The sequence below is a fragment of the Citrobacter sp. Cpo089 genome (assembly GCF_030332695.1).
Classification (GTDB): domain Bacteria; phylum Pseudomonadota; class Gammaproteobacteria; order Enterobacterales; family Enterobacteriaceae; genus Citrobacter; species Citrobacter portucalensis.
In genome coordinates this window covers 1-53,303 of the sequence record NZ_JAOWHJ010000069.1, presented here as the reverse complement: position 1 = coordinate 53,303, position 53,303 = coordinate 1, and the positions used below count along the sequence as shown (strand labels likewise).

49 protein-coding genes, 3 tRNA genes and 1 pseudogene are annotated in these 53,303 nt (G+C 52.2%); 31 read left to right on the top strand and 22 right to left on the bottom strand.

Going from position 1 to position 53,303, the window contains the following annotated elements; genetic code table 11:
• Positions 1-297: 297 nt before the first annotated feature.
• Positions 298-2,019 (top strand): SulP family inorganic anion transporter, encoded by a 1,722-nt coding sequence (locus OGX92_RS18440; RefSeq protein ID WP_003830679.1) that lies wholly within the window; start codon positions 298-300, stop codon positions 2,017-2,019.
• Positions 2,020-2,329: 310 nt separating this feature from the next.
• On the opposite strand, the gene OGX92_RS18435 is transcribed toward OGX92_RS18440, so the two are convergent.
• Complete coding sequence (locus OGX92_RS18435) at positions 2,330-3,991, bottom strand: fatty acid--CoA ligase (protein WP_206160203.1); 1,662 nt, start codon at positions 3,989-3,991, stop codon at positions 2,330-2,332.
• Between the two features lie 49 nt (positions 3,992-4,040).
• Here OGX92_RS18435 and OGX92_RS18430 point away from each other — a divergent pair, with 49 nt between their 5' ends.
• Positions 4,041-4,424, top strand: coding sequence for a helix-turn-helix transcriptional regulator (locus OGX92_RS18430; RefSeq protein WP_286586912.1), 384 nt, complete (start codon positions 4,041-4,043; stop codon positions 4,422-4,424).
• A gap of 18 nt (positions 4,425-4,442) precedes the next feature.
• Here OGX92_RS18430 and OGX92_RS18425 read toward each other — a convergent pair.
• The 6 genes from OGX92_RS18425 to aspA form a co-directional block, all read right to left on the bottom strand.
• Positions 4,443-4,518, bottom strand: a tRNA-Phe gene (locus OGX92_RS18425).
• 152 nt (positions 4,519-4,670) lie between these two features.
• Positions 4,671-5,246 (bottom strand): transcriptional regulator, encoded by a 576-nt coding sequence (locus tag OGX92_RS18420; RefSeq protein WP_008785982.1) that lies wholly within the window; start codon positions 5,244-5,246, stop codon positions 4,671-4,673.
• Positions 5,247-5,282: 36 nt separating this feature from the next.
• Positions 5,283-6,992 carry a protein-disulfide reductase DsbD gene (locus OGX92_RS18415; RefSeq protein WP_286586911.1) on the bottom strand — a complete coding sequence of 570 codons (1,710 nt, stop codon included), beginning with the start codon at positions 6,990-6,992 and terminating at the stop codon, positions 5,283-5,285.
• Entirely contained in the window at positions 6,968-7,315 is a 348-nt protein-coding gene (gene cutA, locus OGX92_RS18410; RefSeq protein WP_003025447.1) for a divalent cation tolerance protein CutA, read from the bottom strand. The genes OGX92_RS18415 and cutA overlap by 25 nt, the downstream gene beginning before the upstream one ends.
• 128 nt (positions 7,316-7,443) lie before the next feature.
• Positions 7,444-8,745: an anaerobic C4-dicarboxylate transporter DcuA gene (gene dcuA / locus OGX92_RS18405; protein ID WP_003830670.1), complete on the bottom strand. Its 1,302-nt coding sequence runs from the start codon at positions 8,743-8,745 to the stop codon at positions 7,444-7,446.
• A gap of 115 nt (positions 8,746-8,860) precedes the next feature.
• Positions 8,861-10,297 carry an aspartate ammonia-lyase gene (gene aspA, locus OGX92_RS18400; protein WP_003830668.1) on the bottom strand — a complete coding sequence of 479 codons (1,437 nt, stop codon included), beginning with the start codon at positions 10,295-10,297 and terminating at the stop codon, positions 8,861-8,863.
• 338 nt (positions 10,298-10,635) lie between these two features.
• Between aspA and OGX92_RS18395 the strand changes: the two genes are divergently transcribed.
• Complete coding sequence (locus OGX92_RS18395) at positions 10,636-11,112, top strand: FxsA family protein (protein ID WP_003025457.1); 477 nt, start codon at positions 10,636-10,638, stop codon at positions 11,110-11,112.
• Positions 11,113-11,161: 49 nt separating this feature from the next.
• Here the strand turns inward: OGX92_RS18395 and yjeH are convergent, their stop codons facing one another.
• The gene (gene yjeH / locus OGX92_RS18390; protein WP_003830664.1) at positions 11,162-12,427 is read right to left on the bottom strand and encodes an L-methionine/branched-chain amino acid transporter; all 1,266 of its coding nucleotides are present in this window, start codon (positions 12,425-12,427) and stop codon (positions 11,162-11,164) included.
• 275 nt (positions 12,428-12,702) lie between these two features.
• On the opposite strand from yjeH, the gene OGX92_RS18385 reads away from it, so the two are divergent.
• The 3 genes from OGX92_RS18385 to OGX92_RS18375 all read left to right on the top strand — a co-directional run bounded on the left by OGX92_RS18385 (position 12,703) and on the right by OGX92_RS18375 (position 15,289).
• Positions 12,703-12,996, top strand: a complete 294-nt coding sequence (locus OGX92_RS18385) for a co-chaperone GroES (protein ID WP_000027827.1) — start codon at positions 12,703-12,705, stop codon at positions 12,994-12,996.
• 43 nt (positions 12,997-13,039) lie between these two features.
• Positions 13,040-14,683 carry a chaperonin GroEL gene (groL, locus tag OGX92_RS18380; protein WP_003830576.1) on the top strand — a complete coding sequence of 548 codons (1,644 nt, stop codon included), beginning with the start codon at positions 13,040-13,042 and terminating at the stop codon, positions 14,681-14,683.
• Positions 14,684-14,935: 252 nt separating this feature from the next.
• Positions 14,936-15,289: a DUF4156 domain-containing protein gene (locus OGX92_RS18375; protein ID WP_003025468.1), complete on the top strand. Its 354-nt coding sequence runs from the start codon at positions 14,936-14,938 to the stop codon at positions 15,287-15,289.
• 178 nt (positions 15,290-15,467) lie between these two features.
• On the opposite strand, the gene yjeJ is transcribed toward OGX92_RS18375, so the two are convergent.
• Positions 15,468-16,331 carry a YjeJ family protein gene (yjeJ, locus tag OGX92_RS18370; RefSeq protein WP_286586910.1) on the bottom strand — a complete coding sequence of 288 codons (864 nt, stop codon included), beginning with the start codon at positions 16,329-16,331 and terminating at the stop codon, positions 15,468-15,470.
• A gap of 183 nt (positions 16,332-16,514) precedes the next feature.
• Entirely contained in the window at positions 16,515-17,543 is a 1,029-nt protein-coding gene (epmB, locus tag OGX92_RS18365; protein ID WP_063941665.1) for an EF-P beta-lysylation protein EpmB, read from the bottom strand.
• A 41-nt stretch (positions 17,544-17,584) separates the two neighbouring features.
• Between epmB and efp the strand changes: the two genes are divergently transcribed.
• The 3 genes from efp (at position 17,585) to ecnB (ending at position 18,597) form a co-directional block, all read left to right on the top strand.
• A complete protein-coding gene (efp, locus tag OGX92_RS18360; protein WP_003025478.1) occupies positions 17,585-18,151 on the top strand; it encodes an elongation factor P in 567 nt (188 codons plus the stop codon).
• Positions 18,152-18,208: 57 nt separating this feature from the next.
• Positions 18,209-18,343 carry a lipoprotein antitoxin entericidin A gene (gene ecnA, locus OGX92_RS18355; protein ID WP_003830568.1) on the top strand — a complete coding sequence of 45 codons (135 nt, stop codon included), beginning with the start codon at positions 18,209-18,211 and terminating at the stop codon, positions 18,341-18,343.
• Positions 18,344-18,450: 107 nt separating this feature from the next.
• On the top strand, positions 18,451-18,597 hold the full coding sequence (gene ecnB / locus OGX92_RS18350; RefSeq protein ID WP_003025482.1) for a lipoprotein toxin entericidin B: 147 nt from the start codon (positions 18,451-18,453) through the stop codon (positions 18,595-18,597).
• A gap of 30 nt (positions 18,598-18,627) precedes the next feature.
• Here the strand turns inward: ecnB and OGX92_RS18345 are convergent, their stop codons facing one another.
• The gene (locus OGX92_RS18345; RefSeq protein WP_240389565.1) at positions 18,628-19,227 is read right to left on the bottom strand and encodes a LuxR C-terminal-related transcriptional regulator; all 600 of its coding nucleotides are present in this window, start codon (positions 19,225-19,227) and stop codon (positions 18,628-18,630) included.
• 256 nt (positions 19,228-19,483) lie between these two features.
• Here OGX92_RS18345 and sugE point away from each other — a divergent pair, with 256 nt between their 5' ends.
• Positions 19,484-19,801: a quaternary ammonium compound efflux SMR transporter SugE gene (gene sugE, locus OGX92_RS18340; protein ID WP_000118520.1), complete on the top strand. Its 318-nt coding sequence runs from the start codon at positions 19,484-19,486 to the stop codon at positions 19,799-19,801.
• Here the strand turns inward: sugE and OGX92_RS18335 are convergent.
• Both OGX92_RS18335 and OGX92_RS18330 read right to left on the bottom strand, forming a co-directional pair.
• The gene (locus OGX92_RS18335; RefSeq protein ID WP_001221666.1) at positions 19,798-20,331 is read right to left on the bottom strand and encodes a lipocalin family protein; all 534 of its coding nucleotides are present in this window, start codon (positions 20,329-20,331) and stop codon (positions 19,798-19,800) included. The two genes, sugE and OGX92_RS18335, sit on opposite strands and share 4 nt — an antisense overlap.
• A 93-nt stretch (positions 20,332-20,424) precedes the next feature.
• Positions 20,425-21,570, bottom strand: coding sequence for a class C beta-lactamase CMY-125 (locus OGX92_RS18330; RefSeq protein ID WP_063859768.1), 1,146 nt, complete (start codon positions 21,568-21,570; stop codon positions 20,425-20,427).
• Between the two features lie 131 nt (positions 21,571-21,701).
• Between OGX92_RS18330 and ampR the strand changes: the two genes are divergently transcribed.
• On the top strand, positions 21,702-22,577 hold the full coding sequence (gene ampR / locus OGX92_RS18325; protein ID WP_126319885.1) for a LysR family transcriptional regulator AmpR: 876 nt from the start codon (positions 21,702-21,704) through the stop codon (positions 22,575-22,577).
• Between the two features lie 41 nt (positions 22,578-22,618).
• Here the strand turns inward: ampR and frdD are convergent, their stop codons facing one another.
• Genes frdD through frdA form a run of 4 tightly spaced genes read right to left on the bottom strand, consistent with a single transcriptional unit; the run spans position 22,619 to position 25,909 of the window.
• Entirely contained in the window at positions 22,619-22,975 is a 357-nt protein-coding gene (gene frdD / locus OGX92_RS18320; RefSeq protein ID WP_003025535.1) for a fumarate reductase subunit FrdD, read from the bottom strand.
• Between the two features lie 10 nt (positions 22,976-22,985).
• Entirely contained in the window at positions 22,986-23,381 is a 396-nt protein-coding gene (gene frdC / locus OGX92_RS18315) for a fumarate reductase subunit FrdC (RefSeq protein ID WP_003025537.1), read from the bottom strand.
• Positions 23,382-23,391: 10 nt separating this feature from the next.
• Entirely contained in the window at positions 23,392-24,126 is a 735-nt protein-coding gene (frdB, locus tag OGX92_RS18310) for a fumarate reductase iron-sulfur protein (protein ID WP_003025540.1), read from the bottom strand.
• Positions 24,119-25,909, bottom strand: coding sequence for a fumarate reductase (quinol) flavoprotein subunit (frdA, locus tag OGX92_RS18305; protein ID WP_003830519.1), 1,791 nt, complete (start codon positions 25,907-25,909; stop codon positions 24,119-24,121). The genes frdB and frdA overlap by 8 nt, the downstream gene beginning before the upstream one ends.
• A gap of 323 nt (positions 25,910-26,232) precedes the next feature.
• Here frdA and epmA point away from each other — a divergent pair, with 323 nt between their 5' ends.
• Together epmA and yjeM are read left to right on the top strand one after the other, a co-directional pair.
• Entirely contained in the window at positions 26,233-27,210 is a 978-nt protein-coding gene (gene epmA, locus OGX92_RS18300) for an elongation factor P--(R)-beta-lysine ligase (RefSeq protein WP_079939036.1), read from the top strand.
• Positions 27,211-27,424: 214 nt separating this feature from the next.
• The gene (yjeM, locus tag OGX92_RS18295; protein ID WP_063941663.1) at positions 27,425-28,927 is read left to right on the top strand and encodes a glutamate/gamma-aminobutyrate family transporter YjeM; all 1,503 of its coding nucleotides are present in this window, start codon (positions 27,425-27,427) and stop codon (positions 28,925-28,927) included.
• A gap of 94 nt (positions 28,928-29,021) precedes the next feature.
• On the opposite strand, the gene mscM is transcribed toward yjeM, so the two are convergent.
• The 3 genes from mscM to rsgA form a co-directional block, all read right to left on the bottom strand.
• Entirely contained in the window at positions 29,022-32,336 is a 3,315-nt protein-coding gene (gene mscM, locus OGX92_RS18290) for a miniconductance mechanosensitive channel MscM (protein WP_003830513.1), read from the bottom strand.
• Positions 32,337-32,353: 17 nt separating this feature from the next.
• Positions 32,354-33,322: an archaetidylserine decarboxylase gene (gene asd, locus OGX92_RS18285; protein ID WP_003830511.1), complete on the bottom strand. Its 969-nt coding sequence runs from the start codon at positions 33,320-33,322 to the stop codon at positions 32,354-32,356.
• Between the two features lie 92 nt (positions 33,323-33,414).
• Positions 33,415-34,467 (bottom strand): small ribosomal subunit biogenesis GTPase RsgA, encoded by a 1,053-nt coding sequence (gene rsgA / locus OGX92_RS18280; RefSeq protein ID WP_170974257.1) that lies wholly within the window; start codon positions 34,465-34,467, stop codon positions 33,415-33,417.
• Positions 34,468-34,572: 105 nt separating this feature from the next.
• On the opposite strand from rsgA, the gene orn reads away from it, so the two are divergent.
• The 3 genes from orn (at position 34,573) to OGX92_RS18265 (ending at position 35,503) form a co-directional block, all read left to right on the top strand.
• Complete coding sequence (gene orn / locus OGX92_RS18275; protein WP_003830507.1) at positions 34,573-35,118, top strand: oligoribonuclease; 546 nt, start codon at positions 34,573-34,575, stop codon at positions 35,116-35,118.
• 196 nt (positions 35,119-35,314) lie between these two features.
• A tRNA-Gly gene (locus OGX92_RS18270) sits at positions 35,315-35,390 on the top strand.
• Between the two features lie 37 nt (positions 35,391-35,427).
• Positions 35,428-35,503, top strand: a tRNA-Gly gene (locus tag OGX92_RS18265).
• Positions 35,504-35,772: 269 nt separating this feature from the next.
• On the opposite strand, the gene queG is transcribed toward OGX92_RS18265, so the two are convergent.
• Complete coding sequence (gene queG / locus OGX92_RS18260) at positions 35,773-36,912, bottom strand: tRNA epoxyqueuosine(34) reductase QueG (RefSeq protein WP_126319459.1); 1,140 nt, start codon at positions 36,910-36,912, stop codon at positions 35,773-35,775.
• On the opposite strand from queG, the gene nnr reads away from it, so the two are divergent.
• The 15 genes and pseudogenes from nnr to OGX92_RS18185 form a co-directional block, all read left to right on the top strand.
• On the top strand, positions 36,911-38,458 hold the full coding sequence (nnr, locus tag OGX92_RS18255) for a bifunctional ADP-dependent NAD(P)H-hydrate dehydratase/NAD(P)H-hydrate epimerase (RefSeq protein ID WP_206160198.1): 1,548 nt from the start codon (positions 36,911-36,913) through the stop codon (positions 38,456-38,458). The genes queG and nnr overlap by 2 nt on opposite strands.
• Entirely contained in the window at positions 38,430-38,891 is a 462-nt protein-coding gene (tsaE, locus tag OGX92_RS18250; RefSeq protein ID WP_286586909.1) for a tRNA (adenosine(37)-N6)-threonylcarbamoyltransferase complex ATPase subunit type 1 TsaE, read from the top strand. The genes nnr and tsaE overlap by 29 nt, the downstream gene beginning before the upstream one ends.
• Before the next feature lie 16 nt (positions 38,892-38,907).
• A complete protein-coding gene (amiB, locus tag OGX92_RS18245) occupies positions 38,908-40,239 on the top strand; it encodes an N-acetylmuramoyl-L-alanine amidase AmiB (RefSeq protein WP_003830500.1) in 1,332 nt (443 codons plus the stop codon).
• Between the two features lie 9 nt (positions 40,240-40,248).
• Positions 40,249-42,135: a DNA mismatch repair endonuclease MutL gene (mutL, locus tag OGX92_RS18240; RefSeq protein ID WP_286586908.1), complete on the top strand. Its 1,887-nt coding sequence runs from the start codon at positions 40,249-40,251 to the stop codon at positions 42,133-42,135.
• Complete coding sequence (miaA, locus tag OGX92_RS18235) at positions 42,128-43,078, top strand: tRNA (adenosine(37)-N6)-dimethylallyltransferase MiaA (protein ID WP_286586907.1); 951 nt, start codon at positions 42,128-42,130, stop codon at positions 43,076-43,078. The genes mutL and miaA overlap by 8 nt, the downstream gene beginning before the upstream one ends.
• 84 nt (positions 43,079-43,162) lie before the next feature.
• A complete protein-coding gene (gene hfq, locus OGX92_RS18230; RefSeq protein WP_003025584.1) occupies positions 43,163-43,471 on the top strand; it encodes an RNA chaperone Hfq in 309 nt (102 codons plus the stop codon).
• Between the two features lie 74 nt (positions 43,472-43,545).
• Positions 43,546-44,826 (top strand): ribosome rescue GTPase HflX, encoded by a 1,281-nt coding sequence (gene hflX / locus OGX92_RS18225; RefSeq protein WP_003830495.1) that lies wholly within the window; start codon positions 43,546-43,548, stop codon positions 44,824-44,826.
• 189 nt (positions 44,827-45,015) lie between these two features.
• Positions 45,016-46,269, top strand: a complete 1,254-nt coding sequence (hflK, locus tag OGX92_RS18220) for an FtsH protease activity modulator HflK (protein WP_063941660.1) — start codon at positions 45,016-45,018, stop codon at positions 46,267-46,269.
• Between the two features lie 2 nt (positions 46,270-46,271).
• A complete protein-coding gene (gene hflC / locus OGX92_RS18215; protein WP_003830491.1) occupies positions 46,272-47,276 on the top strand; it encodes a protease modulator HflC in 1,005 nt (334 codons plus the stop codon).
• An 82-nt stretch (positions 47,277-47,358) separates the two neighbouring features.
• Positions 47,359-47,556, top strand: coding sequence for a DUF2065 domain-containing protein (locus tag OGX92_RS18210; RefSeq protein WP_003025602.1), 198 nt, complete (start codon positions 47,359-47,361; stop codon positions 47,554-47,556).
• A 102-nt stretch (positions 47,557-47,658) separates the two neighbouring features.
• Positions 47,659-48,957 (top strand): adenylosuccinate synthase, encoded by a 1,299-nt coding sequence (gene purA / locus OGX92_RS18205; RefSeq protein ID WP_003025606.1) that lies wholly within the window; start codon positions 47,659-47,661, stop codon positions 48,955-48,957.
• Between the two features lie 216 nt (positions 48,958-49,173).
• Positions 49,174-49,599: a nitric oxide-sensing transcriptional repressor NsrR gene (nsrR, locus tag OGX92_RS18200; RefSeq protein ID WP_003830485.1), complete on the top strand. Its 426-nt coding sequence runs from the start codon at positions 49,174-49,176 to the stop codon at positions 49,597-49,599.
• Between the two features lie 38 nt (positions 49,600-49,637).
• A complete protein-coding gene (rnr, locus tag OGX92_RS18195) occupies positions 49,638-52,100 on the top strand; it encodes a ribonuclease R (RefSeq protein ID WP_126319451.1) in 2,463 nt (820 codons plus the stop codon).
• Positions 52,101-52,172: 72 nt separating this feature from the next.
• Positions 52,173-52,904, top strand: coding sequence for a 23S rRNA (guanosine(2251)-2'-O)-methyltransferase RlmB (gene rlmB, locus OGX92_RS18190; protein WP_003830482.1), 732 nt, complete (start codon positions 52,173-52,175; stop codon positions 52,902-52,904).
• A 124-nt stretch (positions 52,905-53,028) separates the two neighbouring features.
• A pseudogene (locus tag OGX92_RS18185) lies at positions 53,029-53,217 on the top strand (DUF2170 family protein); the annotation flags it as partial.
• A gap of 25 nt (positions 53,218-53,242) precedes the next feature.
• On the opposite strand, the gene OGX92_RS23495 reads toward OGX92_RS18185, so the two are convergent.
• Positions 53,243-53,303, bottom strand: a 61-nt coding sequence (locus OGX92_RS23495; RefSeq protein ID WP_071528444.1) for an IS1 family transposase, incomplete at its 5' end; no start/stop codon positions are given.

Sequence of the window (53,303 nt, the reverse complement as noted above, 5' to 3'; positions counted from 1 at the left end):
GGGCTTTTTTGCGTCTGTGCGGGATGAAAACCGCCGGATGCGGCGTGCCGCCTTATCCGGCCTGCAGGGGCTGGGCTGAACGCATTTTGTAGGCCTGATAAGCGCAGCGCATTAGGCACATCGCAGCACCATCGGGTGCAAAGCAATATCCAAAACCTCCATAACACAAGCCTTCCTGCGGCATATGCGGTAAACCCCCAATCTGAATTTTCTGTATTACCTCCCGAAAATATCAGGATCGCCTGCGACAGTTACGTGTACCTTTATCTATTAGTAAGGGTCTATCCGGAGAATAAAGTGTTCGGAAAAATGGTATTAAACTACATGCCGGGGCTAAAAAATTTATTAGCGTACGATAAAAGCTGGCTAAAACATGATGTTAAAGCCGGGTTATCCGTTGCTGCCGTAGCACTACCGGTTGCGATTGCTTACGCTGAGTTAGCGGGAGTCGGGGCTATCGTCGGGTTATATTCCTGCGTGTTGCCAATGCTAGCTTATGCGCTGTTTGGTTCTTCCCGCCAATTGATTGTTGGTCCTGATGCCACGACCTGCGCGGTGATTGCGGCCGTTGTGGTTCCTCTTTCTGCCGGAAACCCAGAACTTCACTGGCAGTTAACAATCGTCATGACTGTGATGATGGGAGGATGGTGCCTGCTTGCCAGTAAATTTCGCCTGGGGGCGCTTGCTGACCTGCTTTCTCATCCCATTCTAACGGGTCTGCTTAACGGCGTTGCCGTGACGATTATTGTCGGGCAACTCGGTAAGGTATTGGGGATTACGCTTGATGAAGAGCAAGTGATTGAGAAGATCATTGCCCTGCCTGGTCGACTCTCAGAAATTCATTTATTAACCTTAGGGATCGCCATCCTAACGTTAGCGATTTTAATAGCTATCAAGACGTTTCGTAGCCAATGGCCAGCACCGTTGATTGCTATTGTGATAACAACGGCGCTGGTATGGATTACATCTGCGCAGCAGTATGGGATTGCCACTATTGGGGGATCGGGCTTTCAGTCTGGTTTGCCCGTCGTTCACTGGGGATCGTTTCAGCCTGGTCTGGCGCGTGATTTATTGATCCCTGCGCTGAACCTGGCGTTAGTCAGTTTTGTTAGCCTGATGCTCACCGCTCGCAGTTTTGCCGCGAAAAACGGATACGAAATAAATGCTGATGCTGAGTTCAGGGCTTTGGGGGTCGCGAATCTAATGTCTGGCTTATCTCAGGGGTTTGCGATTAGCGGAGCCGATTCCCGGACTGCGGTAAATGATTCCTCTGGAGGGAAAAGCCAGCTGGTTTCCGTTGTTGCTGCCTTAATCATCGGAATCGTCGTGGTATTTTTCACGCAGCCATTACAATTTATTCCGGTATCTGCATTAGGCATTGTTCTAATCTATGCATCGTGGTCATTAATTGATTTACGCGGACTCTGGAACCTGAGGCGAAGAAATAAACCCGCATTTCGCCTGGCATTCTTCACCTTTGGCTGTGTTCTGATTATTGGTGTTATTCAGGGGATTGGCCTTGCGGTATTGCTGGGTCTGTTGCAGTTCCTGCGCACAGTTTTTCGTCCTACTGAACACTTATTGGGAATTGACGAAAATGGGATGATTCACTCATTAGGTAATTCAACTGATGTGAAAATGATCCCTGGCGTGTTGATGTACCGATTTAACTCACCGCTGACCTATTTTAATGTGGCTTATTTTAAGCGCCGCGTTTTGAATTTAGTCGATGGTGCAGTACTACAACCTAAATGGGTGGTCATTGACGCCGTTTCTTGCTTTACCTATTCAGATATCAGCGTTCTGGCAACCATTAATGAGTTAAAACGGGATCTGAAGGGGCGGCAGATTAAGTTAATTCTTGCGGGCCGGAAAACGGAGTTAACACGCTGGTTTAAGGAGAGTCGACCGACAATGAAAGACGACGACATGATTCTGGCACCAGACCTTTATTTGGCGCTCCGGTTCATTCAAAGTAAAGAAAGCATGAGTGAGGATGAATCTGGCGTTGTTGAATAATGCAGATTTAGGTAAGTGATCAGGCTGGATGGAAGGGCTGGGGACGGATTTCTCGTCCAGCAGGACCTGACATTGACCGGAACCCACAAAGCAAGGAAATCAGCCCGTAAACTGATTTTGCCGAATCAACATAACGCCGGGCCCGAGATGCCTGTGGCGATGAACATGCCCAGGCACCCATTTGCTAAAGGGCGATCAGCATCCGCGCGGGGACGGTGAGATCCCCGGCAGAGCATTGATACCGACATGCTACCTGAAATATAGACAGCGTGACTGTTGTTAACCTTACGCTATGAATGCGACAAATCGCTTAAATGCTTTCCTTCCCATTGCTGGCTTCGAGCTCGCGGATCAAGCGCTTGTTGATCTTGCCGACGCTGGTTTTGGGAATTTCCGGGACTATCCTTATCTGTCGTGGGATCGCCCATTTGGTTATGTGGCCGCGGTCGACAAATCCTTGTAGATGTGCCGCTATGGCCTGCGGCTCCAGGTCCTCCCCTTCCTTGCAAACCACCAGAGCCAGGGGGCGTTCGCCCCACTGTTCATCAGGTATCCCGACGACGGCTACCGACCTGACCGCCGCGTGTGAGCTGATGAGGCTCTCCAGCTCCAGCGTGCTTATCCACTCACCGCCCGTCTTGATTACGTCTTTGATGCGATCCTTGATTTCCACTATCCCATGGGGATCGATAGAGGCAATGTCACCGGTATGCAGCCATCTGCCATTCCATAGCTCAGCCCCTTTCTCGGGTTCCTTCAGATAGCCCTGAGTCAACCAAGGGGCTCGCACCACTATTTCACCCAGGGCTTCGCCGTCGTGCACTACCTCCCGACCTTCGCCATCGACGATACGCAGATCCACCAACGGAACAGGCAGGCCGGTCCGAATCCGCAGGGGTAGCTGCTCATCCATGGGAAGGGCCAGCTCGGCATCGCTTAAGTGGGTCATACAGAGCAGGGGACAGGTCTCAGACATGCCATAGCCGGCGTGAATGCGTATGCCCTTATGGTGGGCCTGTGTTGCCAGTCCAAGGGACAGTGAACTGCCACCCAGCAACATCTTCCATCCCGACAGGTCGGTCTGTGTGGCTTCGTCGCACTCAAGGATCATCTGCAAAATGGTTGGCACACAGTGCGAGAAGGTTACACCCTCATCGCGATAGAACCGCACCAGCTTGTTGGGTTCGTAACGACCGGGGTATACCTGCTTCACACCTAGCATTGTTGCGACATAGGGAGCGCCCCAGGCGTGCACGTGAAACATAGGAGTGATCGGCATGTAGACATCGTTCGATCGTAGCAGCGACTGTCCCTCGTGGGCTGCCAGGAGGCCCAGTTCATTGAGCGTGTGCAGGACCAGCTGACGATGGCTGAAGTAGACCCCCTTGGGATTGCCCGTGGTTCCAGTGGTGTAGAACAAGGTCGCTACCGAGTTTTCATCGAAGTCGGGGAAGTCAAAGCGATCTCCCGCTGCGGCCTGAAGGGTCTCATATTCCCCCAGCACCGGCAGGCTGGTTGCCTTCGATTCTTCGTCGCTAAGCTGGATGTATCCCCGGACAGTGGTTAGCGTCTCTGCCAGTGACTCGACAACCGGCAAGAAGTCGTCGTGCACCAGTACCAGGTTGTCCTCGGCATGATTCATGGTGTAAGCGATTTGGTCCGCCGAGAAGCGGACGTTCACCGTGTGTAGCACGGCACCAATCATAGGCACCGCAAAGAAACACTCGAGGGCGCGATGGCTGTCCCAATCTAAGAGGGCGACGGTGTCTCCAGGCATGACACCGGCCGCTGTCAGCATGTTTGCCAGGCGATGGATACGCTGTTTGAGGGTGCGATAGTCGTAACGCAACTTGTCGGCGTAGACGATTTCTCGCTCGGGATGAGAACGCCCACCCGACAGCAGCAAGCTCTTGATCAGCAGCGGATAGGTATGGGCTCCCTGCGCTGACTGTATGACTCTTGTTTTCACCATCCAGGTTCCTCGTTGACTCATTATTTGCTCGGTATGATGGCAATTGTAGATGAGGGTTGGTATTTACTCCCTGGCGTTTGCTTCAGATGTCGAGGCGGCGCACCAACTCAAGCCCCTGGGGATGAATGTGCGTACCCTGCAACGCCATCTGGAAGAGGGTGGTGCGACCTTCAGCGAGCTTATCAATGAAATGCGGCGCGACCTGGCGCTCCCGCAACAGTATTGTGCCCAAGGTTGTTCAGATAAATTACTCAAATCTGGCCTACGGTTAAGCACGCCAGAAAAAGAGGTGTGTCTGATACCGCTATATTTTTTGCCGTACTATGGTGGTTCCAGTGAAGGTTTAAGTGTCGTGATGAGGTGGGGTAGGAGTTGCTGTGGTCAGAAAGATAAGAAATCTCGCGGAGCCCAGAAAGCAAAAAACCCGCCATAGGCGGGTTCTTCTAAATAGTGGTGCCCGGACTCGGAATCGAACCAAGGACACGGGGATTTTCAATCCCCTGCTCTACCGACTGAGCTATCCGGGCAACGGGGCGCATTAAACCGTATTCACGTCTGTCAGTCAATCAAATTTCTGGAAACATTGTTCAACCGCTTAATATTGCGGCAATCTGCATGGTTATGCCTGAAGTTTGCACAAATCTATCCGGCAGAGGCGACGAAAACAGGTAATGCTCGCTTAGGTCAGCGCACCGCCCATTCGGCACTGGGCAAAGCGCAGGATATCTTCAGCCAGGCGGTGTGCCGTTTCGACATCAGCATGGCTACGATTAACCAGCATGCGGCTCAGGCAGCCTTCCAGCACCAGTTCCATCTGTTTGGCGACCATTGCCGGGTCGTCAACTTCCAGCGTAGTCAGCAGCTCATGGGTGAAGTCATGTGCCGCCTTTTTTTGCTGATCGGCTAACTGATGGATCGGATGCCCGGGATCGGGGTAAAACGTACAGGCGGCGATGAACAGACAGCCGGGATAGCGATTATTGCTCACGCATTCGGACAGCGCAGTGTAGCGCGCCAGTAATTTCTGCTCAGCGCTCAGCGTGTCATCCAGCAAAAGCTGACGCCGCCAGATATCCACCCGCTGGCTGAGGTAGCGTAGCGCATCGTACAGAATGGCCTCTTTATCGGGCCAAAAGCGCTGCAGTTCATCCAGAGGATAATCGATGCGTTCGGCCACCATTTCCAGCGTGGTATTGGCTATCCCTTGCACCTCAAGTAATTTCAGGGCTTCTCCCAGGACATCTTCACGTTGCACGGTATTCTCCTCCGTATTTCCTGTTGCAAGTGTCGCTCACGGTTGGCGATCGCGCAAATGTGCGCTGAAGGTCGCGGCATCCATAAAGCCCGTAACCCGAGCTTCCGGGTGCTCTTTCCCCTCGGCATCAAAGAACAAGATAGTCGGCAAACCTAAAACCTGTAGATGTTTCAGGAGAGCGACATCCTGGGCATTGTTTGCTGTCACATCTGCCTGCAATAGCACCGTGTTGCCTAGCGCTTGCTGAACCTGCGGATTACTGAACGTGTACTTTTCAAATTCCTTACAGGCTACACACCAGTCGGCATACAGATCCAGCATGACTGGCCTGCCTTTAGCTTGCGCCAGTGCTTGATTTAACGCATCTACCGATGCCACCGGCGTGAAGTTAAGATGTGCCTGGGTTTGAGCATGTGGTGCGCCGAACGCCCAGTCTTGCAATGGACGCACGCTTACCAGTGCTGCGGCTAACAGGACAATCTGCACGATACGCATCCAGGCGTGCTTTGCCTGTAGGCTGGTGATGAACGCCCAGCCAAAGAACGCGACGGCTAGCAGTGACCATAAGCGAACGCCCCACTCGTCGCCAACGATACGTTCGAGTAAGAAGACGGGAAGCGCCAGAATGACAAAGCCAAAAGCGGTTTTGACATGTTCCATCCATGGGCCACTTTTAGGCAGCAGGCGGTTGCCAAATACGGTAATCAGCATCAGGGGGAATCCCATCCCCAAAGCATACAGATACAGTGTGCCGCCTCCCAGCCATATGTTCCCGCTCTGAGCGATATACAGCAAAATCGCGCTTAGCGGGGCCGTTGTGCAAGGAGAACAGATGAGGCCAGCAATCGCCCCCATCGCAAAGACGCTGCCGGGAGATCCGCCTTGCTGGCGGTTACTCATTAGCGTGAGACGCGTTTGCAGTGATGAAGGCAATTGCAGCGTGAACAGGCCAAACATCGACAGAGCCAGCAGCGTAAAGATGACGGCAAGGCCAATCAGGACGTAGGGATGCTGAAGCGCGGCCTGGAACTGCAAACCGGCGGCTGCAACAACCAAACCCAGCGCGGTATAGGTGAGCGCCATCCCTTGAACGTAGATAAACGTCAGCAGCAATGCCCGTCCGGTTGATAAGCGTTGCTTGCCACCCAGTACGATACCGGAAATCAGCGGATACATCGGCAGTACGCAAGGCGTAAATGCGATACCAATTCCGATCAGCAATGCCCACAGCGCGGAGAAGGGGAGTTGGGCCGTGGGCTGCGGTTTCTCTTGCGGATCTGCAGTGGCTGGGGCTGGCGCAGGGGCCGCCGCAGAACCGGCAGACACTTCACTTAATGGCACCGTTTTTGTTTCTGGCGGATAGCAAAATCCGGCGTCGGCGCAGCCCTGGTATGTGATCGTTAATGTTGCGCCAGACTTAGCCTGATTGACCGTGATCGGGACAGTCAGCTGTTTACGGTAAATCTCACTTTTGCCGTAAAACTCATCTTCATGCCAGACGCCTGGCGGTAGTTTTACCTCAGCAATATCGGCCTGAGATGGCGCAATGCTTATCTGTTTGCGATACAGATAGTAGCCATCTTTAACCTGCCATGTGAGGTTCAGATCGTGTTGGTTTTGCTGAAAATCAAAAACAAACGCCCGATCGGCAGGAACAAACTGCGAGCGGCCAGGCGCGTCAAATAATCCGGCAAAGGTAGATGTGCTGCACAGCAGCAGGATCAGCGTAAGGATGCGTTGAGCCATGAGCGGTAATCAAAGTCTCCGTGAGTGACGGGTAAAACCAGAAGTTCAGGCGTTTGATACGGATGATGTGACTTCAGGCAATCGAGAAGGGCTTGCTGGTGTGTGACGGTGGTTTTTAAAATCATCTGGACTTCATATTCCTGTTCCAGTTTGCCTTCCCAATAGTAGAGGGAGGTCGCACCGGGTAGCAGGGTCACGCAGGCAGCCAGCTTTTCCGCCAGCACTTTGGCGGCGAGATCCTGGGCGGTTGCTTCATCCGGGGCGGTACAGAGCACCACAACGGTATCGGGGATGGAAATATCCTGACTCTTTACATCAAGCATAAACACCTCGAAAGAACAGAGTAACCAGCAAAAGAATGGTCACTATACAACGGACGAGGGAAGGATGTTAGTTAAAGCGGGGTGGGGAGGAGGAACTGCAGGGCGCCCAGGCACCCTGCAGGAAAAACTTACAGCATGAAGCTGCCCAGCAAGAAGCCGAAGCAGACAGCCAGAACCACACCCAGAGTACCCGGGATGAAGAACGGATGGTTAAAGACGAATTTACCGATGCGAGTTGTACCGGTGTCATCCATCTGAACTGCCGCAACCAGAGTTGGGTAGGTTGGCAGAATGAACAGGCCAGAAACCGCGGCGAAAGACGCAACAGCAGTCAGTGGGGAAACGTTCAGAGCCAGAGCCATCGGCATCAGTGCTTTAGCGGTTGCAGCCTGAGAGTACAGCAGTGCAGAAGCAAAGAAGAAGATGACAGCCAGCAGCCACGGATGACCCTGAATTACGCTACCTGCAGTATCTTTGATCCAGTCAATGTTGTGAGATACGAAGGTATCACCCAGCCATGCAACACCCAGGATACAAATACAGGCGCTCATACCGGCTTTGAAAGTGCTGGAGTTCAGGATGGAGTCAGTTTCAACGCGGCAGATGATCGTGGTCAGCGTCGCGATGCTCAGCATGATGATCAGGATTGCGTTGGTGGTGTTCATCAGCGGTTTAGCGACCAGACCGAGGCTTGGGCTGTTGACGATCGCATATACGACGACACAAACCACGCCCAGCAGGAACAACCAAACAGAAGTTTTTGCGCCAGCTTTGATTTCAACTTGTCTTTCACCACGCAGTTCAACCAGGCCTTCTTCCAGACGCTTACGATAAATCGGGTCGTCAGACAGTTTGGAGTTGAACAGTGCAGTTACCAGGAAGGACATGACCAGAACAGCCAGCAGGGTGGACGGAATGACCACGGACAGCAGGTGAATGTAGCTGATGCCATGACCTTCCATTACAGAGGACATGTAAACCACGGCTGCGGAGATTGGAGACGCCGTAATCGCAATCTGTGCAGAAACCACTGCAGTAGAGAGCGGGCGGCAAGGTTTGATCCCTTGTTCTTTCGCAACTTCGGCGATAACTGGCAGCGTTGCCAGAGAGATGTTGCCGGTACCTGCGAAGATGGTCAGGAAATAGGTCACGATAGGTGCAAGGATCGTGATGTATTTCGGGTTTTTACGCAGCAGTTTTTCAGTTTGATGAACCAGATAGTCCAGACCACCTGCAATCTGCATAGCTGAAATGGCAGCGATAACCGCCATGATGATGGAAATAACATCGAACGGGATATTACCGGGTTTTACGCCGATAGCGGCGAGAACCAGAACACCCAGCCCACCTGCAAATCCAATACCGATACCCCCAAGTCTGGCACCTAAAAAGATTGCCAGCAAAACGATGATAAGTTCTAAAACTATCATATTAGCCTTCCTTGTTGTTTAACAAGTTGATATTAAATTGTTGTTTTTAAGTAACTTCGAGTAAGAAAAAAGGCACGTCATCATGACGTGCCTTCTCCGGTACTACCCTACACGATTACTGTTCGCTTTCATCAGTATAACGTTTTGCTTTATAAGCAGGGTGCATCAGGTTCTGTGCAGAGAAGATATCGTCCAGTTCAGACTCGGTCAACAGACCGCGCTCCAGGACAACTTCACGTACGCTCTTACCGGTTTCGGCACAAATTTTACCGACGATGTCGCCGTTGTGGTGACCAATGAACGGGTTGAGGTAAGTAACGATGCCGATGGAGTTGAATACAAACGCTTCACAGACTTCTTTGTTAGCAGTGATACCACTAACGCATTTTTCCAGCAGGTTGTAGCAAGCGTTGCTCAGAATGTGAATGGATTCAAACATTGCCTGACCAATGACCGGCTCCATTACGTTCAGCTGCAGCTGACCAGCTTCAGATGCCATGGTTACAGTGATGTCGTTACCGATGACTTTGAAGCACACCTGGTTTACGACTTCCGGAACAACCGGGTTCACTTTAGCTGGCATGATAGAAGAACCAGCCTGCAGTTCCGGCAGGTTGATCTCGTTCAGACCTGCACGCGGACCAGAGGAGAGCAAACGCAGGTCGTTACAGATTTTGGACATCTTCACAGCCAGACGTTTCAGTGCGCCGTGCACCATAACGTATGCGCCACAGTCAGAAGTTGCTTCAATCAGGTCTTCTGCCGGAACACAGGCGAAGCCGGTGACTTCAGCCAGTTTCTGTACTGCCAGCGGAGAGTACTCTTTCGGCGTGTTCAGACCAGTACCGATTGCTGTCGCGCCGAGGTTAACTTCCAGCAGCAGCTCAGCGGTACGGCTAATGTTTTTCACTTCTTCTTTCAACAGTACGCTAAAAGCATGGAATTCCTGACCGAGGGTCATCGGTACAGCATCCTGCAGCTGGGTACGACCCATTTTCAGGATGTCCTGGAATTCAACAGCTTTTTTCTCGAAGCCTTCGCGCAGCTGGTTCAGTGCATCAACCAGTTTGATGATGGATGCGTATACAGCGATACGGAAGCCAGTTGGGTATGCGTCGTTGGTAGACTGACATTTGTTAACGTGGTCGTTCGGGTTCAGGTACTGATATTCACCTTTCTGGTGACCCATCAGTTCCAGACCGATATTGGCCAGAACTTCGTTGGTGTTCATGTTGACGGAGGTACCCGCACCACCCTGGTAAACGTCTACCGGGAACTGATCCATGCATTTTCCGTTATTCAGGACTTCATCACACGCCGCGATGATGGCATTTGCCACACTCTTAGGAATGGTTTGCAGCTCTTTGTTGGCCATAGCCGCTGCCTTTTTAACCATTACCATACCGCGAACAAATTCAGGAATATCGCTGATTTTGTTGTTGCTAATGTAGAAGTTTTCAATCGCTCTCAGAGTGTGGACACCGTAGTAGGCGTCCGCTGGAACTTCCCTGGTACCCAACAAGTCTTCTTCGATACGAATGTTGTTTAACATGTGAACCTTCTTTTTCAAGCTGCCAATGATTTGACTAAACACACAGGATATATGTGATTTCGATTGTTTCTCGACCGACGATTATCCCCTGCATCGGTCTGATACCCGAGATCATATGCTGGTTCAGGATTTCTACCGTAATCTGGATCACTTAAAGCGTGGAATTTACCCCTTATTTATTATTCTGTGAAATGGATCACCCCTTTGTGATTAACCCTAAATATTAGTGTACAAGCCACTTGAAATTTTGCTAACCACCACAATATCAAATCGATGCGATTAACATAATTTTTCGAACAGAAGTTGAACAAAACGGCTGTTATTAACAGGAGATCCCTTTGCGCTGGATACCATTACTTGCCATTTTTCTCTATGTTTACATAGAGATATCTATTTTCATTCAGGTTGCCCATGTGATGGGCGTCCTGATGACGCTGATTTTGGTTATTTTTACATCGGTTATCGGTATGTCTCTGGTTCGTAATCAGGGATTTAAGAACTTTTTACTGATGCAACAGAAAATGGCGGCAGGTGAAAGTCCGGCTGCAGAAATGATCAAAAGCGTATCGCTGATTATTGCCGGTCTGCTGTTGGTGCTGCCCGGATTTTTCACCGATTTCCTCGGTCTTCTTCTTTTATTACCCCCGGTGCAAAAACATCTGACGATGAAACTGCTGCCACATTTGCGTTTTTCGCGTATGCCTGGCGGTGGTTTTAGCGCCGGAACGGGCGGCGGTGAGACTTTTGATGGTGAATTTCAGCGCAAGGATGACAAGCGCGACAGCATCGAACATAAAGACGATCGCCGGGATTAAGCATCAGTATGTAGGCCGGATAAGCGTTAGCGCCATCCGGCAAAAGTGTTTATAGGCCGGATGATGGCGTCAACGTTGCCTTATCTGGCCTGCGGGGTAAAAACAGCCACAGTCCTGCCAGCATAATCAACGCGTACAGACTCTTCCAGCCGACCATCGCCAGTAGCAGTAGACACAGCAGACCACCAATGACCGCCAGTGCGCGATAATGCCCTTTCAGTAATCGACACCCCGCCAACATGCACAACAAATAAATCATAATAAAGATGCCGTTGGCGTAGACGATTAACGCATCGAGATTGATTTGCAGCATATAGATGCACAGAGTACTGACTACGCAGCAGCCCAATACGGCGTTAAGCGCATTGCGCGGAAGGTGGCGGGGGGACAGACGAGCCAGATAACTCTCCGGCTTATACTGCGCTTGCGACCAGACCAGCCGGGCGAAGCTTTGTATATAAATGTTGAGGCTGGCAAAACAGGCCAGATAACCAATGATGCAGGCGACCCACAGAGCTTGTACGCCAAACAGTTGCACGACGATCTCTGGCAGCGACGCTGCGGCCGCCATTTGCTCGCCGTAGGCACCAAAATGGAGAACGACAACGGTGCATGCCCAATAAACAGACCCCGCCAACAGCAGGCCGATCATCAGTGCGCGTGGGAAGTCTCGCTCCGGATTTTTGAATTCAGACGCCAGGTGAGCAAACGCTTCAAGGCCGACAAAGCACCAGAACATGACCGACAACGCGGCGAACAGGCCTGGAAGCTCAATATCGGTAATCGCAGGGAAGGGGATTTCGCCAGGTGTCAGATCGCCCGCCCACCAGATAGCAACAATCAGGGCAACAATCAGCCCGGCAATGACCGTTTGTAGATTCGCGCTGGAGCTTGCGCCGCGGGAGCCGATGTACCAAACCAATGCCAGCGTACCGAGCTCAGCCAGCAAAAGCTGCTCGTCATGCCAGCCAAACATCGCCTGACCGAATCCGGCGGCGATATGCAATGCCGCAGGCAAGCCGACAGGAATGACCGACAAAAATAACCATCCGGTGACGCGCTCCAGGCGCGAACCAAAGGCCATGCCGACAAAATGCGCCACACCGCCTGCGCTGGGAAAATGACGACCCAGTACGGCGAAGACAATCGCTACGGGAAAGACCAAAACAATCAGCGCCGGCCATGCCCACAGGCTGTTGTTGCCCGCAACCAGTGCGGCCAGCGCGGGGACGGCAAAAACGCCTGTACCTAACAATGATGTAGACAACAGGCCAACGCCCTGAGCCAGTCCCAGCTCTTGTTTCAGTCCGCTCATAAGTTGTTATCCGGTTATGCCCATTGACCGGGCTACAGCGCAGATTTTTGATGGTATCACAATCAGATTTGCTTATGACGACGTGACTGAAATCGTTATGAAATGTGAGGTGCGTCGGCGTTTTGACGGGATTTTCTGCTGATAAAAAATTTTTTTCGCTTGCCCCCTTGAAGGCACAAAACCCCATCCCCATCTCTCTGGTCACTAGCCGGGAAACCGTTTACGGGCCGGCGTCACCCATAACTGATAAAGACTTTCTCAAAGGAGAGCTATCAATGAGTATTCGTCCGTTACATGATCGTGTGATCGTCAAACGTAAAGAAGTTGAATCCAAATCTGCTGGCGGCATCGTACTGACTGGTTCTGCAGCAGGTAAATCAACTCGTGGCGAAATCATCGCTGTCGGTAAGGGTCGCATCCTGGACAACGGTACCGTACAGCCGCTGGACGTGAAAGTCGGCGATATCGTTATTTTCAACGATGGCTACGGAGTTAAATCTGAGAAGATCGACAATGAAGAAGTGTTGATCATGTCTGAAAGCGACATCCTGGCGATTGTTGAAGCCTAATCCGCGAACGACACTGAACATACGAATTTAAGGGAAAGAGAAAATGGCAGCTAAAGACGTAAAATTCGGTAACGACGCTCGTGTGAAAATGCTGCGCGGCGTAAACGTACTGGCAGATGCAGTGAAAGTTACCCTCGGTCCAAAAGGCCGTAACGTAGTTCTGGATAAATCTTTCGGTGCACCGACCATCACTAAAGATGGTGTTTCCGTAGCACGTGAAATCGAACTGGAAGACAAGTTCGAAAACATGGGTGCGCAGATGGTGAAAGAAGTTGCCTCTAAAGCGAACGACGCTGCAGGTGACGGTACCACCACCGCAACCGTACTGGCTCAGTCCATCATCACTGAAGGTCTGAAAGCCGTTGCTGCGGGCATGAACCCGATGGATCTGAAACGTGGTATCGACAAAGCTGTCGCTGCTGCAGTTGAAGAACTGAAAGCACTGTCCGTACCGTGCTCCGACTCTAAAGCTATTGCTCAGGTTGGTACCATCTCCGCTAACTCCGACGAAACCGTAGGTAAACTGATCGCTGAAGCGATGGACAAAGTCGGTAAAGAAGGCGTGATCACCGTTGAAGACGGTACCGGTCTGCAGGACGAACTGGACGTGGTTGAAGGTATGCAGTTCGACCGTGGCTACCTGTCTCCTTACTTCATCAACAAGCCGGAAACTGGCGCAGTAGAACTGGAAAGCCCGTTCATCCTGCTGGCTGACAAGAAAATCTCCAACATCCGCGAAATGCTGCCGGTTCTGGAAGCTGTAGCGAAAGCAGGCAAACCGCTGCTGATCATCGCTGAAGATGTTGAAGGCGAAGCGCTGGCAACTCTGGTTGTTAACACCATGCGCGGTATCGTGAAAGTCGCTGCAGTTAAGGCACCAGGCTTCGGCGATCGTCGTAAAGCAATGCTGCAGGATATCGCTACCCTGACCGGTGGTACCGTTATCTCTGAAGAGATCGGTATGGAGCTGGAAAAAGCAACTCTGGAAGATCTGGGTCAGGCGAAACGCGTTGTTATCAACAAAGATACCACCACCATCATTGATGGCGTGGGCGACGAAGCTGCAATCCAGGGTCGCGTGACTCAGATTCGTCAGCAGATCGAAGAAGCAACTTCCGACTATGACCGTGAAAAACTGCAGGAGCGCGTAGCGAAACTGGCAGGCGGCGTTGCGGTTATCAAAGTTGGTGCTGCGACTGAAGTTGAAATGAAAGAGAAGAAAGCCCGCGTTGAAGATGCCCTGCACGCTACCCGTGCTGCGGTAGAAGAAGGCGTGGTTGCTGGTGGTGGTGTTGCGCTGATTCGCGTAGCGTCTAAAATTGCCGGCCTGAAAGGTCAGAACGAAGACCAGAATGTAGGTATCAAAGTTGCGCTGCGCGCAATGGAATCCCCACTGCGTCAAATCGTACTGAACTGCGGCGAAGAGCCGTCTGTAGTGGCTAACACCGTGAAAGCTGGTGACGGTAACTACGGTTACAACGCTGCAACTGAAGAATACGGCAACATGATCGACATGGGTATCCTGGATCCAACCAAAGTAACTCGTTCTGCTCTGCAGTACGCGGCTTCTGTTGCGGGTCTGATGATCACCACCGAGTGCATGGTTACCGACCTGCCGAAAGGCGATGCGCCTGACTTAGGTGCTGCCGGTATGGGTGGCATGGGTGGTATGGGCGGCATGATGTAATTGCCCACACCCTGCATCCTTCAGGCCGCAGATGCGTTGGCTGCGTTTGCTAACCCCAGTCACTTACTTGAGTAAGCTCCTGGGGATTAACAAACTGGCCGCCTTCCTGCAACCAGAATGATTTGGGTGCTCATCTCCCAGAATTGAGAAACCCTCGGGCAGAAATGTCCGGGGGTTTTTCTTTTGGTCATCTTTTTAGTATATGATTCAGCTACGGACAAAACGTCCAACTAATTGATTATGGGGAATGACATGCACGTGAAATATTTAGCAGGGATCGTTGGTGCCGCGCTACTGATGGCGGGTTGTAGCTCCAGCAACGAACTGAGTTCTGCCGGGCAAAGCGTACGTTTTGTTGAAGACAAGCCTGGTGCAGAGTGCCAATTGATAGGCACCGCAACCGGTAAGCAAAGCAACTGGCTTTCAGGCCAGCACGGCGAAGAGGGCGGCTCAATGCGTGGCGCAGCAAACGATCTGCGTAACCAGGCTGCGGCAATGGGCGGTAACGTGATTTATGGCGTCAGCAGCCCATCGCAGGGAATGCTGTCCAGCTTTGTTCCTACCGCCAGTGAGATGATTGGTCAGGTTTATAAGTGCCCTAACTGATTACACTTCATCCTTCAAGCTGCCTCTTTGTTGACTGCGCTATGAAACCCCAGTCACATAGTTATCTATGCTCCTGGGGATTTCTTCGCTTGCCGCCGCGATGCAGATTGAATGATTTTGTGTAATAAAGTGGCCTGGACAGGCTCATGCAATCGTAGGCCTGATAAGCGCAGCGCCATCAGGCATTCTGAGTTTTATGCGCAGACTGAACGCGTAAATGATGCAGTGCGCGCAGGCACTGATCCTGATTGAGCTTTTGCGCCTTATCACCCGTCAACGTTCTGACAAACACCTGGCACGGTACACCGGTAAGTTTTTTCAGCCGCGGGCTGAAGTCGAGAAGGCGGCGAGTAATGGCTTCGGCTTCTTTGCTACCGGAAAGGGCGCGAGTTTTCACTACCGAACCACAGAACTGGGCTTTTCCTTTATCATCTTTATAGCGGTAAATAATCGCCAGATAATGATTAAACAGGTTATGTTTCCATTCGGGTTGTGTATAAGAGTCGTATTCCAGATTGTCGTTTTGCTGACAATCAACATCGTACAGCGGCAGGAAATCCAGCAGCGATGTTATTCGTAGCGCGAGTTCTCTCATGCCAGCATTATTTATTGCGTGAATAATTGCATGCGCCAACACCTGAATCTGTAATTCATTAACCAGTAATTCGCATGTTTGTCCGTCATGTAACGTCAGAGAAAATGTTAAATTCTCGCCTTTGTCATCCACTAACATCAGCGAATTTATGCGACGGTTAATATCCGCATTTCTTAGTTCATCTTCCTGAATTGACGGAATATTCTCGTGCATTTTTTTGCTGGCTTTATCGCATGTCTTTTCATATTGCATACGCTCGTCTTTGTTTAGCTGAGAAATGGCGAACAGCCGGCTCTCCAGCGCGATAAGCAGGTCTCTTAGCCCAAGCGGAGAAAGAAAAAACAACGACTCCTTATTTCTTGGTTCTTTTATTTTTAATGCCATGGCAACAAATTCATTCTTTTGGCGAATAATGCCAGTATTAATGCCCTTAATACTTATAGCCATAAAAGGTTCTCCTTAACCATATATTTATTAATATTCTGCATTTGAAACTATTGATAATGTTTACGAATGAATGATTGAACTGCGCTAATTAAAATAGCACAGATTAAAAGCGAGGCTCCACTTGTGGAGATTTAAATAATAATTAATCGTGGTGAGTGTCCGGAATCGGACACTCAGTAATGGCTATTGTTGGCGTAACTGCAGATCCAGCGGTGTTTTACTTGGCTCTCCACCAATTTCACGCGCCAGTTTGGGGACCATATAGCCGGAAACTAGCGTCAGAAGCTCACGCATAATGCGACGCGCTTCATCGTCGCTGACCATAAAGTGTGCGGCACCCTGCACTTTATCCAGCACGTGCAGGTAATAGGGCATCACACTGGCATCAAACAGTGCGTTGCTAAGGTTAGCCAGGGTTTGTGCGTTATCGTTTACGTCACGCAGCAATACGCTTTGGTTGAGTAACGTAACGCCCGCGGCGCGCAGACTGCTCATCGCCTGGCGAAACGTCTCATCAATTTCATTGGCATGGTTAATGTGATTGACCAGCAGAATCTGCAAGGAGGAGTGCGCAAAACGCTCGACCAGTCCTTCTGTAATGCGCGCCGGGATCACTATTGGCAAACGGCTGTGAATACGCAGACGCTTAATGTGCGGGATAGCTTCCAGTTGCGTGAGCAACCAGTCCAGTTCGTGGTCCTTGGCCATTAACGGATCGCCACCAGAGAAGATGATTTCATCCAGCTCAGGGTGCGCGTTAATGTAGTCGAGGGCGACCTGCCAGTTGCGCTTATTGCCTTGGTTTTCGGCGTATGGGAAGTGTCGGCGGAAGCAATAGCGACAATTTACCGCGCAACCGCCTTTAACCAGCAGCAGTGCCCGATTGCGATATTTATGCAGCAGACCGGGAACCACGCTGTGCTGTTCTTCCAGTGGGTCGGTTGAATAGCCTGGCGCGGCCACAAACTCTTCCTGGGCAGTCAGCACCTGACGTAAAAGCGGATCGTCCGGGTTGCCTTTCTCCATGCGGGCAATAAACGCACGCGGCACGCGCAGGGCGAAAAGCCGTCTCGCGTCGCGTCCGGCCAACAGTTTTTCATCTGCATCTATGTTCAAAAGATGCAGAAGTTCATCGGGATCGGTCACAACATCGGCAAGTTGCGATAACCAATCTTCTCTGGATGGGGTATTTAGGGTTACAATATGCGCCATTTTGTGGCTTAGCTACCAGTTAACAATTTTCAGAGGGCCTTATGGCAACGTACTATAGCAACGATTTTCGTGCTGGTCTTAAAATCATGTTGGACGGCGAACCTTATGCGGTTGAAGCCAGCGAATTCGTTAAACCAGGTAAAGGCCAGGCGTTTGCGCGCGTTAAGCTGCGTCGCCTGCTGACCGGTACTCGCGTAGAGAAAACCTTCAAGTCTACTGACTCCGCTGAAGGCGCAGACGTAGCCGACATGAACCTGACCTTCCTGTATAGCGACGGTGAGTTCTGGCACTTTATGAATAACACCACTTTCGAACAGTTGGCTGCAGACGAGAAAGCGGTAGGCGATAACGCCAAATGGCTGCTGGACCAGGCTGAATGCATCGTGACCCTGTGGAACGGTCAGCCGATCTCCGTAACTCCGCCGAACTTCGTTGAGCTGGAAGTTGTTGAAACCGACCCAGGTCTGAAAGGTGATACCGCTGGTACTGGCGGCAAACCGGCTACCCTGTCTACCGGCGCAGTCGTTAAAGTTCCGCTGTTCGTACAGATCGGCGAAGTGATCAAAGTGGATACCCGCTCCGGCGAATACGTTTCTCGCGTAAAATAAGTCTTCCATTTGATCTTATGGCGCAGGTTGCTGCGCCATACTTTTTCCAGGGCAGGAATGATGAAACGTCTTCTCGGTCTTGTAATGCTACTCCTTTTCACCAGCACCCTCCTGACGGGATGCAATACCGCGCGCGGCTTCGGTGAAGACATAAAACATCTTGGCAATTCAATTTCTCACGCCGCCAGCTAATCCTGTCATATAGTCTTAAAAACGGTTGTTTATCCATCACACTCCCGGATCTTGTCTATTATTAAGTAGCTATACACAAACAATATTGGCTAGAAAAGGAAGACGTTATGGTTAAGAAGACAATTGCTGCGATCTTTTCTGTGTTGGTACTTTCTTCCGTTTTAACCGCGTGTAATACCACACGAGGCGTAGGACAGGATATTTCTGAAGGCGGTAGCGCCATTTCTGGTGCAGCGACAAAAGCTCAGCAATAATGAAGAACGGTACGACGTCGTGTCGTACCGTTAATCACCCTTCCCTGGGAGTGAAAGGAACGGCGAGAAGCGGTTCCCCAGGTGCAGTTTCATACGGATATTCCGCTTATAGGTGTAGACCGTTTTGCCATGAATGCTGAGCGCGGCGGCAATGGCATTGTTACTCACACCATCCATCCACATTGATAATACTTTCTCCTCCTGCGGCGTAAGCAAAGGCGTGGCATTTTTGGCTATTTCTAATGCGGGGCGAACCTGAAGCGCTTCCTGAATTGTGTGGGAGAGTGTGTTCAGCGTGGTGTGCTTGGTCAAGACCGAATGGGCTACGGATTGAGAGGGCACGATGGGGGCATGCTGTCTATCTGCTGATTGCAGTAAAATTAGTGGGATGACGCCACAACTCATAAAAAAAGGATTAATTGGCGGACTGGAGTGCGTCTCGCTAATAAAACTGTATAAATCCGCGATCACCAGATGCGGTTTCCATTGCAAAATATGCTCTTTTGCTAACAGGAGATTATTGATTCCTGATACCAGAAATGAGGAGCTGAACCTGCCAGAATGATTAAGCAAGGCCTCTATCCCTGTGCGGGTAAAGTGGCACCGGTCAATCACTAAAATTTTAAGCATAAACGTTTCGCATTCAGAAGAGGGGCAATCGACTTTCTGGTTTCAGAAAGCCCTTCATCATAGAGAACTCCGATGAGTGCCAAATGCGGGAACTACGCCGCTAATTATGCTTAATTCTTGCTTTTAGCAGGCAGTGAATAAAAAGGTTGAAATTCATTTTCTTCCGGGCAAAAATGCCATTTCACACATCAGCTTTGCAGGACGACCTGCAAACGCTTCTTTCACCGGGGACGGCCCCATTGTTCTGGAGCCTGATATGTCCTGGATCGTTTTATTAATTGCAGGTTTGCTCGAAGTCGTCTGGGCGATTGGCCTGAAATACACCCACGGTTTTACGCGTCTTACGCCAAGCATTATCACTATTGCGGCGATGATCGTCAGTATCGCCATGCTCTCCTGGGCAATGCGCACGTTGCCTGTAGGAACCGCTTATGCGGTCTGGACCGGTATTGGCGCTGTTGGGGCGGCCATTACAGGAATTTTGCTGCTGGGTGAGTCTGCCAGCCCGGCACGTTTGCTGAGCCTTGGGCTGATCGTTGCTGGCATTATTGGTCTGAAGCTGAGCACTCACTAAGCGCCGGGTTGTTTCACCCAAATCAGTTTATTCACCTCAAACCCTTCCCGGGTCGCGATGGCTAACATTTGCTGTTTCATTTCATCTGAAATAGTAGGGGTCCGTGAAAGGATCCACAGGTAGTCGCGATCCGGACCACAAACCAGCGCGTGACGATATTCCCGGTCGAGTGCAATTACGTTATACCCGCCATAGAAGGGGCCGAAGAACGAAACCTTAAGCGCGGCTCTGCTTGGGTCGCCGGTGAAATAGGCTTTCCCTTCCGTTTTCTGCCACATCTCCCTGTCAGGGTTATAGCCCTTATTAATAACGTTGATGCCGCCGTCGTCGCGCAAGCTGTACGTTGCGGTCACTTTATCCAACCCGCGCTCGAAACGATGGTCGAAGCGCGCAATTTCATACCAGGTTCCCAGATAGCGTTTGGCATCAAAGTTATTTACCACGGTAACGCCTTTCGGCGGTGTCGGGGAGCTGCACGCGACAACCAGGAATGCAGCCGTAACTGCAGCAACGACGGGCAAAATGCGCATGGGATTTTCCTTGCTGTATTTTTGTTAAGTGTAGATGACAACAGGAAAAAAAGAGAAAGAAAGGAGGCCCAATATCCTGGGCCTCATCGTCAGTTATTGCAGCTTTTCAAGAATGCGCCAGGCCGCCTCGACACGGACAGGGTTAGGATAGCTTTTGTTTGCCAGCATCACGATGCCAAGGTTTTTTTCTGGAACGAAGGCTACGTAGCTGCCAAATCCACCAGTGGAGCCCGTTTTATGCACCCATGAGGCTTTCACTGCGGGGGCGGGCGGGTTTACCTCAACGGCGGGAAGCGCTGCCAATGCCACTTTGCTGTCGCTGCCGCTGATGATCGAATCAGCTTTCAGCGGCCAGTTCAGCATCTCCCAGCCTAATCCCTGGTACATATCGCCAATACGCCAGTAGCGAGACTGCGCAAGCGCAATGCCCTGCTGGAGCGTTTTCTCCTGAACGTGGCTGGCATCCATGTTGGCCTGAACCCAGCGGGCCATATCAATAACGCTGGATTTCACGCCATAGGCTTCGGCGTCAAGTTGTCCCGGAGAAACGTGTACGGGCTTCCCTTCGCGATAGCCCCAGGCATAATCTTTTTGTTCGTTCTGCGGAACCGTAATCCAGGTATGCGCCAGTTTTAATGGTTGCAGGACGCGTCTGGTCATTGCCTCTTCGTAACTCATTCCTGAGGGTTTCACCGCCAGCGCGCCAAACAGACCAATGCTGGAGTTAGCGTAAAGTCGCTTAGCGCCCGGAGTCCATTGCGGCTGCCAGTTTTGATAAAAATGCAGTAATGCGGCTTTATCCGTAACGTCATCGGGGATCTGCAGCGGTAGGCCGCCTGCCGTATAGGTGGCTAAGTGCAGCAGGCTGATACCCTGCCACTGTTTGCCTGTCAGTTCTGGCCAGTATTTCGTGACCGGATCGCTGAGCTTAATTTCGCTGCGGGCGATAGCATCGCCGCCCAACACGCCGTTAAACGTCTTACTAACCGATCCTAGCTCAAACAGCGTTTGCTGCGTGACTGGGTGGTTATTGGCGATATCGGCTTTACCCCAGGTGAAATAATAGGGTTTTCCCTGGTAGATAACGGCAACGGCCATACCCGGAATAGCCTGCTCCTGCATCAACGGGGTGATGGTGCGATTAACGATATCGGCAATCTGTTGTTCTGTTTTTGCGGCAGCAAATGTGGAGAAAGAGGCTGTCAGCAGCAGAGCGCAGCATAACGATTTTTTCATCATGAAATCAGTTCCGTAATTAAAAGCAAAAAGGTGTCCGGGCCCGTCAGACGCAATCAGTGTGTTTGATTTGCACCGTGTTGACAAACGGTTAAATTTAGTAGCAGATATAAGTTTTTCTAACAGGCCGGATGATGACGCGTAGCTATATCCCACTTAACTCGCTGCGGGCTTTTGAAGCCGCCGCCAGACATCTCAGTTTTACCCGCGCCGCGATTGAGCTCAACGTGACGCATTCTGCCATCAGTCAGCATGTAAAAGCGCTGGAGCAGCAGCTAAATTGTCAGCTTTTTGTGCGCGGTTCTCGTGGATTAATGTTGACGACTGAAGGGGAAAGTCTGTTACCTGTACTTAATGACTCTTTCGATCGTATGGCGGGGATGCTGGATCGTTTTGCTACCAAACAGACCCAGGAAAAACTTAAAATTGGCGTGGTGGGGACCTTTGCGGTTGGGTGTCTGTTTCCTCTACTGGGCGATTTTAAGCGCAGTTACCCGCATGTTGATTTGCATATTTCTACCCATAATAACCGCGTGGATCCCGCTGCCGAAGGGCTGGATTATACCATTCGCTACGGAGGGGGAGCTTGGCACGATACCGACGCGCAATATTTATGTAGCGCGCTGATGTCTCCACTGTGTTCGCCAACATTGGCTTCGCAGATTCAAACGCCTGCGGACATCCTGAAATTTCCGTTATTACGATCGTATCGGCGGGATGAATGGACGCTTTGGATGCAGGCCGCCGGAGAGGCGCCTCCGTCACCGACGCACAACGTGGTGGTGTTTGATTCGTCCGTCACCATGCTGGAAGCCGCGCAGGCGGGGATCGGTGTGGCAATTGCGCCAGTCAGAATGTTCACGCATTTACTCAGTAGGGAACGAATCGTTCAACCGTTTTTAACGCAGATTGATTTGGGAAGTTACTGGATAACGCGTTTGCAATCGCGTCCGGAGACACCCGCGATGCGTGAATTTTCCCGTTGGTTGACAGGAGTGCTGCACAAATAAAAAGGCCCGCCAATGGCGGGCCTGATTATTAACGCATGTACTTAGATGGTCAGAATACCAATAGCCGTTACAACGGTCAGGATTGCTGCCAGTCCGTAGAATACCCATTTGCCAGCAGGCACGTGGATTTTCAGGTCATGCATCGCGTGGTGCATACGGTGTAAACCACACCACAGCGGCAGAACGATCATCAGGAACAGAAACGCACGTCCGATGAAGCTCTGAGCGAATGCCAGTACGCGTTCATAGCTGAAAGCATCAGGAACAAAGCCCAGCGGCAGCATAATGCCTACCAGCAGGATCATTACCGGCGCAATGATTGCGCTCCACATACCGCCTGCACCAAACAGGCCCCAGAATACGGGTTCGTCAGAGCGTTTTGGATTTGGATTAATCATTCCGGACTCCTTACCAGAACAGGGCAACAAACAGTATGACTACTGTCGCAACCACAGTAACTGCCCAGAGACCTTTGATGATCGGCTCTGGCCCCATTTTTTCGTCTTTTACGATGATGTTGGCAGCTTTTGGCGCCAGCTCAAACCAGGTTTTGGTATGCAGCAGCGCTGCTGCCAGGGCGATAATGTTAAGGATTACCACCACCGGGTTTTGCAAAAAGGCGACAAAGCCCATCCAGGACTCTGCACCATGCTTGAGTGCAAACAGGCCGATAATCAGTTCAATGCTGAACCAGACTGCCGGAACCGCCGTACCTTCACGCAGCATGTAAAAACGATAAAATGGCAGCTTTTTCCACCAGGTGGACGTCATTGGCCGCACATAGGCTTTACGTTTAGTCGTCATCGTGCACTCCTTAGCGTGGTTTCAGGGTAGCGATAAGAAAGTCTTTTGAACTTTCAACTTTACCCTGCTGAATGGCCGCAGCCGGATCGACGTGTTTCGGGCAGACTTCGGAGCAGTAGCCCACGAAAGTACAGGTCCAGACGCCGTTCGGGCTGTTCAACTGAGCCATACGCTCCTTCTTACCGTGGTCGCGGCTATCTTCGTTGTAACGATGCGCCAGCGTAATCGCAGCCGGTCCAATGAACTCAGGGTTCAGGCCGAACTGCGGACACGCTGCATAGCACAGACCACAGTTGATGCAACCGGAGAACTGATGATACTTCGCCATCTGCGCCGGAGTCTGGGTGTTTGGACCCTGATCCGGTGTACGCGGGTTACCGATAATGTACGGTTTGATCGCTTCCAGGCTTTCGATAAAGTGCGTCATGTCGACGACCAGATCGCGCTCAATCGGGAAGTTGCCCAGCGCTTCAACCTTCATGCCGTTGGTGTAATCACGCAGGAAGGTTTTGCACGCCAGTTTCGGTACATTGTTGACCATCATGCCGCAGGAGCCGCAGATCGCCATACGGCAGGACCAGCGGTAGCTCAGGTCCGGTGCCAGGTTATCCTTGATGTAGCCCAGCGCATCCAGCAGTGACGTGGTTTCATCATAAGGAACTTCGTAGAAAGCACTGTGCGGCGCGGTATCGGTTTCCGGGTTATAGCGCACCACCTCAACTTTCAGGTTTTTCATCTCAGCCATTCGCCTTCTCCTTCTTATCGGCTGCTTCCGCTTCGCCACCGTAAACACGTTTAGCCGGTGGCAGAGTGGTGATTTTCACGTCGCTGTATTCCAGGCGAGTCGTGCCGTCAGCATCGCGGAAGGCGAGGGTGTGTTTGAGGAAGTTCACATCGTCACGCTCGGTGCAGCCTTCATCCAGACGCTGATGCGCGCCGCGGGATTCTTTACGTGCCAGAGCGGAGTGCGCCATACATTCAGCAACGTTCAGACCGTGACCCAGTTCGATGGTATACAGCAGGTCGGTGTTGAAGACGCTGGAGGTATCAGTGATACGTACGCGCTTGAAGCGTTCCTGCAGTTCCGCCAGCTTATCAACGGTTTTCTGCATGAGTTCCGGCGTACGGTAGATACCGCAACCTTCTTCCATGGACAGGCCCATTTCGTCACGGATCTTAGACCAGTTTTCGTTACCTTCCTGGTTAACCAGATCTTTCAGACGTTTTTCAACGCCAGCAACCTGTGCATCAAGAGCGGCACTGTTTGCAGCGCCAGCCGTTGCAGCGCGTTCTGCAGCCTGCTCACCGGCCATACGACCGAAGACCACCAGTTCAGCCAGGGAGTTAGAGCCCAGACGGTTAGCGCCATGCAGACCAACAGAGGAACATTCGCCGACAGCGAACAGACCTTTAATGCGGGTTTCACAGTGCTGATCGGTTTCGATACCGCCCATGGTGTAGTGCGCGGTCGGACGTACCGGGATCGGCTCTTTAACCGGATCGACACCCACGTAAGCTTTCGCCAGTTCGCAGATGAACGGTAAACGTTCGAGCAGTTTTTTCTCGCCGAGGTGACGCAGGTCGAGGTGAACCACATCGCCACGCGGAGTGGAAATGGTGTTGCCTTTGCGCCATTCGTGCCAGAAAGCCTGAGAAACTTTGTCGCGCGGACCGAGTTCCATGTATTTGTTTTTTGGCTCGCCCAGCGGGGTTTCCGGACCCATGCCGTAGTCTTGCAGATAACGGTAGCCGTTTTTGTTAACCAGAATACCGCCTTCACCACGGCAGCCTTCAGTCATCAGGATACCGGAGCCTGGCAGACCTGTTGGGTGATACTGAACGAATTCCATATCACGCAGCGGAACGCCGTGGCTCAGCGCCATGCCCATACCGTCGCCGGTTACGATGCCGCCGTTGGTGTTGTAACGGTAAACACGACCTGCGCCACCCGTTGCCATCACGACTGCGTTAGCACGGATTTGCACCAGCGTGCCTTCCATCATGTTCATGGCAACCAGACCACGAGCATGGCCATCGTCAACCAGAATATCCAGAACGAAGTGTTCGTCAAAGCGCTGAATCTGCGGGAACTGCAAAGATGTTTGGAACAGCGTATGCAGCATGTGGAAGCCGGTCTTATCCGCGGCAAACCAGGTACGCTCGATTTTCATGCCGCCGAAGCGACGTACGTTGACGCTACCGTCTTCACGACGGCTCCATGGGCAGCCCCATTGTTCCAGTTGCGTCATTTCAGTTGGGCAGTGGTGGACAAAGTAATCCACGACATCCTGCTCACACAGCCAGTCTCCGCCTGCTACCGTATCGTGAAAATGGTAGTCAAAGCTGTCATGATCCTGCGCGACAGCAGCAGAGCCGCCTTCGGCAGCAACGGTATGGCTGCGCATTGGGTACACTTTTGAGATCAGTGCGATTTTAGCGTTGGGATTTGCTTGTGCGGCAGCAATTGCAGCACGTAATCCCGCGCCACCGGCGCCTATAATGGCAAGATCGGCTTGAAAGGTTTGCACGACATTCCTCCAGATTGTTGTTATTTCATCCCTGCCTGAATCAGATGCTTCATCGGCTTCAAACAGGTTATGAACGCGTTTCCACTGCTCCTTTATAGGTACAATAGTATAGTCTTAGGGATGTGCGGGAAATTTGACGTGTTCGATTTTTTTAGCGTATCAGAGGGGGGAATTATCATTGAATTTGATTAATTTAATTACTAAACCACCCTGTGTCGCTTTTTTTATCCAATTGCCAGTGCTGATTACTGGTGCGCGAAATTTGTCTCGTTAGCGCGATACGAGTAGACTTCGTGCCCTTGTCTTAAATCGGAGAAACAACCATGAGCGAAACGGCAACCTGGCAGCCGAGCGCGTCCATCCCCAATCTGTTGAAACGTGCAGCAATTATAGCGGAGATTCGCCGCTTTTTTGCCGATCGTGGCGTGCTTGAGGTTGAGACCCCTTGTATGAGTCAGGCAACGGTGACGGACATCCATCTGTTCCCGTTCGAAACGCGTTTCGTCGGCCCTGGGCACTCCCAGGGAATGAATCTCTATTTAATGACCAGCCCTGAATACCATATGAAGCGCCTGCTGGTGGCAGGGTGCGGCCCGGTGTATCAATTATGCCGCAGCTTCCGTAATGAAGAGATGGGGCGTCATCACAACCCTGAATTCACCATGCTTGAGTGGTATCGTCCGCATTACGATATGTATCGCCTGATGAATGAAGTGGATGATTTGCTCCAGCAGGTGTTGGACTGTTCGCCTGCGGAAAGCCTTTCTTACCAGCAGGCCTTTCAGCGCCATCTGGAGATTGACCCGCTGTCTGCGGATAAAACCCAACTGCGGGAAGCGGCGGCGAAATTGGATCTCAGCAATATCGCTGATACCGAAGAAGACCGGGATACCTTACTGCAACTGCTGTTTACGATGGGCGTTGAACCGCATATTGGTAAAGACAAACCGACGTTTGTGTATCATTTCCCGGCCAGCCAGGCATCACTGGCGCAAATCAGTACCGAAGATCACCGCGTGGCTGAACGTTTCGAGGTTTATTACAAAGGTATTGAGCTGGCGAATGGTTTCCATGAATTGACCGACGCGCGCGAACAGCAGCAGCGATTTGAACAGGATAACCGCAAACGCGCCGCACGTGGCCTGCCGCAGCAACCTATCGATACCAACCTGCTGGAAGCGCTGAAAGTGGGCATGCCGGATTGCTCAGGCGTGGCGCTGGGTGTTGACCGTCTGGTGATGCTCGCGCTGGGCGCAGAGAGCCTGGCCGAGGTAATCGCATTTACAGTCGATCGCGCATAACTTACTCTTCTGCAATACAAAGTGGCGGCTTAATCGCCACTTTGTAGCATATTTTTTCATTTCCCCTCTAATAGCCACAATTTACACCTGGATATTTGATATCGTTTAGGTATCAATTCTGTGTTGATTTTTTTATCGCTGAACTCTGCAAAGAGAGCAGTGCCAACCGGTGAGCGGCGTTTGTTAAACGCTTGCCAGAGTAAGGGATGGTTTAATGACCCAAACAATAAAAAAGATGAGCCTGATAGGTCTCATTCTCATGATATTTACGTCAGTTTTCGGTTTTGCTAATAGCCCCTCCGCGTTCTATTTAATGGGGTATAGTGCAATACCGTGGTATATATTTTCTGCATTATTATTCTTTATTCCATTTGCTTTAATGATGGCGGAAATGGGTTCTGCCTATCGGAAAGAAGAGGGGGGAATCTATTCGTGGATGAATAATAGCGTTGGACCGCGTTATGCGTTTATCGGCACGTTTATGTGGTTTTCTTCTTATGTGATATGGATGGTAAGCACCGCGGCGAAAGTCTGGGTACCTTTTTCAACCTTCTTGTTTGGCGCAGACATGACGCAGCACTGGCGTATTGCAGGGCTTGAGCCTACGCAGGTTGTCGGGTTGCTCGCCGTCGGTTGGATGATCCTGGTGACCTGCGTGGCATCCCGGGGTATTAATAAGATTGCGCGTATTACGGCTGTAGGTGGAATTGCCGTAATGTGTCTTAATTTAGTTCTGTTGTTAGTGAGTGTCGCTATTTTGTTATTAACTGGTGGCCACTTTGCACAGGATATTAATTTCATCTCCTCGCCTAATCCCGGATATCAGTCCGGACTGGCAATGTTGTCATTTGTTGTGTTTGCCATTTTTGCTTACGGCGGAATTGAAGCTGTGGGGGGACTGGTCGATAAAACAGAAAAACCAGAAAAGAACTTTGCTAAAGGCATTGTTTTTGCCGCTATTGTCATTTCTGTTGGTTATTCACTGGCCATCTTTTTATGGGGTGTTAGCACCAACTGGCAGCAGGTATTAAGTAATAGCTCAGTTAACCTCGGGAATATTACCTATATCCTGATGAAAAGCCTCGGAATGACGTTGGGTAATGCGCTACATCTTTCCCCTGATGCCGCAATGGTGATGGGCGTATGGTTTGCACGCATTACCGGGCTTTCCATGTTCCTTGCCTACACCGGCGCTTTTTTCACCCTCAGCTACTCACCGCTGAAAGCGATTATTCAGGGCACGCCGAAGGCGTTGTGGCCCGCGCCGATGACCAAACTGAATGCCGTAGGGATGCCGACGACGGCAATGTGGTTACAGTGCCTGCTGGTGAGCCTGTTTATCCTGTTGGTTTCATTTGGTGGCGATACGGCTTCAGCGTTCTATAACAAACTGACGCTGATGGCGAACGTCTCGATGACGCTGCCGTATCTGTTCCTGGCGCTGGCGTTTCCGTTCTTTAAATCCCATCCGGGTCTGGAAAGGCCGTTTGTTGTATTTAAAACCCGAGCGGCGACGTTGCTGGCAACGGGAGTGGTCGTGCTGGTGGTGACGTTTGCCAACGTGTTCACTATCATCCAGCCGGTAATTGAAGCCGGAGACTGGAACAGCGCACTGTGGATGACCGGCGGTCCGATCTTCTTCTCACTGCTGGCGATGGCGATTTATCAGAACTACAGCCGTCGCACGATCAACGAGCCTGAGTGGGCGGTGGAATAAACGACCTGCCTAATCCGGCCTACAAAGTAGCATCTTCGTAGGCCGGATTAGACCCAACGGGTCGCCATCCGGCATTTCTTGCCTGCATTGTGCGTTACAAACTCCCTGCCGGGCGACTACCTCTTCCTGCAGAACTTAATGTTCTCCCTGTTTGCTTACCGCCGAGGCTCTCCAGACGCATCTGGAACGGAGGGAACGGCATATCAATACCGTGCTCGCGGAAGCCTGCCAGAATCAGTTGGTGGATTTCATGGCGCAGCGGCATGCGATGCCCCATCTCTGCGGCATAAATACGCAGTTCGAAGATTTGAATCCCCTGCTGCAGGTCAACCAGAAAGACTTCAGGTGCCGGATTATCGATAACCAGAGAACAGCGCTGCGCGGCAGTCAGCAGGATCTGCGTAACCTCCTCGCTGTTCGCCTCCGACGGTGCCGGGATGGTTAACACCACACGGGTAACGGAATCGGATAACGACCAGTTGATAAACTGTTCGGTGATAAAGGCTTTGTTGGGCACGATGATCTCTTTGCGGTCCCAGTCGCTGATAGTGGTGGCACGGGTATTAATCTTCGTCACGCTACCGGTAAGATCGCGAATCGTCACCGTGTCGCCAATGCGGATTGGTTTTTCAAACAGGATTATCAGGCCGGAAATAAAGTTGGCGAAGATCTCCTGCAAACCAAAGCCCAGACCGACACCGAGAGCCGCCACCAGCCATTGCAGTTTGGACCATTCAATACCGATCATCGAGAAGCCAACCAGACCGCCAATCAGCATCAGCAGATACTTGGTGATGGTGGTGATGGCATAACCGGTACCGGGGGTTAAATCAAGATGTTGCAGTAGTGCCAGCTCCAGCAACGCGGGCAGGTTGCGTACTAACTGGGTGGTGATGATAAACACCAGAATCGCGATAAGCACTGCGCCCAGCGTTATCGGTTCTAAGCTTTCCACGCCCTGAACCGTGGAGGTGACATCCCACAACGAGATGTTTTCCAGGAAGCCGAAAGCGGAATGAATTTCTGACCACAGTACAATGACCGAGAGCAGGGCGATAAGCATCAGGATAGAACGCACCAGGCGCAGCGATTGTGCGCTGATAGCATCCAAATCCACTTCGCTTTCATCAACGTCAATCGCGCCTTCAAGGCTGGTGGAATGCGGTGGTTCTTCTTCGCCTCGCGCGCGCTGCGCCAGCATTTCAGCGCGTCGATGCTTGGCGCGGTCAAACGCCAGGCGGCGGCGCTGAATTAGCATCCAACGGCGGATAACGTGATACACCACCAGTAATAAGAACCAAATCGCTACGGACGTTTCCAGACGCGCCAGCAAGGCTTGTGACGTAGCGAGATAGCCCACCGCTGCGGCGAGAATAGCAATCAGCGGCGCACCCATCAGCAAATTCCACAGCATGCTGTTGACCATGTTATCGCTGTTGCCCTCTTTATCGAGGTACAGCGGTATCCCGGCGCGTTTCAGGCTCAGGGTTACGACAGCCAGCGCACCGCAAATCAGAATAAAGCACAGACGCCCCAGTGAGGCGGAGAATTCCCGGTCATTGAGGTTATCAAACATAATCACCGCCATGATCAACGGGACAATCAGCCCGATGCTCATCAGGTAATAGTGCATGGCTTTCGCGACGCGGTTCCGCGGCCAGCCAAAGTGGGCAATAAACAGACCGTTGGGACGCGCAAAGGTAGCGCAGATCATTACCGCCCACAGCATGGGCACTGTGGCGGTAACGCCATCGCCGATCGCGACAGCCAACGGATAAGGCCAGGCTTCCTGCAATCCGTAACCGAGCGTTGCCCACAGCACTGGCAACGGCGAAGCGACGAGTATTGACCAGAATACCGTGCGTATTGTCAGCCAGAAGTGGTCCTGGGTGACTTTCCCGACCCGCGCGGACGAGCGTTCAAGGAAACGGGTGAAGTGCTTGCGCGAAGAGAGGCTAAAGCCAACCAGCACCAACGCCGCGAACAGCGGTAGCAGCGTTTCTTTGCTGGTCAGCATCATGATGCTGGCCTGGCCCAACTGATTAAACGTATCTAATGAAATCAGACGCCGCAGATCCTGAACGATGTCGACAGGCCAGGAGAGGGAGATAGGGCTAACGTCTGACGTCCAGAACAGGTAGCGGTGCGTCGCTTCATTGACCTCTTTTAGCGCATCTTCCAGTTGGCTGTTGGAAACTTTGAGCTTGGTCAGCTCAAGGATCAGCGTATCGCCACCCTGTAACAATGAGTTCAGCAGCTCACGCTGGGTCCGTAGCTGGGCGTTGAGGATGCTGCTCTGTTCAGCGGTCAGCGGTTGTCCATCGGCCTGATGAATCTGACGCAGCTGCGGCTGTTTGTTGAGGAGATCCTCATAGCGCATGCGGTGTACGCGAAGCTGCGCCATTTCGGTATCCAACTGCTGAGGTTTAGGCATTTCCGGCAGACGGGATACCTGCGCTCGCAGCGCTTCTCCCAGCATATTTGAAACCCCAAGCCACTGAGACTGCTCTCGCAGCGTATTCAATGCCTGACGCACCTGCAGCGTTTGGCTGGCGGCCTGACGCTGCTGCGAAGCGACCAGGTCCATACGCTGTGCTTGCTGGTTTAAGGCCTGAGACAGCTCGCGGTTCACCTTGAACTGGTCGACAATGCCTTCCGGCAGTCCCGCGCTGTTTTCCGCCAGCAGTTCGGTGCTTTCCAGCGCTCGCTCAGCTTCACGCTGACGTTGACTGTTGAGTTGATTGCGCAAAGCCTGCAGGTAAGTGTCGAGTTGTTGACTCTGTTTTTCCGCCAGTTCGGAGCGCATACGCGCCAGTTCCTGACGGTTATTGGCAGAAAGCTGCGCCAGCTCCAGTTCATCGACCTGGGCTTTAAGTTTGGCGGATTCAGCCTGCATCGCCTGATTCTGTGCGGAATTGCCGTTGGCGGTACCAATGCGTCGCTCAAGCTCATTGAGCTGGCGGCGGGCATCGGTTTGCTGTTGAGGAAGCTGGCTTAACGAGTCGGCGATTTCCCGGGCGCGATCCTGCTCCTGCTGGGCCTGACGACTCTTTTCCAGCAGTTGGCTGCTAACCTGGAGGATCTCCTGGTTTAACGCATCGGTAGTGAGTCCGGTTGGCACATTGCGCGGTTCATCACGCAGGTTGCTAAGCTGCGCGCGTAACGTTGCGGACAGCTTGGGGAAGTTATCAATAACTTGCTGGTATTGCTGGGCGCGCTCGAGAGAGCCTTTACGCTCCTCAAGGGCATTCAGCGCGGACTGGAGCGCCTCAACGGTTTCTGGCTGAGCGGGTTTTGCCGCCTTTGCTTGCTCCAGTTCCTGGGTGAGTTGTTTGGCATCGGGGGCCGTCGCAGCGTACGCCCCCAGGCTGAGGCACCAGGCCATCAGAAAAGTGATAATCAGGCGCACAGCAGCGATTCCTATGTTTAACTTTCGTCTTTTTTGTCGTCAACCAGCGGGCTGGCATCGTGTTCTGCTTCGATCTCTTCTTTCGCCAGCGGGGCCGGTTCTGCCTCTGGTGTCACGAAAGTCTCGGTCGAGATGGCCATTGGCTGGCCGATTTTAGTCACGGACAGATCCTGCAATTGCTCAACCAGGTTAACTTTGCCAGGTGCGAACAGGTTGATGACGGTGGAACCGAGCTTAAAGCGGCCCATTTCCTGACCTTTCAACAGCGCCACCGACCCTTCGCTTTCGCCTTCCGGCCAGGTCCAGCGCTTGATGACGCCTTCTCGTGGTGGGGTAATGGTGCCAGCCCATGTGGTTTCAATGCTGCCGACGATGGTCGCGCCGACCAGAATCTGCACCATCGGGCCAAATTCGGTATCAAATAGACAGATTACACGTTCGTTGCGGGCAAACAGGTTCGGTACGTTTTGCGCAGTCAGGATGTTTACAGAGAAGAGATCGCCCGGCACGTACATCATTTCACGCAGGATACCGTTACACGGCATGTGTACACGGTGGTAATCGCGTGGAGACAAGTAAGTGGTTACAAACGTACCGTTGCGGAATTTATCCGCCATCTGGTAGTTGCCAGCCAGCAGCGCTTCAAGGGTATAGCTGTGCCCTTTAGCCTGCAGCAGTTTGTCTTCTTCGATGTTACCTAACTGGTTGATCACGCCGTCAGCGGGCATGACCAGTACGTTTGGATCGGTGTTAATCGGGCGAGCATCGTCGCGCAGCGGGCGAACAAAGAAGTCGTTAAAGGTGCGATAGCTGGCGGTGTCCGGCTTTTGCGCCTCTTTCATATCGACCTTGTAATATTTCACGAACAGATCGATAACCAGTTTGGTCAGCCATCCCGCTCGTTTGCTCGCACCCCAACCCGCCAGGCGAGTGAGCCATAGTTTCGGCAGAATGTATTGTAGCGAAAGCTTAAATGAGTTTAACAAGGTAGCCTCCAGGCCATAATTTGTTCCCGATCCGGCATACGGGCCGGATCCTGAAAAAAGGGGGACGATTCTAGCGATGCTTAGCTTAGTTGTCAGTTGTCTGTATCAGAAAAGTTTTTACGCGTTTTTACCTGCGCCATGCTTTCCAGGATGCGGTGATAATTTTCAAACCGGGTTTCGGCTATGGCCCCTTTTTCTACAGCCTCACGGATAGCGCAGCCTGGATCGGTATCATGCTTGCAGTCGCGGTATTTGCAATGGCCCAGATAGTCATGAAATTCGACAAAGCCATGCGTGATTTGTTCCGGCTCCAGATGCCACAGTCCAAACTCACGCACGCCAGGGGAGTCAATAACGTCGCCGCCGTGCGGGAAATGATACAGGCGAGAGGCCGTGGTGGTGTGCTGTCCAAGGCCGGAGTTGTCAGAGACATCATTGGTCAGGATCTCTTCCTGCAGGCCGAGGAGATTATTGAGCAGGCTGGATTTACCTACGCCCGATTGACCGGCAAAAATGCTGATGCGATCGGTTAATGCTTCTTCAAGCGGTTTCAGGCCGTCTTTTGTGCGGCTTGATACCATCAACACCCGATAGCCAATGTTGCGATAGATATCCATCTGTTCGTTAACGAAGGCCATGCCTTCATCATCCAGCAGATCGATCTTATTCAGCACGATAATCGGTTCAACGTGTAGCGTTTCGCAGGCTACCAGATACCGGTCGATAATATTGAGTGACAGCTCGGGTAAGATGGCTGAGACAATAACGATCTGGTCGATGTTGGCGGCAATAGGCTTTACCCCGTCGTAAAAGTCGGGTCGTGTCAGTACCGAGGTACGATCGTGTACCGCTTCAACGATACCTTTGACATTCACGCCTTCAGCTGCCGCTTTACCCGGGCGCCAGACTACGCGATCGCCGGTCACCAGCGAGCGAATTGTACGGCGGATGTTGCAACGGTGAATTTCACCGTCAGCAGACTCTACGTCGGCATGCATGCCAAAACGGCTGATAACGATGCCTTCGGCGGTTTCGCCAAACAGGTTGTCGTCGTAGTCGGGCTTCTCCGTGGACGTTTTAAGACGACGCTGGTGATTGGCGTTCACACGGCGCTGTTGGCCTTTGGAGAGTTTATTCTTACTCAATCGGACTGGCTCCTGGTCGCCCATGATGGGCAAAACATTTATGATACACACAATTTTAGATCAATGTAGTCACACTGAATGTGACGCTGAAGGGTGGAAAATAGCATGAGTGCCAATGAAAACAACCTGATTTGGATCGATCTGGAGATGACAGGTCTGGATCCCGAGCGCGATCGCATTATTGAGATCGCCACGCTGGTGACGGATGCCAACCTGAATATTCTGGCTGAAGGACCGACAATTGCGGTGCACCAGTCCGACGAACAGCTGGCATTAATGGATGACTGGAACGTACGTACGCATACCGGGAGCGGGCTGGTGGAGCGCGTGAAGGCGAGCACCATGGGCGATCGTGAAGCAGAACTGGCCACGCTGGCTTTTTTGAAAGAGTGGGTTCCGCAAGGGAAATCACCTATCTGTGGCAACAGCATCGGGCAGGATCGTCGTTTCCTGTTTAAATACATGCCGGAGCTGGAGGCGTATTTCCATTATCGCTATCTGGACGTCAGCACGCTCAAAGAACTGGCGCGTCGTTGGAAGCCGGAAATCCTTGCGGGCTTCACCAAGCAGGGAACACATCAGGCGATGGACGACATTCGTGAATCTGTTGCAGAGCTTGCTTACTATCGCGAACATTTTATTAATCTTTGATTTTGTTCTCCGGTGGCTTGCGTCACCGGGTTTTTGACGCTAAATTGTTCAGCTTGATTGTAAATTAATCACTTGAACGAATTTTCGAAAAAAACGCTTTCAGGGGGGTTGCAGCTAAACGGATTTCTCGTATAATGCGCCTCCCGTAACGACGCAGAAATGCGAATTACGACAGCAACAAAAGCAGTACAGATTTGCGGGAATAGCTCAGTTGGTAGAGCACGACCTTGCCAAGGTCGGGGTCGCGAGTTCGAGTCTCGTTTCCCGCTCCAAAATTTGAAAGTGCTTGTAAAGCACAGACACACCCAAGCGGGAATAGCTCAGTTGGTAGAGCACGACCTTGCCAAGGTCGGGGTCGCGAGTTCGAGTCTCGTTTCCCGCTCCAAATTCTTACCCCAATAAAAATATCCACAACGAATAATCACGTTGGGGACGTTTTGTTTCGTCATTGACATACTCTTGTAAACAGACTTATCCACAGGTTCGGGTATTATTCCTGGAATGCAAAAAACTTCGCCGGGTGAATAGTATCATTTTAACTATTTGAAATTACTGGTTTAATTATCATTTCAAATTGTTAATACGATCACTTGACGATTTTTTCCCTCTTGAATATCAATGTGTTTTTATTTTTATACACAAGCTGTGGATGACTTAAGCGTCGCGCGGCAGACCCTTCTCAATGACCCTGACCAAACGTTGTTTCTGCGGTAGCTGCACCTCAACTACGCAGGTATTTCGCTTCTCAATTTGCTGAGCAACCGCCCACTCAATATGTTCGTCGAGAAGTGGGTGCTCACCTCTGCGACTTTCCAGTGCGCGAAGAATGGCTTCATTCCAGGGAGCATTACCCAACGCAACGGCGATATTTCGCAACCAGCGCAGGTGGCCAATACGACGAATGGCAGACCCCTCCGTGACTTTTAAAAACCACGCTTCGCTCCAGCTAAACAGCTCTATTAACTCCGGAGCATGAAGCTGCTTGCGCGGGTTGAAGTCATCCTCTGTCGTCAACTGTGAATAGCGGTTCCACGGGCAAATAAGCTGGCAATCATCGCAGCCGTAAATTCGATTCCCCATCAAGGGACGAAATTCTTCCGGGATCGCGCCTTCCAGTTCGATAGTGAGATAAGAGATACAGCGGCGCGCATCCACCGTGTAGGGTTCAACGATGGCCCCGGTGGGACAGATGGTCATGCAGGCGACGCATTTCCCGCATCCTTCTTCTGCTGGTTGGTCGACCGGTAAGGGTAAATCGATCAGTAATTCCCCGAGGAAGAAAAATGAACCGGCTTCGCGATTGAGGATAAGTGAGTGCTTACCTGTCCAGCCAAGCCCGGCTTTTTCCGCTAACGGACGCTCAAGAATGGGCGCAGAATCGACAAAAGGTCTAAAATTCAGCGAAACGCAGTGCTGTTGAATCATCTCCCCCAGCTTTTTTAAGCGGTTACGTAGCAGCTTATGGTAGTCGCGGCCAAGCGCGTAACGGCTGACGTAACCCAGCGAAGGGTTCTTCAACGTGCTGGCGAAGGCCGCATTGGCAGGAAGATAGTTCATACGTACGCTGATGACACGTAGCGTACCGGGCAATAATTCGTGAGGTCGGGCGCGCATCATGCCGTGACGGGCCATCCAGTCCATCTCGCCGTGGTATTGTTTGTCCAGCCAGGCCTGCAGTTTGGGCTCCGCTTCGCTGAGGTCGGTATCGGCAATACCGACCTGCTGAAAGCCAAGCTCCAGCCCCCACTGCTTAATATTTTGCGCTAACTGATTGAGATCGAGGGGCTCTGACATGACGGACCATACAATGAAGAAAAACCCCGCAAGTATACCACACTCCATCTGGCACGCCGATGACATCAGGCGGATGGAGCGAGAGGCGGCAGACAGTTCTGGGCTGACGCTTTACGAACTGATGCAACGGGCGGGAGAGGCGGCGTTTCAGATCACTCGTGAGGCTTATCCGAACGCCCGGCACTGGCTGGTGCTATGTGGTCATGGCAACAACGGCGGCGATGGTTACGTAGTAGCAAGACTTGCCAAAGCGTTGGGTCTTGAAGTCACGTTGCTGGCACAGGAGAGTGACAAACCGCTCCCCGAGGTGGCGCAGCATGCGCGTGATGGCTGGCTTAACGCGGGTGGCGTCATTCACGCGGTTGATATCAATTGGCCAGATAACGTGGACGTGATAATCGACGCGCTGACAGGCACTGGCTTAAAACACGCACCGCGTGAATCTCTGTCAGTATTGATTGAACGTGCCAATTCTCACCCAGCCCCCACCGTGGCGATAGATATTCCCTCCGGCCTGCTGGCGCAGACGGGAGCGACGCCGGGCGCGGTCATCAACGCAGCGCATACCATTACCTTTATTGCACTCAAGCCGGGCTTGCTCACCGGTAAAGCGCGCGATGTCACCGGGCGTCTGCATGTTAACGCACTTGGGCTGGACGACTGGCTGGCGGGGCAGAATGCGCCAATTCAACGTTTTGATGCTCAACAGCTTGCGCACTGGCTAACGCCGCGTCGACCCACCTCGCACAAGGGCTCCCACGGTCGGCTGGTGATTATCGGCGGTGACCACGGAACGGCAGGCGCAATACGCATGGCCGGGGAAGCCGCGCTGCGTGCAGGCGCCGGGCTGGTCAAAGTGCTGACGCGCAGTGAAAACATTGCGCCTATTTTGACAGCCAGACCGGAACTGATGGTCGATACGCTGACGCCGCAGACGCTGGAAGAGAGCCTGGCGTGGGCGGATGTAGTGGTGATAGGCCCCGGGCTTGGTCAGCAGGAGTGGGGCAAAAAAGCGCTGCAAAAAGTGGAGAATTTTCGCAAACCGATGCTTTGGGATGCGGATGCGCTGAACCTGCTGGCAATCAACCCCGATAAACGTCACAATCGCGTGATCACGCCGCATCCAGGTGAAGCCGCGCGACTGCTGGGTTGTTCCATTGCAGAAATTGAAGACGATCGCTTACTTTGTGCACAACGTCTGGTAAAACGGTACGGAGGCGTTGTGGTGCTGAAAGGCGCGGGTACGGTTGTTGCTGCTGAACAGGCGGAGTTGGGTATTATTGATACCGGCAATGCCGGGATGGCCAGCGGCGGAATGGGGGATGTACTTTCCGGTATTATTGGCGCATTGCTCGGACAGAAGCTTACCCCGTATGATGCAGCATGTGCGGGATGTGTTGCGCACGGAGCGGCGGCGGATGTGCTGGCGGCGCGTTTTGGTACGCGCGGCATGCTGGCGACAGATCTCTTTACCACGCTACAGCGTATTGTTAACCCTGATGTGATTGACGTTTATCATGATGAATCGAGTAATTCCACTACCTGATGAGCAGGCGACTTTAGACCTGGGACTGCGGGTAGCCAAAGCCTGTGACGGCGCGATGGTTATATATTTGTACGGCGACCTGGGGGCGGGTAAAACCACCTTCAGCCGGGGATTTCTGCAGGCATTAGGTCATAAAGGTAATGTAAAAAGCCCCACCTACACGCTGGTTGAACCCTATTCACTCGATAACATGATGGTATATCACTTCGATTTATACCGACTTGCGGACCCAGAGGAGCTGGAATTTATGGGGATCCGCGATTATTTTGCCAATGATGCCATCTGCCTGGTGGAATGGCCGCAACAAGGTAAAGGTGTACTGCCAGACCCGGACGTCGAAATACACATTGAATATCAGGCGCAAGGTCGAGAGGCGCGTGTAAGCGCAGTCTCCTCATCAGGTGATTTATTGCTGGCGCGTTTAGCCGATTAACCTTAAGGGTGGCGGGATGATTTATCGCATCAGAAACTGGCTGATGGCAACCCTGGTCCTGCTGTGCGCGCAGGCAGGGGCCGCCAGCCTCTCCGATCTTCAGGTATCTAATGGCGATCAACAGGCGCGGATTACGCTGAGCTTTATTGGCGATCCTGAATATGCCGTTTCGCAGGACGGGAAACGAACCGTCGCGCTGGATATTAAACAAACCGGAGTGATTCAGGGATTACCGCTGCTGTTTAGCGGCAATAATCTGGTGAAATCTATCCGTTCCGGCACGCCAAAAGATGCGCAGTCTCTGCGACTGGTGGTGGATTTAACAGAGAACGGTAAAGCCGAAGCAGTAAAACGCCAGAACGGCGGCAATTATACCGTCGTGTTTACCATCAACGCTGATGCGCCACCGCCGCCGCCTCCACCTCCCGTGGTTGCAAAGCGTGTTGAAGCGCCGATTGTTGCCCCACGTCCTGTCGAGCCAGCGCGCAATCCATTTAAAGCGGAAAACGATCGCACTACGGCTGTGACTAACAGCAATACCTCTACGCGCCCTGCGGCGCGCGCCAGTTCCAGCAACGGCGATAAAGTGGTGATTGCCATTGATGCCGGACACGGTGGACAGGATCCTGGTGCTATTGGTCCTGGCGGCACGCGTGAGAAAAACGTCACGATTGCCGTGGCGCGCAAGCTGCGCAGTTTGCTCAATGATGACCCGATGTTTAAAGGCGTTCTCACTCGTGATGGTGATTACTTTATCTCGGTGATGGGGCGTTCAGACGTCGCGCGTAAACAAAACGCCAATTTCCTGGTTTCTATTCACGCGGATGCCGCACCAAACCGTGATGCCACAGGTGCTTCCGTTTGGGTGCTGTCAAACCGTCGGGCGAACAGTGAGATGGCCGGCTGGCTGGAACAGCACGAGAAGCAATCGGAGCTGTTGGGCGGCGCGGGCGATGTGCTGGCAAACAGCCAGTCCGATCCTTATCTCAGCCAGGCTGTACTGGATCTGCAGTTCGGTCATTCGCAACGCGTCGGGTATGATGTGGCGACCAGCATGATCGGCCAGTTAGAACGTATTGGTTCGATGCATAAGCGTCGCCCGGAACACGCTAGCCTCGGCGTACTGCGTTCGCCTGATATCCCGTCAGTGCTGGTTGAAACCGGCTTTATCAGTAACAACAGCGAAGAACGTCTGCTGGCGAGCGATGATTACCAGCAGCAGCTGGCTGAGGCGATTTACAAAGGATTGCGTAACTATTTCCAGGCGCACCCGATGCAAACCGGGCCGCAGGGCGCACCGGCGCAAACCGCCAGCGCCATATCGCCGGGTAACACGTTAACAAATTAAGGATTAGCCATGCCGATTCAGGTTCTACCGCCACAGCTGGCGAACCAGATTGCCGCAGGCGAGGTGGTAGAGCGGCCTGCGTCAGTGGTGAAAGAGCTGGTGGAAAACAGCATTGATGCCGGTGCGACGCGCATTGATATCGATATTGAACGCGGCGGCGCGAAGCTTATCCGTATTCGTGACAACGGCTGTGGGATTAAAAAAGACGAGCTGGCGTTGGCGTTGGCGCGTCATGCCACCAGTAAAATAGCCTCGCTTGACGATCTTGAAGCCATCGTGAGCCTCGGATTTCGCGGCGAAGCGCTGGCCAGTATCAGCTCCGTGTCTCGCTTAACCCTGACGTCGCGTACGCAAGAACAACCCGAAGCCTGGCAGGCGTATGCCGAAGGGCGTGACATGGATGTCACAGTTAAACCCGCTGCGCATCCGGTGGGAACCACGCTGGAGGTGCTAGATCTGTTCTACAACACCCCGGCGCGGCGCAAATTTATGCGCACCGAGAAAACCGAATTTAATCATATCGACGAGATTATTCGCCGCATTGCGCTGGCACGTTTTGATGTGACGATAAATTTATCGCACAACGGCAAAGTGGTGCGACAGTACCGGGCAGTGGCCGCGGATGGGCAGAAAGAGCGCCGGCTGGGCGCGATTTGCGGCACGCCATTTCTGGAGCATGCGCTGGCGATCGAATGGCAGCATGGCGATTTAACATTGCGTGGCTGGGTGGCCGATCCTAACCACACAACGGCAGCACTGGCAGAAATCCAGTACTGCTATGTGAATGGTCGGATGATGCGTGACCGGCTGATCAACCATGCTATCCGCCAGGCTTGTGAAGATAAGCTGGGAGCCGATCAACAGCCCGCATTTGTGCTGTATCTGGAAATCGATCCGCATCAAGTGGATGTCAACGTACACCCAGCTAAACATGAGGTCCGTTTCCATCAATCCCGCCTGCTGCACGATTTTATTTACCAGGGCGTGTTGAGCGTCCTGCAACAGCAGCTTGAAACGCCGCTGCCGTTGGCTGATAACGACGAACCCGCCCCAAGGCACATCCCGGAAAACCGCGTAGCTGCTGGACGCAACCATTTTGCCGAGCCTGCTCCCGCGCGTGAACCTGCGACACCGCGGTACTCAGCATCCGCTGGTGCTGGAAGTGGCAGTAGCGGTGGCAGTAGTAGTGGCGGTGGCCGTCAGGCGGGAGCCAGTTGGCCTCATGCTCAACCCGGATACCAAAAGCAGCAGGGCGAAATCTATCAGCAACTGATGCAGACGCCGGCTCCAACGCGGAAAACGCCGGTCTCTGAAACGTCATCGACGCCTCTGACTGGCAGTAGTCAGGGCTTTGGCCGGGTGCTAACGATTGTTGATGCAGACTGCGCGTTACTCGAATGCGATGGTCATATTCAGTTGTTGGCATTGCCGGTGGCTGAGCGTTGGCTGCGTCAGGCGCAGTTAACGCCGGGTCAGGGAACGGTTTGTGCTCAACCGTTACTGATCCCTTTACGTTTAAAAGTGACCGCCGATGAAAAAGCGGCACTGCAAAAAGGACAGAGCCAACTGGCTGAGTTGGGCATTGAATTTCAGCTGGATGCGCAGCATGTGACCATCCGGGCTGTGCCTTTACCCTTACGCCAACAAAATTTACAAATCTTGATTCCTGAACTGATAGGCTACCTGGCGCAGCAATCCGTATTCGAGCCGGGCAATATTGCACAGTGGATCGCACGTAACCTGATGAGCGAGCATCCACAGTGGAGCATGGCACAGGCGATTACGCTGTTAGCGGATGTTGAGCGGCTCTGCCCACAACTCGTGAAGGCACCGCCGGGTGGTCTGTTACAACCTGTTGATTTACATTCGGTAATGAATGCCCTGAAACATGAGTGATACCCGTAAGGCGAGCCTGCCAAAGGCGATTTTTTTGATGGGGCCAACGGCCTCCGGTAAAACGGCATTAGCAATTGAATTGCGTAAAGTTTTGCCTATAGAGTTGATAAGCGTTGATTCCGCCCTTATTTACAAGGGGATGGATATCGGTACAGCCAAGCCTGATGCAGCTGAATTACAGGCCGCGCCGCACCGATTGTTGGATATCCGCGATCCGTCGCAAGCGTACTCCGCTGCGGATTTTCGTCGCGATGCGTTAGTCGAGATGGCCGACATTACCGCCGCGGGGCGTATCCCGTTGCTGGTGGGCGGCACAATGTTATATTTCAAAGCCTTGCTTGAAGGACTGTCGCCGTTACCGTCGGCGGACCCGGAAGTCAGGACCAGAATTGAGCAGCAGGCGGCAGAGCAGGGTTGGGACGCGTTACACCGACAGCTTCAGGACATCGATCCCGTGGCTGCGGCGCGTATTCATCCAAATGATCCGCAAAGACTTTCCCGGGCACTGGAAGTTTTTTTCATTTCGGGTAAAACTTTAACGGAGCTGACGCAAACGTCAGGAGATGCTTTGCCGTATCAGGTGCATCAGTTTGCAATCGCCCCGGCGAGCCGTGAACTGCTCCATCAGCGAATTGAGCAGCGTTTTCATCAGATGTTAGCTTCAGGTTTTGAAGCAGAAGTCCGGGCGCTTTTTGCCCGTGGAGATTTGCATACGGATTTGCCTTCCATTCGTTGTGTAGGGTATCGCCAGATGTGGTCATACATTGAAGGTGAAATTTCATACGATGAAATGGTTTATAGAGGTGTTTGCGCCACGAGGCAGTTGGCGAAGCGACAGGTAACCTGGTTGCGTGGTTGGGAAGGGGTGCACTGGCTTGACAGTGAAAAGCCTGACCAGGCGCGAAACGAAGTATTACAGGTTGTTGGTGCTATCGCGAACTGAATGTGTACAATTGAAACGTATCGTGCGCAATTTTTCAGAATCGAAAGGTTCAAAGTACAAATAAGCATATAAGGAAAAGAGAGAATGGCTAAGGGGCAATCTTTACAAGATCCGTTCCTGAACGCACTGCGTCGGGAACGTGTTCCAGTTTCTATTTATTTGGTGAATGGTATTAAGCTGCAAGGTCAAATCGAGTCTTTTGATCAGTTCGTGATCCTGTTGAAAAACACGGTCAGCCAGATGGTTTATAAGCACGCGATTTCTACTGTTGTCCCGTCTCGTCCGGTTTCTCATCACAGCAATAATGCCACCGGCGGCACAGGCAGCAACTACCATCACGGTAGCAACGCGCAAGGTTCATCTGCGCAACAGGACAGCGAAGAAACCGAATAAGGTTATTAGCTGTTTTACATACGGGGAGCCAGCGATCCTGCGTTCCCCGTTGATTTATATTAAGGGGTTGACGCTTGTTTGACCGTTATGATGCCGGTGAGCAGGCGGTACTGGTACACATCTATTTTTCGCAAGACAAAGATATGGAAGACCTCCAGGAGTTTGAATCTCTGGTTTCTTCCGCCGGTGTCGAAGCAATGCAGGTGATTACCGGGAGCCGTAAAGCACCGCACCCGAAGTATTTTGTTGGTGAAGGTAAGGCAATCGAAATTGCCGAAGCCGTAAAAGCGACTGGCGCTGCGGTGGTGATTTTTGATCATGCTCTAAGCCCTGCCCAGGAACGTAACCTGGAACAGTTGTGCCAGTGTCTTGTTATCGACAGGACTGGTCTCATTTTAGATATTTTTGCCCAGCGTGCGCGAACCCATGAGGGTAAGTTGCAGGTTGAGCTGGCGCAGTTGCGCCATATGGCTACGCGTCTGGTCCGTGGCTGGACTCACCTTGAACGGCAAAAGGGCGGGATTGGTTTGCGCGGCCCGGGTGAAACCCAGCTCGAAACCGACCGTCGTTTGCTGCGTAATCGCATTTTGCAGATACAGTCGCGCCTGGAAAAAGTTGAAAAGCAACGTGAGCAGGGGCGACAGTCGCGCAAGAAAGCGGATGTCCCAACCGTATCACTGGTGGGATATACCAACGCCGGAAAATCCACCCTGTTCAACCAGATCACCGAAGCCCAGGTCTACGCAGCGGATCAGCTGTTTGCGACCCTGGACCCGACGCTACGCAGAATAGACGTTGCGGACGTGGGTGAGACAGTGCTGGCGGATACCGTTGGGTTTATCCGTCATTTACCGCACGACCTGGTGGCGGCGTTTAAGGCCACCTTGCAGGAAACACGTCAGGCGACATTGCTGCTGCACGTTATTGATGCAGCAGACTTTCGTGTGCAGGAAAACATTGAGGCCGTCGATACGGTGCTCGAAGAGATCGATGCGCATGAGATCCCGACTCTGCTGGTGATGAATAAAATCGATATGTTGGATGACTTTGAGCCGCGTATCGACAGAGATGAAGAGAATAAACCCATTCGCGTTTGGGTATCAGCGCAAACGGGGATTGGTATACCACAACTTTTTCAGGCTTTGACTGAGCGACTTTCCGGTGAGGTGGCGCAGCATACGTTGCGTTTGCCGCCGCAGGAAGGGCGTTTGAGAAGCCGGTTTTATCAACTTCAGGCAATAGAAAAAGAGTGGATGGAGGAGGACGGCAGCGTAGGTCTGCAGGTTCGTATGCCGATCGTAGACTGGCGTCGCCTCTGTAAACAAGAACCGGCACTGGAAGACTATGTTGTCTGATCTGACGGATATGGCCTGAAGATTTTTTCGCCTCTATACCTTGTGGATTTTGTGCTGCAGGAAGGCGGCAAGTCCTGAAATCTCCAGGAGCATAGTCAACTATGTGACTGGCGTTGAGGGACGCAGCCAACGCAACGGCAGCGCAAAAGACGCAGGTATAGCATCGCATAACAAATATGGAGCACAAAAATGGCGTGGAATCAGCCCGGTAATAACGGACAAGACCGCGACCCCTGGGGAAGCAGCAAACCTGGCGGCAACCCTGAGGGAAATGGAAACAAAGGTGGTCGCGAGCAGGGACCTCCCGATCTGGACGATATCTTCCGCAAACTGAGTAAAAAGCTCGGTGGTCTGGGTGGCGGTAAAGGTACTGGCTCTGGCGGCGGTAGTTCATCGCAAGGCCCGCGTCCGCAACTGGGCGGTCGAGTCTTTACTATCGCAGCGGCCGCTATCGTCATTATCTGGGCGGCCAGCGGTTTCTATACCATTAAAGAAGCGGAACGCGGCGTGGTGACACGCTTCGGTAAATTCAGCCATTTGGTTGAACCGGGTCTGAACTGGAAACCGACCTTTGTCGACGAAGTGACACCGGTCAACGTTGAAGCCGTGCGTGAACTTGCCGCATCCGGCGTCATGCTGACTTCTGACGAAAACGTCGTGCGCGTCGAAATGAACGTACAGTACCGCGTGACCGATCCGCAGCGTTACCTGTTTAGCGTAACCAGCGCGGATGACAGTCTGCGTCAGGCTACTGACAGCGCCCTGCGTGGGGTTATCGGTAAATACACCATGGACCGTATCCTGACCGAAGGGCGTACCGTTATTCGTAGCGACACCCAACGTGAACTGGAAGAAACGATCCGTCCGTACAACATGGGTATCACCCTGCTGGACGTCAACTTCCAGGCTGCACGTCCGCCGGAAGAAGTAAAAGCCGCGTTTGACGATGCTATCGCAGCACGTGAAAACGAACAGCAGTACATCCGTGAAGCGGAAGCGTACACCAACGAAGTTCAGCCGCGTGCAAACGGTCAGGCGCAGCGTATTCTGGAAGAAGCACGTGCGTATAAGACTCAGACCATCCTGGAAGCACAGGGTGAAGTGGCTCGCTTCGCAAAAATTCTGCCGGAATATAAAGCCGCACCGCAAATTACCCGCGAGCGTCTGTATATCGAAACCATGGAAAAAGTGCTGAGCAATACCCGCAAAGTCCTGGTTAACGATAAAGGTAGCAATCTTATGGTTCTGCCGCTGGATCAAATGCTGAAAGGTGGTAGTGCGCCAGCAACAAAGACTGACAGCAGTTCAAACCTGCTGCGTCTTCCGCCAGCAACGACTTCCAGCACTGGAGCAAGCAACACTTCGTCCACCAGTCAGGGCGATATTATGGACCAACGCCGCGCGAATGCGCAGCGTAACGACTACCAGCGTCAGGGGGAATAACGATGCGTAAGTCAGTTATTGCGATTATCATCATCGTTCTGGTAGTTCTGTTCATGTCTGTCTTTGTGGTCAAAGAAGGCGAGCGCGGTATTACTCTGCGCTTTGGTAAAGTTCTGCGTGACGATGAAAACAAGCCGCTGGTCGTTGCACCAGGCCTGCACTTCAAGATTCCGTTTATTGAATCTGTGAAGATGCTGGATGCGCGTATTCAGACCATGGACAACCAGGCCGATCGCTTTGTTACCAAAGAGAAGAAAGACCTGATCGTTGACTCCTACATCAAGTGGCGCATCAGTGACTTTAGCCGTTACTACCTGGCAACGGGCGGTGGCGATGTTTCTCAGGCGGAAGTCCTGCTGAAACGTAAGTTCTCTGACCGTCTGCGTTCTGAAATTGGTCGTCTGGACGTGAAGGACATCGTTACCGATTCCCGCGGTCGTCTGACCCTGGAAGTGCGTGACGCGCTGAACTCCGGTTCTGCTGGCACGGAAGATGAAGTGGCGACTCCGGCAGCAGATAGCGCGATTGCCGAAGCGGCTGAACGTGTTCAGGCTGAAACGAACGGTAAAGTACCGGTCATCAATCCGAACAGTATGGCGGCATTGGGCATCGAAGTGGTTGACGTGCGTATTAAGCAAATCAACCTGCCTGCTGAAGTGTCCGAGGCTATCTACAACCGTATGCGCGCTGAGCGTGAAGCGGTAGCGCGTCGCCATCGTTCACAAGGCCAGGAAGAGGCGGAAAAACTGCGTGCAACGGCTGACTATGAAGTCACTAAAACGCTGGCAGAATCTGAGCGTCAGGGCCGTATTATGCGCGGTGAAGGCGATGCAGAAGCCGCTAAGCTGTTTGCCGATGCGTTCAGTCAGGATCCTGACTTCTACGCCTTCATCCGTAGCCTGCGTGCTTACGAGAAGAGCTTTGAAGGGAATCAGGACGTGATGGTCATGAGCCCGGACAGCGATTTCTTCCGCTACATGAAGACACCAAATACCGCGACACGCTAATCGCGTTCCAGCGGTTTTAAAGCAGCAAAACCACCGGCATCTCCAGGGATGCGGTGGTTTTCTTTTTATATAAGGGCGATGGATGAATTCAACAATTTTGCTGGCGCTCGCGCTGGTTTTGGTGCTGGAAGGGCTGGGTCCGATGCTTTATCCCAGCGCATGGAAGAAAATGATCTCCGCAATGGCGCAACTTCCCGAAAATATTTTGCGTCGTTTTGGTGGCGGTCTTGTGGTTGCGGGCGTTGTGGTCTACTACATGTTGAGGAAAACGATTGGCTGATCAATAAGTAGACTAATTTGCGGATTTTCGCATGCAAAAAGTGCTGTATATCTGAAAAAGCGGTGGTAGAATCCATTTTTAAGCAAACGGTGATTTTGAAAAATGGGTAACAACGTCGTCGTACTGGGCACCCAATGGGGTGACGAAGGTAAAGGGAAGATCGTCGATCTTCTGACTGAACGGGCTAAATATGTTGTGCGCTACCAGGGTGGTCACAACGCAGGCCATACTCTCGTAATCAACGGTGAAAAAACCGTCCTCCATCTTATTCCATCAGGCATTCTTCGCGAAAACGTAATCAGCATCATCGGTAACGGTGTTGTTCTGTCTCCGTCCGCGCTGATGAAAGAAATGAAAGGACTGGAAGATCGTGGTATCCCGGTTCGCGAGCGCCTGCTGCTGTCTGAAGCTTGTCCGCTGATCCTTGATTATCACGTTGCGTTGGATAACGCTCGTGAGAAAGCGCGTGGCGAGAAAGCGATCGGTACTACCGGTCGTGGTATCGGTCCAGCTTATGAAGACAAAGTAGCTCGTCGCGGTCTGCGTGTTGGCGATCTGTTTGATAAAGCAACTTTCGCTGAAAAACTGAAAGAAGTGATGGAATATCACAACTTCCAGCTGGTGAATTTCTATAAAGTTGAAGCAGTTGACTACCAGAAAGTGCTGGATGATGTGATGGCTATCGCCGACATCCTGACCTCAATGGTTGTTGATGTTTCCGATCTGCTGGACCAGGCGCGTAAGCGTGGCGATTTCGTCATGTTTGAAGGTGCGCAGGGTACGCTGCTGGATATCGACCACGGTACCTATCCGTACGTAACGTCCTCCAACACCACCGCAGGTGGCGTGGCAACCGGCTCCGGCCTGGGCCCACGTTATGTGGACTACGTTCTGGGTATCATCAAAGCTTACTCTACTCGTGTAGGTGCGGGTCCGTTCCCGACAGAACTGTTTGATGACGTTGGCGAGTTCCTGTGCAAACAAGGTAACGAGTATGGCGCGACCACCGGTCGTCGTCGTCGTACCGGTTGGCTGGATTCCGTTGCTGTACGCCGTGCAGTACAGATTAACTCCCTGTCTGGCTTCTGCCTGACCAAACTGGACGTACTGGACGGTTTGAAAGAGGTGAAAATCTGTGTTGCTTACCGTATGCCGGATGGCCGCGAAGTAACGACTACTCCGCTGGCAGCTGACGACTGGAAAGGTATCGAGCCGATTTACGAAACCATGCCGGGTTGGTCTGAATCCACCTTCGGCGTGAAGGAACGTAGCGGTCTGCCGCAGGCAGCGCTGAACTACATCAAGCGTATTGAAGAACTGACCGGTGTGCCGATTGATATTATCTCAACTGGCCCAGACCGTACTGAAACCATGATCCTGCGCGACCCGTTCGACGCATAATTCTGGTTATAGCGTAGCGTCAAACGGCGCTGCGCTTGCACTAATTTAGGCCGGATAAGGTGCTTTGCATCAGAATCCGGCTTAAAATCACGTAAGTTCCTCGCTTTTTTCCTTCCCGAACTGAAATAAATTAGCGACCTGGCTGGTGGCTGGTTTATCATCAATGTAATTAATACTACCAGGTTTATCCGTTTTATCCCTTTTCCTGAGGTTGATGTGCAGTTAACAAGTTTCACCGATTACGGATTACGTGCGCTAATCTACATGGCGTCACTTCCCGAAGGACGTATGACCAGTATTTCTGAGGTGACAGAAGTCTACGGCGTGTCCCGTAATCATATGGTCAAAATAATCAATCAACTTAGCCGGGCGGGCTTTGTTACTGCTATTCGAGGAAAAAATGGCGGTATCCGCCTGGGTAAACCCGCTAAGGATATTGGTATTGGTGATGTGGTTCGCGAGCTGGAACCCTTATCGTTGGTCAACTGTAGCAGCGAGTTTTGCCATATTACCCCGGCCTGTAGACTCAAACAGGCGCTTTCTAAAGCAGTGCAAAGTTTTCTCACGGAACTGGACAACTACACACTTGCTGATTTGGTTGAAAAGAATCAACCGCTTTATAAATTATTGCTGGTGGAGTAACGACTCCCGCCAGCAGCGATGATGACGGAGGAACCGACATGTCACAAGATCCTTTCCAGGAACGCGAAGCAGAAAAATACGCGAATCCTATCCCGAGCCGGGAATTTATCCTCGAACATTTAACTAAACGTGAAAAGCCGGCCAACCGCGATGAGCTGGCCGCTGAACTCAATATTGAAGGTGAAGAGCAGCAAGAAGCGCTGCGTCGTCGCCTGCGCGCGATGGAGCGTGACGGACAACTGGTCTTCACCCGTCGTCAATGCTATGCGCTGCCGGAGCGTCTCGACCTGCTGAAAGGTACCGTTATTGGCCACCGTGATGGCTACGGCTTTCTGCGTGTTGAAGGCCGCAAAGATGACCTGTATCTTTCCAGCGAGCAGATGAAAACCTGCATTCATGGCGATCAGGTGCTGGCGCAGCCGTTGGGCGCGGACCGTAAAGGTCGCCGCGAAGCGCGTATTGTGCGCGTACTGGTGCCGAAAACCAGCCAGATTGTCGGCCGCTACTTCACCGATGCTGGTGTTGGGTTTGTCGTCCCAGACGACAGCCGCCTGAGCTTCGATATCCTGATCCCGCCGGAAGAGGTAATGGGCGCTCGTATGGGTTTTGTGGTCGTGGTTGAGCTGACCCAGCGCCCGACTCGCCGCACCAAAGCGGTGGGTAAAATTGTTGAAGTGCTGGGTGACAACATGGGAACCAGCATGGCCGTTGATATGGCCCTGCGTACTCATGAAATCCCATATATCTGGCCTCAGGCGGTTGAGAAACAGGTCGCCGGACTGAAAGAAGAAGTGCCGGAAGAGGCGAAAGTAGGACGTGTCGATCTGCGCGATCTGCCGCTGGTGACTATCGATGGCGAAGATGCGCGCGACTTCGACGATGCGGTTTATTGCGAGAAGAAACGCGGCGGTGGTTGGCGTTTATGGGTGGCGATTGCTGACGTAAGCTATTACGTTCGCCCGCCGACTCCGCTGGACCAGGAAGCTCGTAGCCGTGGCACATCCGTTTACTTCCCGTCGCAGGTTGTTCCGATGCTGCCGGAAGTGCTGTCTAACGGATTGTGTTCACTCAACCCGCAGGTGGACAGGTTGTGTATGGTCTGTGAAATGACCATTTCGTCGAAAGGCCGTTTAACCGGCTTTAAATTCTACGAAGCGGTCATGAGTTCCCACGCACGTCTGACCTACACTAAGGTCTGGCACATGCTGCAGGGCGACCAGGAGCTGCGTGAGCAGTACGCACCGCTGGTTAAACACATTGAAGAGCTGCATAACCTCTACAAAGTGCTGGATAAAGCCCGTGAAGAGCGTGGCGGTATCTCGTTTGAGAGTGAAGAAGCGAAGTTTATCTTCAATGCTGAACGCCGTATCGAGCGTATCGAGCAGACGCAGCGTAACGACGCGCACAAGTTGATTGAAGAGTGCATGATCATGGCGAACATCTCCGCGGCACGATTCGTTGAGAAAGCCAAAGAGCCAGCGCTATTCCGTATTCACGATAAGCCGACGACCGAAGCGATTAACTCGTTCCGTTCCGTCCTGGCAGAGCTGGGGCTGGAGCTGCCTGGTGGCAACAAACCTGAGCCGCGTGATTACGCTGAACTGCTGGAGTCGATTGCTGACCGTCCTGACGCAGAAATGCTGCAAACCATGCTGCTGCGTTCGATGAAGCAGGCGATTTACGATCCGGAAAACCGTGGTCACTTTGGCCTGGCGTTGCAATCTTATGCGCACTTTACTTCACCGATCCGTCGTTACCCGGATCTCTCCTTGCACCGGGCGATTAAGTATCTGCTGGCGCAGGAGCAGGGCCATAAGGGCAACACCACGGAAACCGGTGGCTACCATTATTCGATGGAAGAGATGCTGCAACTGGGTCAGCACTGTTCGATGGCCGAGCGCCGTGCTGATGAAGCCACGCGCGATGTCTCTGACTGGCTGAAGTGCGACTTCATGCTGGACCAGGTGGGTAATGTCTTCAAAGGCGTGATTGCCAGCGTGACCGGATTTGGTTTCTTTGTCCGTCTCGATGAACTGTTTATCGATGGTCTGGTGCATGTCTCCTCTCTGGATAACGACTACTATCGTTTCGACCAGGTTGGGCAGCGCCTGACGGGGGAATCCAGCGGCCAGATGTATCGCCTGGGCGATCGCGTGGAAGTTCGCGTGGAAGCAGTCAACATGGACGAGCGTAAGATCGACTTCAGCTTGATCTCCAGCGAACGTGCGCCGCGTAATGAAGGTAAAACCGCCCGCGAAAAAGCCAAAAAAGGCGATGCGGGTAAAAATACCGGTAAACGTCGTCAGATGGGCAAAAAGGTGAATTTCGAGCCGGACAGCGCTTTCCGCGGCGAGAAGAAAGGCAGAGCCAAACCTCAGGCGGAAAAGAATGCGGCTGAGAAGAAAGGCGATAAAAAAGCGAAAAAGCCCTCGGCAAAAACGCTTAAAATTGCTGCCGCCACTAAAGCTAAACGTGCGGCGAAAAAGAAAGTCGCACAATAACAGCCATAGACTGTAAGTCGGGCAACCTTCGCGTTGCCCGGCGTTACGCATAAACTATTAACGAGTACATTCATGAGTGAAATGATTTACGGCATCCATGCGGTGCAGGCCCTGCTGGAACGTGCGCCTGAGCGCTTCCAGGACGTCTTTATTCTCAAAGGTCGTGAAGATAAACGCCTGCTGCCGCTGATCCATGCACTGGAAGCACAGGGTGTTGTCATTCAACTGGCTAACCGTCAGTTTCTGGATGAGAAAAGCGAGGGTGCGGTACATCAGGGGATTATTGCTCGCGTGAAGCCGGGCCGTCAGTATCAGGAAAACGATCTGCCGGATCTGATTGCCACGCTCGATCAGCCGTTCTTTTTGATCCTCGATGGCGTCACCGATCCGCATAACCTGGGTGCATGCCTGCGTAGCGCCGATGCCGCTGGCGTACATGCTGTAATCGTACCGAAGGATCGTTCCGCACAGTTGAATGCGACGGCGAAAAAAGTGGCCTGTGGTGCGGCAGAAAGCGTACCGCTGATCCGCGTGACCAACCTGGCGCGCACCATGCGTATGCTGCAGGAAGAGAATATCTGGATCGTCGGAACCGCAGGTGAAGCCGACCATACTCTCTATCAGAGTAAAATGACCGGTCGTCTGGCGCTGGTGATGGGCGCAGAGGGTGAAGGTATGCGCCGTCTGACCCGCGAACACTGTGACGAACTGATCAGCATCCCGATGGCAGGGAGCGTTTCGTCATTGAACGTTTCAGTTGCGACGGGTATCTGCCTGTTTGAAGCCGTCCGCCAGCGCGGTTAAACTTATTTTTCAGACAAAGTCACCCGGATTCGGGTGGCTTTTTTTTATTTTAAACGAGTATGATAAAGGGTAGAAAATGATATTCATTTCATTTATTTCTAATTAAATTATATATGGATAATATATGGCATGGACTCCGCAGTTGCTTGCTGAAGCAGTACAAACTCTTCCTGAATTAAATATAGATATTGAATATAACGAGCAATCATTAATTATCAAAATGAATGATTATGGTGATTTATCACTCGGTATTTTATTCACATCCCGCCAGATAATTATTGAAACAGTTATTTGTCCTGTCTGCAGTATTAATCAGCAAAATGGGTAATGACTCCAACTTATTGATAGTGTTTTATGTTCAGATAATGCCCGATGACTTTGTCATGCAGCTCCACCGAT

Excerpts from the sequence above, each read along its gene's own strand:
- OGX92_RS18435 (WP_206160203.1), bottom strand. The coding sequence starts at position 3,991 with ATGGTGAAAACAAGAGTCATACAGTCAGCGCAGGGAGCCCATACCTAT.
- mutL (WP_286586908.1), top strand. The coding sequence starts at position 40,249 with ATGCCGATTCAGGTTCTACCGCCACAGCTGGCGAACCAGATTGCCGCA.
- OGX92_RS18430 (WP_286586912.1), top strand. The coding sequence starts at position 4,041 with ATGAGGGTTGGTATTTACTCCCTGGCGTTTGCTTCAGATGTCGAGGCG.
- dcuA (WP_003830670.1), bottom strand. The coding sequence starts at position 8,745 with ATGATAGTTTTAGAACTTATCATCGTTTTGCTGGCAATCTTTTTAGGT.
- ecnB (WP_003025482.1), top strand. The coding sequence starts at position 18,451 with ATGGTTAAGAAGACAATTGCTGCGATCTTTTCTGTGTTGGTACTTTCT.
- frdB (WP_003025540.1), bottom strand. The coding sequence starts at position 24,126 with ATGGCTGAGATGAAAAACCTGAAAGTTGAGGTGGTGCGCTATAACCCG.
- yjeJ (WP_286586910.1), bottom strand. The coding sequence starts at position 16,331 with ATGGCTATAAGTATTAAGGGCATTAATACTGGCATTATTCGCCAAAAG.
- aspA (WP_003830668.1), bottom strand. The coding sequence starts at position 10,297 with ATGTTAAACAACATTCGTATCGAAGAAGACTTGTTGGGTACCAGGGAA.
- hflC (WP_003830491.1), top strand. The coding sequence starts at position 46,272 with ATGCGTAAGTCAGTTATTGCGATTATCATCATCGTTCTGGTAGTTCTG.
- hflK (WP_063941660.1), top strand. The coding sequence starts at position 45,016 with ATGGCGTGGAATCAGCCCGGTAATAACGGACAAGACCGCGACCCCTGG.
- tsaE (WP_286586909.1), top strand. The coding sequence starts at position 38,430 with ATGATGAATCGAGTAATTCCACTACCTGATGAGCAGGCGACTTTAGAC.
- rlmB (WP_003830482.1), top strand. The coding sequence starts at position 52,173 with ATGAGTGAAATGATTTACGGCATCCATGCGGTGCAGGCCCTGCTGGAA.
- OGX92_RS18210 (WP_003025602.1), top strand. The coding sequence starts at position 47,359 with ATGAATTCAACAATTTTGCTGGCGCTCGCGCTGGTTTTGGTGCTGGAA.
- purA (WP_003025606.1), top strand. The coding sequence starts at position 47,659 with ATGGGTAACAACGTCGTCGTACTGGGCACCCAATGGGGTGACGAAGGT.
- nnr (WP_206160198.1), top strand. The coding sequence starts at position 36,911 with ATGACGGACCATACAATGAAGAAAAACCCCGCAAGTATACCACACTCC.
- miaA (WP_286586907.1), top strand. The coding sequence starts at position 42,128 with ATGAGTGATACCCGTAAGGCGAGCCTGCCAAAGGCGATTTTTTTGATG.
- groL (WP_003830576.1), top strand. The coding sequence starts at position 13,040 with ATGGCAGCTAAAGACGTAAAATTCGGTAACGACGCTCGTGTGAAAATG.
- epmA (WP_079939036.1), top strand. The coding sequence starts at position 26,233 with ATGAGCGAAACGGCAACCTGGCAGCCGAGCGCGTCCATCCCCAATCTG.
- rnr (WP_126319451.1), top strand. The coding sequence starts at position 49,638 with ATGTCACAAGATCCTTTCCAGGAACGCGAAGCAGAAAAATACGCGAAT.
- OGX92_RS18415 (WP_286586911.1), bottom strand. The coding sequence starts at position 6,992 with ATGGCTCAACGCATCCTTACGCTGATCCTGCTGCTGTGCAGCACATCT.
- amiB (WP_003830500.1), top strand. The coding sequence starts at position 38,908 with ATGATTTATCGCATCAGAAACTGGCTGATGGCAACCCTGGTCCTGCTG.
- epmB (WP_063941665.1), bottom strand. The coding sequence starts at position 17,543 with ATGGCGCATATTGTAACCCTAAATACCCCATCCAGAGAAGATTGGTTA.
- cutA (WP_003025447.1), bottom strand. The coding sequence starts at position 7,315 with ATGCTTGATGTAAAGAGTCAGGATATTTCCATCCCCGATACCGTTGTG.
- yjeH (WP_003830664.1), bottom strand. The coding sequence starts at position 12,427 with ATGAGCGGACTGAAACAAGAGCTGGGACTGGCTCAGGGCGTTGGCCTG.
- sugE (WP_000118520.1), top strand. The coding sequence starts at position 19,484 with ATGTCCTGGATCGTTTTATTAATTGCAGGTTTGCTCGAAGTCGTCTGG.
- orn (WP_003830507.1), top strand. The coding sequence starts at position 34,573 with ATGAGTGCCAATGAAAACAACCTGATTTGGATCGATCTGGAGATGACA.
- frdD (WP_003025535.1), bottom strand. The coding sequence starts at position 22,975 with ATGATTAATCCAAATCCAAAACGCTCTGACGAACCCGTATTCTGGGGC.
- OGX92_RS18335 (WP_001221666.1), bottom strand. The coding sequence starts at position 20,331 with ATGCGCATTTTGCCCGTCGTTGCTGCAGTTACGGCTGCATTCCTGGTT.
- ecnA (WP_003830568.1), top strand. The coding sequence starts at position 18,209 with ATGATGAAACGTCTTCTCGGTCTTGTAATGCTACTCCTTTTCACCAGC.
- OGX92_RS18345 (WP_240389565.1), bottom strand. The coding sequence starts at position 19,227 with ATGCTTAAAATTTTAGTGATTGACCGGTGCCACTTTACCCGCACAGGG.
- OGX92_RS18385 (WP_000027827.1), top strand. The coding sequence starts at position 12,703 with ATGAGTATTCGTCCGTTACATGATCGTGTGATCGTCAAACGTAAAGAA.
- OGX92_RS18375 (WP_003025468.1), top strand. The coding sequence starts at position 14,936 with ATGCACGTGAAATATTTAGCAGGGATCGTTGGTGCCGCGCTACTGATG.
- frdC (WP_003025537.1), bottom strand. The coding sequence starts at position 23,381 with ATGACGACTAAACGTAAAGCCTATGTGCGGCCAATGACGTCCACCTGG.
- OGX92_RS18330 (WP_063859768.1), bottom strand. The coding sequence starts at position 21,570 with ATGATGAAAAAATCGTTATGCTGCGCTCTGCTGCTGACAGCCTCTTTC.
- yjeM (WP_063941663.1), top strand. The coding sequence starts at position 27,425 with ATGACCCAAACAATAAAAAAGATGAGCCTGATAGGTCTCATTCTCATG.
- hfq (WP_003025584.1), top strand. The coding sequence starts at position 43,163 with ATGGCTAAGGGGCAATCTTTACAAGATCCGTTCCTGAACGCACTGCGT.
- ampR (WP_126319885.1), top strand. The coding sequence starts at position 21,702 with ATGACGCGTAGCTATATCCCACTTAACTCGCTGCGGGCTTTTGAAGCC.
- efp (WP_003025478.1), top strand. The coding sequence starts at position 17,585 with ATGGCAACGTACTATAGCAACGATTTTCGTGCTGGTCTTAAAATCATG.
- queG (WP_126319459.1), bottom strand. The coding sequence starts at position 36,912 with ATGTCAGAGCCCCTCGATCTCAATCAGTTAGCGCAAAATATTAAGCAG.